This is a genomic window from Streptomyces sp. NPDC007095 (assembly GCF_040634475.1).
GTDB lineage: Bacteria > Actinomycetota > Actinomycetes > Streptomycetales > Streptomycetaceae > Streptomyces.
This window is the reverse complement of record NZ_JBEYFS010000038.1, coordinates 1-57,671: the sequence shown is the minus strand read 5'-3', so window position 1 is coordinate 57,671 and position 57,671 is coordinate 1. Positions and strand designations below refer to the sequence as shown.

Below are 57,671 nucleotides of genomic sequence, written 5' to 3'. Positions count from 1 at the left end.
GGCGCCTCTGAGGCCAACCTGGCCGGGCTCACCGTCAGCGAGTTCCCGATCGCCGCCAAGTCCTCGCGATTCGACCTGACCGTGCTCGCCAGCGAGCACCCCGACGGTTCGCTCAACGGTGAGATCCTCTTTCCGACGGCGCTGTTCGAGGACGACACCGTGGAACGGATCGGGCGGCACTACCTCGCCCTGCTGCGAGCCGTCGCCGAGGCGCCGCAGCTGCCGCTCTCGCGGCTGTGCTTCCTGGAGCAGCCGGAGATCGACTTGCTCACCGAGGCGGGTTCACGACCGCGCGCCGACACCTTCGACCACGATGTGCGGGCCACGGTGCACGAGCTGTTCGAGGCCCAGGCCCTGCGCACCCCCGACGCGACCGCGATCGTGGTCGACAGCGCGAGCGGCGACGGCGCGCCTGCCACCGAGCTCAGCTACGCGCAACTGAATCAGCGGGCCAACCGGATCGCGCATCGGCTGCGGCAGCTCGGTGCCGGTCCGGAGCAGATGATCGGAATCTGCCTGGAACGCGGCGAACACCTGGTCCCCGCGCTGCTGGGCATCCTCAAATCAGGGGCCGGATATCTGCCGCTCGATCCGGCGGCGCCCTCGGATCGCCTGGGATACGTCATCGGCGACGCGCACGCCCCGATCGTGCTCACTCAGGGCGAGCACGCCGAGAAGATCGCCGCCGTGCACACCGGTGCCGTGCTCGACCTCGATTCTGAGGACCTGGCCGGCCTGCCGACCGACGATCCAAAGCCGTTGTCCGGCCCGGACAACCTGATCTACACGATCTACACCTCCGGGTCGACCGGCAAGCCCAAGGGCGTCGTTCTCACGCACGCCAATGTGGTGCGGCTGTTCACCTCCGCCGAGCGTCACTACGGGTTCTCGCCGGAAGACGTCTGGCCGCTGTTCCACTCCTACGCGTTCGACGTCTCGGTGTGGGAGCTGTGGGGCTCGCTGCTGTACGGCGGCAAGCTCGTCGTCGTCCCCGCCTCGGTCACCCGATCGCCGAGCGACTTCCTCGATGTGCTCGTGCGCCACGAGGTCACCTTCCTCAACCAGACGCCGTCGGCGTTCCGCGCCCTGGTCGCCGCAGCCGCCGACGACGATCCGCGGATCGGAAGCCTGGCATTGCGCGCGGTGGTGTTCGCGGGCGAGAAGCTGGAGCTGCCGGAGCTTCGACCGTGGACGGACCGGCTCGGCCTGGACGCGCCGTGCCTGTACAACATGTACGGGATCACCGAGACCACGGTGCACTCCACCTTCCACCGGATCACCGAGCAGGACATGGCGCCGAGCGCCCCCAACGCGATTGGCCGTCCGCTGGACGACCTGCGCATCTATCTGCTGGACAGTGACGGAGGTCTCGCCCCGATCGGCGTGCCGGGGGAGATCCATGTCGGCGGAGCGGGCGTCGCTCGCGGATACGCGGGCCGCCCGGACCTGACCGCGGCGCGCTTCGTGCCCGATCCGTTCGGCAGGCCCGGCGCCCGGCTCTACCGCAGCGGCGACATGGCACGTCGGCGCGCCGACGGTTCGCTGGAGTTCCTCGGCCGCGCCGACCACCAGGTGAAGATCCGCGGATACCGCGTCGAGCTCGGCGAGATCGAGGCGACGGTGGCGTCGGCGCCGGCGGTGCGGGACGCGGTGGTGATCGTGCGTGAGGACATACCCGGCGACAAACGGCTGGTCGCCTATGTCGTGCCGGAGGAGGGCGCGGCCGGTGAGCAAAGCACATGGGCCCAGCGGCTGCGCTCGGTCGCCGAGTCGGCGCTTCCGGCCTACATGGTCCCGTCGGCGTTCGTGACGCTGGCCGCGCTGCCCTTGACGGTCAACGGAAAGCTGGATCGGCGGGCCCTGCCCGCGCCGGACGGCGCCGCGCTCGCCGTCACCGCGCAGTACGTCGCGCCGCGTACCCCGGACGAGCAGCGGGCGGCCGAGATCTGGCGCGAGGTCCTGGGCATCGACCGGGTCGGCGTCGAGGACGGATTCTTCGAACTCGGCGGGGACTCGCTGCTCGCGGTGGCGTTGACCGGAACGATGCGTGCGGCCGGTTTCGACGTGGCGGTCAAGGACGTCTTCGAACAGCGCACCGTGGCGCAGCTCTGTGCGCACCTGGCCGGACGGGAACCCCTGGTCGAGCAGCGGCGGCCGGTCGAGCCGTTCGCGCTGCTCCCGGAGCAGGACCGCGAGCGGCTGCCCGCCGGCATCGTCGACGCCTACCCGATCTCGGGCGTGCAAATGGGCATGGTGGTCGAGATGCTCGCCGACAGCAGTGAGCGCAACTACCACAACGTCACCTCGATGAAGATCGACGACGACGCGGCCTTCGACGCCGACGCCTTCGGCCGGGCCGCCCGGACCGTGGTCGCGCGGCATGAGAATCTGCGGACCTCGTTCGACCTTGACGGCTATTCGCGTCCACTGCAGCTGGTGCACGAGAGCGCTGAGATCAGCGTCGACGTACAAGATCTGCGGGGGCAGGGTGAGCAGGAGCAGCTCGGTGCGATGCGCACGTGGATGGCCCGCGAGCGCGACCGGCCGTTCGATCTGTCCCGGCCGTCCCTGATCCGGCTGGCCGCCCATCTCACCGGCGAGAACACCTGGTGGCTGACGATCACCGAGTGCCACGCCGTGCTGGAGGGGTGGAGCTACCACCAGATGCTGATGGAGATCGTCGATCTGTTCGGGCTGTTCCGCTCCGGTCGAGAGCCGGAACCCGAGCCGGTGGCCGCGGTGCGCTACGCCGACTTCATCGCCGCCGAGCTGGAATCGCTGGCCGGCGACGAAGACGCCGTGTACTGGGCGAAGATCGTCGCCGACCGTCCGGCGTTCCGCCTTCCGCAGGGTTGGGGGGCCGATCCGGCGACGCCGCGCGAGACCTACCGGACCGGTGTGTCCTACCTGGACCTGCTGCCGCAGATCAAGGGATTCGCCGCGCGCGCACGCGTCTCGGTGAAGGCGGTGCTGCACGCCGTCCATCTCAAGGTCATGTCGATGATCACCGCGGAGGAGCGCTTCTTCTCCGGGTTGGTGTGCGACGCGCGGCCCGAGGCGGTCGGCGCCGACCGCGTCTACGGCATGTACCTGAACACCGTGCCGTTCCCGTTCGAAGGCGCCACGGGGACCTGGACCGAGCTGGTGCGGCGGGTGTTCGCCGCGGAGATCGACCTGTGGCCGCACCGCCGTCACCCGATCCCGGCGATTCAGCGGGCCGCGGGTGGCGAGCGGATGATCGACGCCTACTTCAACTTCATCGACTTCCACGTGGTCGACGGCGAACGCGTCGACTATCTCAAGACCATGGACATCAGCCCGAACGAGTTCTCGCTTCGGGTCACCACGCAGGCCAAGCACTTCTCGGTCACCGTCAACACCCACGTCGTCAGCAAGGCCAACGCCGACCGGCTGGCGGCCATGTACCGCGCGGTGCTGGAGACGATGCTCACCGATCCGGACGGCGACGCGTCGGAGGTTCCGCTTGCCGACGAGGATCTGCGGGTGCTCGACGGGCTGGTCGGCGCGCCGCTTCCCGCGCAGCAGCGTCCGCCGGCGCCGGCGGCGTTCCATACGCTGGCCGTGGAGCGTCCCGACGACGTAGCGGTGGTCTGCGACGGCGAGCAGGTCGATTACGGCGAGCTGGACCGTCGCTCCGATCTCGTCGCGGAATTGCTGCGACGGCGGGGTGTCGCCCGCGGAGACGTCGTCGCGGTGTCGATGCGGCGCACCCCGGCGATGATCGCGGCCCTGCTGGGCGTGTGGAAGGCCGGAGCGGCCTATCTGCCGTTGGACGCGGGGCTGCCGGCGGAGCGGGCGCGGTACATGCTCGCCGATTCCGGCGCGCGCATCGTCCTCGACGACGCGGTCTTGGATCTCGCCCAGGACTCGACGGCGCCGGCACCGACGGCACCCACGGCGGTATGGGCGGACGACGATCTGGCCTACGTGATCTACACGTCCGGATCCACCGGCAGGCCCAAGGGCGTGGAGATCGGCCACGGCGCACTGGCCAATCTGCTCGCCTCGATGCGCGACGTCGCGGGCGCCGGCTGCTGGCTGGCCTCGACCGCGCTCTCGTTCGACATCTGCGGACTCGAGCTGTTCGGCCCGCTGACCGCGGGCGGACGGATCGTGCTCGCCGCGGACAGCCAGATGCGCGACGGCGCCGAGCTGGTGCGGCTGGTGGAGGAACACGGCGTCGACCATGTGCAGGCCACCCCGTCCGGCTGGAAGATGCTGCTGGCGGCCGGGTTCGACGGACCCGAGGTGACCGCGCTGTGCGGCGGCGAGGCGCTGCCGCTCGATCTGGCCCGTCGGATCCGCGGCCGGGTCGGCCGCCTGATCAACGTGTACGGACCCACCGAGACCACCATCTGGTCCACCGCGTGGGAGGTGCCGGCCCAGCCGGATCGGGTGGTCGTCGGAGCCCCTGTCGCCGCCACCCGGCTGCGGGTGCTCGACTCGCGCGGAGGCCGGGTTCCGGTCGGCGTCGTCGGCGAGCTCGTCATCGGCGGTGCGGGCGTGGCCCGTGGATACCACGCGTTGCCGCGGCTGACCGCGGCCCGCTTCACCCCGGCGGAGACGGGCGACCGGGAATACCGCACCGGGGATCTGGTCCGGGTGGGCGAGGACGGCGAGATCGAGTTCCTCGGACGCGCCGACGATCAGGTGAAGGTGCGCGGGCACCGCATCGAGCTCGGCGAGATCGAGACGGTGCTGCGCACCGCACCGGGCGTGCGCGACGTCGTCGTCATGGCCCGCGGCGCGGAGGACAAGACGCTGGTCGCCTATGTGATCGGCGCCCTCGACGGCCTGGCCGGGTTTGCCGCCGAAGCCCTGCCCTCCTACATGGTCCCCTCGGTTTACACGGCGTTGGATGCGTTCCCGCTCAATCCGGCGGGCAAGGTCGACCGCCTGGCGCTGCCCGAGCCCGAATACGCGGCGGCTGAGAAGTTCACCGCGCCCAGCGGCGTCGACGAGGAGCGGATCGCGTTGATCTGGCGGCAGGCGCTGGACGTGCCGCGGGTCGGCGCCCTCGACGGGTTCTTCGAACTCGGCGGCGATTCGATCAAGGCGGTGGGTCTGGTCGGTGCGCTCAGGGCGGCCGGCTACGACGCCTCGGCCCGGGACGTGTTCGAGCACTCCACGGTGCGCACGCTTGCCGCGCACTTGAGCGGCCGTCCCGTGCCGCGGGAGTCCGCGGCCCCGGTCGAACCGTTCGCGTTGGCGCCGCGGGGTCTCCTCCTGCCGGACGGCGTCGTGGACGCCTATCCGTTGTCGATGGTGCAACTGGGGATGGTCGCCCAGATGCTCTCCGGCACTGGCAGCAGCCGCTATCACACGGTGACCGCCTTTCCGGTCAACGACGGCGTCCCGTTCGACGAACAAGCGCTGCGGCGGGCGATGGCCGTCGTCGTTGAGCGGCACGAGATCCTGCGGACCTCCATCGAGTTGACCAAATACGGCACGCCGCTGCAATTGGTGCACGCGCATGCCGAGCTGCCGGTCGCGGTCAAGGATCTGCGCGGATACGGCACACACGAGGCGAGCGAGGCGATGCAGAGCTTCGCCGCCGTGGAACGCTCTGCACCGATGACGCTCACCGACGCGCCGTTGATGCGCTTGACGGCGTCCGTCGTCGACCACGGCACCTGGTGGCTTTCGATCGCCTACTGCCACGCGATCCTGGAGGGCTTCAGCCAGCATGCGCTGACGGCCGAGTTGCTGCGCACATACGCGACCCTGCGCGACGGCGGTGAACTCGAGCCGTGGCAGGCTCCGACGGTGCGATTCGCGGACTACATTGCCGCGGAGCTCGCGTCGCTCGACTCGGAGGAGGACCGCGCCTATTGGGCGTCCGTCGTCGCCGGCCGGCGCAATGCCGTTCTGCCCGCGGGGTGGCACGACCCTGACCTGCCGAGGTCGGACTACCGTCGGCGGATTCCCTTCCACGATCTGCGGCCGGGCCTGACCGCCCTGGCCGTCCGCTCCCGTACCTCGCTCAAGAGCGTCCTGCACGCGGCGCATCTGAAGGTGATGAGTTCGCTCCTGGGCGACGAGCCGTTCTTCGACGGGCTGGTGTGCGACGGACGTCCGGAGATGGTCGGCGCGGACCGGGTGTACGGGATGTACCTGAACTCGGTGCCGTTCGCCTTCGACGGGATCGCCGCGGGCAGCACCTGGGTGGACCTGGTCCGGACGGTGTTCGCTCGGGAGGTCGAGCTGTGGCCGCATCGGCGCCATCCGCTGCCGGAGATCGCCCGGAGTTCCGGTGACGGTCAGCTGCTCACCGTGCTCTTCAACTACCTCGACTTCAGCGCGTTCTCCTCCGACCTGATCGACGCCGCGGAGGCGATCGGCGAGGGGGCGACCGAGTTCGACCTCGCGGTCACCACGGGCGGCGGCCATGTCACGTTGGCCACGCACACCGGCGTGTTGTCGCTGCGCAACGCCGACCGCATCGGCCAGATGTACCGCGCCGTGCTGGAGGCCATGGCCGCCGACCCGGACGGGGATGCGTGCGTCGCCTATCTGCCGGACGGCGAACGGGAGCGGGCGACGGCCGTTCGCGGACCCGTCCTCGATCGCGGACCCGGCGTTCTGGAGACCATCGAGCGGCAGGCACGCGCCACCCCCGACGCCGTCGCCGTGATCCATGGCGACGAGCGGATCAGCTTCGCCGAGCTGGACGCCCGCGCGAGCGCACTCGCCGTCCGGCTGCGAGAACTCGGCGTCGCCGCCGAGTCGACGGTCGGAGTGCTACTGGGACGCACTGCCGAGCTGTTGGTCGCGTTCCTGGGCGTTTGGAAGGCGGGCGGCGCCTACGTGCCGATCGATCCGACGCTGCCGCAGGAACGCGTCGACCACATGCTCGGTGACTCCCGGTCCTGCGCGGTGATCACGCTGGACAGGCACCGGGACCTGCTCGGTGGATTCGACGGACCGGTGATCGACGTCGCCGCGGTCGAGCCGGGCACGCCGATCGAGAGCGGCCGCGACCTGGATCCCGACTCGCTCGCGTACGTCATCTACACGTCGGGATCGACCGGCAGGCCGAAGGGTGTGCAGAACACCCATCGGGGCGTGTCCACCTATCTGCGCTGGTCGGTCGAGCAGTACGCCGGCGCTCCCGGTGGCGCCCCGCTGTTGTCCTCGCCGTCGTTCGACATGGTGGTCACCATCCTGTACGCGCCGTTGATGACCGGCGACCCGGTGACGATCTTCGACGAGGAGACCCCGATCGAGGATCTCGGCCTGTTGCTGCTGGAGTCCGGCCCGTTCAGCTTCGTCAAGGTCGCACCGACCCTGCTCGACCTGCTGTCCGGCCAGCTCGGTCCGCGGCAGGCGGCGGAGATCGCCGCCGTCGCGGTCGCCGGCGGCGAGGTCTTCGACACCGGATTGGCGCGGCGCTGGGCACGGCTGGCGAGGGGCGCTCGTGACGGTCGAACGGTGCGGATCGTCAACGAGTACGGTCCCACCGAGATCACCGTCGGCAACAGCGCGCACATCGCCGACGGCACCGAGGGCGGCGACCAACTGCCGATCGGGGTGCCGATCCCGAACACCAGCATGTACGTGCTCGACCGCCACATGGAACCGGTGCCGGTCGGCGTGGTCGGCGAGATCTATGTCGGCGGCGACGGATTGGCCCGCGGATACGGGCAGTTGCCGGGCCGCACCGCGGCGACCTTCGTGCCCGACCCGTACGGCCCGGCCGGATCGCGGCTGTACCGCACCGGAGATCGCGGCCGGATGCGGACGGACGGCGAGTTCGAGTTCGTGGAACGCGCGGATGACCAGGTGAAGGTGCACGGATACCGTGTCGAACTCGGCGAGGTCGAGGCGGCGTTGTCCGGCTGCGCGGGCGTCCGCCGGGCCGTCGTCACCGTGCGCGGCGGCGTCGGTGCCCGGGAGCTGATCGGCTACGCGAGCCCGGAACGCGGAAAGGTGCTTTCTGCCGCCGGCCTGCGTGCCGAACTCGCCGCCCGGCTGCCCGGCTACATGGTGCCGTCCTTCATCGTGCCGGTTGCGAGCATTCCGGTGACCGCCAACGGGAAGGTCGATCGCGCCGCGCTGCCCGAGCCGGCGTCGGTCGATCGCGAGCAGGGTACCGACGCGCCGTCGATGACGGCGCAGCAGGAGGCGATCGCCGCGGTGTGGCGCGAGGTGCTCGGCTTGGAGCACCTGGCGGTCGACGACGCGTTCTTCGACGTCGGTGGCGACTCGATCAAGGCCGTGAGTCTGGTGGGGGCGTTGCGCGCGGGCGGATACGACGTGTCTGTGCGGGACGTGTTCGAACAGCGCACGGTGGCCGGGCTGGCCGAGGCGCTCGCGTCCCGTGAGACCATCGCGGCGCCCGCCGCCCCGAGCGTGGCGCGGTTTGCCCTGGCACCCGGGGGATCGGTCTTCCCGGACGACGTGGTGGACGCCTATCCGATCTCCCAGGTGCAGTTGGGCATGCTCACCGAGATGCTCGCCGCGGATCCTGAGCGTGATCGTCCGTATCACACGGTGACCGCGTTCCCGGTCAGCGACGGCCGTCCGTTCTCCGAGCGGGCGTTGAGGGAGGCCGCGGCGATCGTGACGCAGCGCCACGAGGTGCTGCGGACCTCCTTCGACCTGACCGGTCATCCGATTCCGTTGCAGCTGGTGCACGGCCAGGTCGCCGTCCCGGTGACCGTGCAGGATCTGCGCGGCCGTCCGGCGACGGAGCGGGAGGCGTCGATCCGAGCAGCGGTGGAGCGGGAGACCAGGGCGCTGTTCGATGTGGAGAAGGCGCCGCTGATGCGCATCGGCGCGTATCTCGTCGCGGACGACACCTGGTGGCTGTGCCTGACGCATTGCCATGCCGTACTGGAGGGCTGGAGCCATCACAGCCTGCTCGCCGAGCTGATCGGCGCGTATACGCGGCTTCGCGACGGCGTCGCGCTCGAGCCGCATCGCCCGCAAGCCGTGCGCTACGCCGATTTCATCGCGGCAGAGCACGAGGCGGTTCAAGCCGGCGACGACGTCGAGTTCTGGCGGCGACGCGTGGCCGACGTCGCCAAGTTCACGCTGCCGCAGCACTGGGCGGTGCCGGTGGGCCGGCCGAAGAGGTTCCAGGTCCGCGTTCCGTTCGCCGACCTGGCGTCCGGGCTGCGGTCGGCGGTCTACGCGTCGCAGACCTCGATGAAGGCGGTGCTGCATGCGGCCCACCTCAAGGTCATGAGCATGCTCACCCATGAGCCCCGCTTCCACACCGGCCTCGTCGTCGACGCCCGTCCGGAGGCGTCCGGCGCCGAACGGGTCTACGGGATGTATCTCAACAGCGTTCCCTTCGTGTTCGAGCGCACCGCCGCCACCTGGAGCGAGTTGGCCAGGCAGGTGTACGACCAGGAGACAGAGCTCTGGCCGCACCGGCGGCTGCCGCTGCCCGCCCTGCAGCGCGCGGTCGGGGACAGCGACCTGATCGACGTGCTCTTCAACTACCTGGACTTCCACGAGTTCGAGGCCGAATACGAGACGATCGCCCCCGACGCACAGGCGGCGGTGATCGGTGCCGGCTCCAACGACTCTCCGTTCTCGGTGACCACCGGCGGCGGCTTCATCACCATCTCCACCGACACCCGGGTGCTCTCCCATGAGCACGCCGGGCGGATCGCCCAGCTGTATCGGGCGGTGCTGGTGGCGATCGCCTCGGATCCGGACGGCGACGCGACCGCGACCTTCCTGCCGGACGGGGAGTCGGACCGGCAGCTGCGGGCCTGGAACAGCCACGAGAAGCCGCGTCCGCAGGAATCGGTGCTCGCCACGATCGAGCGCCGAGCGTCGAGTGTCCCGGACGCCTGCGCAGTCGTCGCCGGCGAACACCGGCTCACCTTCGCGGAGCTGGACGCACGGGCGTCGGCGCTGGCGGCCCGGCTGCGCGCCGCGGGTGTCGGCGCCGAGACCACCGTGGGCGTGCTGCTGGATCGGGGCCCCGAGCTGATCGTCGCGTTCCTGGCGGTGTGGAAGGCGCGCGGCGCGTACGTGCCGCTCGATCCGGACCTGCCGGCCGGTCGCATCGGATACATGCTCGCCGATTCCGGTGCGCGGGTCGTACTCACCGAATCCGAGGAGCGGTTCGCGGCGATCCTGCCGGGATACGACGGCACGGTCGTCACCGACTTCAGCGCCGGGGGAACGCCGCCTGAGCGGACGGCCGATCTCGACCCGCAGAGCCTCGCCTATGTGATCTACACCTCCGGATCGACGGGACGGCCGAAGGGCGTGCAGATATCGCACGCCGGTCTCGCCAACTATCTGTGGTGGGCGGTGGAGGGCTACGGCGCCCACGGAAGGGGCGGCGCCCCGCTGTTCTCGTCGATCGCCTTCGACATGGTGGTGCCGAACATCTACGCGCCGCTGATGGCGGGCGAACCGGTGACGTTGCTGCCCCCGCGGTTCGAACTGGACGATCTGGGCCAACTGCTGGCGCGCGGTGCCCCGTACAGCTTCATCAAGCTGACGCCGGGCCATCTGGACCTGCTCACGCACCAGCTCGGCGCCGAGCAGGCCGCGACGCTCGCCGGAATGCTCGCCGTCGGCGCGGACTCCTTCCCCGCCCGGATCGCCGACCGGTGGTTCGAGCTCGTCGGCGTCGGGCCCGGCCCGCGGATGCTCAACGAGTACGGCCCGACCGAGATCTCGGTGGCCAACAGCGTCCATCACCTCGACGGACCGGTCGAGGGCGAGGTCGTCTCGATCGGCTTGCCCGTACCCAACACCACCATGTACGTGCTCGACGGCCGCATGCGGCCACTGCCGGTGGGGTGCGTCGGTGAGATCTATATCGGCGGGGCGGGCTTGGCCCGCGGTTACGCCAACCTCCCGGCACGCACCGCCGCCGCGTTCGTGCCCGACCCGTTCGGACCGGCCGGATCGCGGCTCTACCGCACCGGCGACCTGGCCCGGATCCGCCCGGACGGCAACGTCGAGTTCCTGGGCCGCACCGACCATCAGATCAAACTGCGCGGATACCGCATCGAGCCGGACGAGGTTCAGCAGGTACTTGCCGCGCATCCGGCGGTCAAGGACGTCGTGGTGATCGTTCGCGAGGAGACGCTCGTCGCGTATCACGTGCCGGCGTCCGAACCGGCGGCGACGCACGAGGAACTGGCGGCGCACTGTTCGAAGAAGCTGCCCCCCTACATGGTTCCGGCGGCCTACGTCGCGCTGGACGGTCTGCCGTTGAACGCCAATGGCAAACTCGACCGCGGCGCGCTGCCGGCGCCGGGAGCGAGTGGACCGAACGCCATGCCGGTCGTCCCGCCGCGCACCCCGACCCAACGGGCGCTGGCGGCGTTGTGGAGTGCCGCGCTCGGCGTCGACGAGATCGGCGTCGAGCATGACTTCTTCGCTCTGGGCGGCCATTCGCTGCTCATGCTGCGCATCGTCGCGCAAGCCCGTAAACAGGGAATGGACCTGTCCGTACGGGACTTGGTGCGTGAGCGCACGGTGGAGCGGCTCGCGGCGCATATCGACTCGCAAGCCGCGGCGCACAGCACGGCGTTGGTGTGGCTGGCTGAAACCGGGCCGCGGCGCACCCTGTTCGTTCCGCACACCGAGGGCGGCAGCGCGCACTGGTTCGTGCCGCTGGCGGACCGGCTGGACGGAGTGCGTCCAGTGGCGGCGTTCGAGGTCGTCGAACCAGGTTCGGTCCGGCAGATGGCCGTGCGCTATCTGCCGGAACTGCTCGCCGCGCAACCCGAAGGGCCGCACACCCTGTTGGGCTGGTCCTCCGGCGCGACGATCGCCTGGGAGATGTCCCGGCTGCTGGTCGAACGCGGCTATGGTGCACCGGAACTGATCCTCGTCGACCCGCTGGCCGATCTGGAACCGACGGCGTCCGCGCCGAGGCATGCCGGTGAGATCCTCACCGAACTGCTCGACGCTCGCGGCCTGGACGACGCGGTGCGTGAGCAGGCCGTGTCGGAGCTGCTGGCCAAGATCGGCATTGCCGGCGGGGCCGGCGCGCTCGACGACGTGGCCGGCCATGTCGAGTCGTGGCGGACGCTGACGCGCGCGTGCATCGACTACCGGTACGAAGACACGGTCTCGCCGGTGCGTCTGATCGTCACCGATGCGTGCGCCGAGGGAACGCACTCCGTGTCCCGTGGCCACTCCTACCGGCGTTATCTGAGCCGGTGGGCGCAGCTGTGCGGCGCCGGCCTGCGGGTCGATCGGTTGCCGGGAAGCCATGAGTCGCCGTTCGCGAAGCCCGGCACCAGCCTGCTCGCCGCGTTGGTCAACGAGGTGATGACGGATTGAGTTCGCCCCGGCCGCTGCGCGCCAACCGCGACTTCCTGCTGCTGTGGACCGGCGCGGGCCTGGCCTTCGTCGGATCACGGATCAGCACGGTGGCCTATCCGATGCTCGTCCTGGCCTACACCGGGTCGGCGTCGGACGCCGGGATCGTCGGGTTCTTCGCCAATCTGCCGTACCTGCTGCAGCTGGCCGGCGGGGTGCTCGCCGATCGAGTGGATCGCAGACGACTGATGATCGTCTGCGACTTGGGGCGGATCATCGCCGTCACCACCTTGATCGCTGCCGTGGCGGGCGGGCGGTTCTGGCTGCCCCAGGTGGCCTGCGTCGCCTTCTGCGACAACGGGCTGGCGATCCTGTACCGGATAGCCGAGCGTGCCTCGGTGCGCAATCTGGTACGCGACGACGACCTTCCGGTCGCGCTGTCCCGCAACGAGGCACGGCAGCGCGGCGCCGGGCTGATCGGAGCCCCGATCGGCAGCTTCCTGTTCGCCCTGGCCCGATGGGCGCCGTTCGTCTCCACCTTGGCCAGCTCGTTGGCGTCGCTGGTGTCGCTGATGATGATCCGCACCAAGTTCCAGACGGAGCGGGTGAAAGCGCCCCGTCGCTCGATGGTGGCGGATCTCAGAGCGGGTCTGGCCTGGGCGTGGCATCAGCCGATCGTGCGGGTGATCGCCCTGTTGATCGCCGGAAGCAACATGTTGTTCGCCGCCTTGACACTGTCGCTGCAGTACATCGTCCGCAATGAACACTCCTCGGCGGCGGAGGCAGGTGTCGCGATCGGCGTGATCTTCGGGATCTCGGGCGTCGGCGGACTGCTGGGCGCGCTGAACGCGGCGTGGTGGACGCGGGTCGCGTCGCTGCCCGCGCTCGTCATCGGCTGCAACGCCGTCTGGGCCGTGCTCATGCCGATGGTCGCGGTGGTGCGCTCGCCGGTCGGCCTCGGCGCCCTGTTCGCCGGAATGGGATACGCGGGCGCCCTCTGGAATGTGGCGGCCGCCGCGTATCAGCAGCGAGTGACGCCGGACGAGCTGCAGGGACGACTACTCTCCGTCGCCATATTGGTCGCGTACGGTACTGTTCCCCTGGGATCCATGGCAGGAGGATTCCTTCTGAACTCATGGGGCGCAGTGCATACCGTGCTGGCGTTGGGGGCGTGCATGGCGGGATTGGCTGTGTGGACCGCGCTCAGCCCGGCGATCCGCGAACTCGCGACGGCACCACACGACTTGGCGTCGCAGACCTGAAGATCCACAGAGCGAGAGGTGCACCCCCCCATGTCCCGTAGCCGTCTTGTTTCTTTCGATGCTTCGTCCCCTCGTCTGCTCGCAGCGGCCGCGGTCGTCTCGGCGGCTGTGCTCTTTGCGAGCGGATGCCAGGCCTCGACCCTGGACGAGGGCCCCCTCAAGCAGATGACCGCCGACGCGTCGGTCACCGGCCGCGTCACCTCGATCTCCATCCAGGACGCGCGCCACGGCTCTGTCCGCGTGCACCCCGGCAACGACCACACAGTGGCGATTCACCGGACCGTCCACTACCACGACAGCGCGAAACCGCGCCCGGGCCAGTCGCTGTCCGACGGGTCGCTGACCTTCAGCAAGGGATGCGACGACTGCTACATCGACTACGACCTGACCGTGCCCGCGACAGCGAAGGTCAACGTGAGCAACAGCAGCGGCGCGGTCGACATCACCGGGGTCGCCGCCGTCAAGGTGAGCACCGATTCCGGCGCGGTCACCCTCGATCGCATCGCCGGCGCGGTGGACGTCGACAGCTCGTCCGGGGCGGTGCACGGCGCGGGCCTGGGCGCGGGCGCGGCGACCGCGCACTCCACCTCGGGCCGCATCGATCTCGCGTTCGCACAGCGGCCCAACTCGGTCACCACGCACAGCAGTTCCGGCGCGGTGGAGCTGACCGTTCCCGGCGGACCGTACGCCGTGACGGCACACACGTCATCAGGGAGCCGATCGGTAAGCGTGCCCACGGGATCCGGGCCGGCCATCTCGATCACCACCTCGTCGGGCGACGTGGTCGTGAAGTCGGCCTGAGCCGGACGGCGGGGACGCCGAGGCCTTCCGGTACCCGGCCTCCCCGCCGATAGCTCCGATATAGACGGTCCTGTGACGCTGGGGCGATGATCAGAGAGACTGGCACGGCGCCGACCGCAGACGAGATCCGCCGGTGGCTGACCGAGCGAATCGCCTTCTACATAGACCTCCCGATCGAGCGGATCGATCCGGACCGGAAACTCACCGAGCTCGGGCTCGACTCGATCTACGTGCTGACCATGTGCGGCGATATCGAGGACCGGCTCGGCGTCGTGGTTGACGCGGCCATGATCTGGGACCATCCGACGGTCGGATCTTTGGCCGTGCGGCTGGCCGAGGACGTCGCGGAACAGCGATGACACGGCTGCTTTCGGTCGGGCAGGAAGCGTTGTGGCTGATTCATCGCATGGCGCCGGACAGCCCGGCGTACAACGTGGTGGTGGCCGCGCGTATCGTCGGCGAGCTCGACCCGGACGTGCTGCGGGCCGCGCTTCGGGCCACCGCGCAACGACACGACATGATGCGTTCCGCATTCGTCGAAACCGACGGCGGGGTGCGCCGTGTGGTGCACGACGCCGACTCGGTCTGCCTGGAGGTGCACGAGACGCCGGCGGACATCGGTGAGGAACAACTCCATGAGTTGGTCTACCGAAGTACAGCGAATCCGCTGCGGCTCGCCGAGTCCGCGTACCGGGTGACGTTCTTCCGGCGCACCCCCGTCGATGGTGTGCTGGCCTTGACCGCGCATCACGTCGCCACCGACGCGAGTTCCCAGGGAATCGTCATGCGCGATCTGATCGACGCCTGCGCGCAGGGCGGCGATCCGGCCTGGGAGCCGTTGGCCGCCACCTGGGACGACCATGTCGCCGCGGAACGGGCGCTGTTGCGAGGTCCGGGCTTCGCGGAGCACGAACAGTACTGGCGGGAGATCTGCGCCGGCGCTCCGGCCGTTCTCGAACTGCCCACGGATCGCCCTCGCCCGGCGCGTTCGCGCATGCGGGGTGCCACCGTGGAAGTCAGGCTCGCCGACGAGCTCACCGAACGGCTGCGCGCGAGCGCGTTCGGGCGCGGCTTCACGCCGTTCGTGTTCCTCACCGGGGTGTTCCAAGCGGTTGTGCATCGGCACAGCGGTCAGAACGACTTCCTGACGGGCTGGCCGACCACCACGCGGCTGACGCGCGACATGCGTGAGGTGGCGGGCTCCTTCGCCAACTCCCTGGTGCTGCGGGCGGTTCTCGACCGCGACACGACCTTTGACGATCTGTTCCGTGCGGTGGACACCCAGGTGAAGCAGGGCCTCGCCCATGTCGGCTACCCGTTCGCGCTGCTGCCGAAGGCACTGGGGCTGCCGCACGACCCCTCCCGGCCGCCGCTTACGCAGGTTGCGGTCACCATGGTGACGGCCAATCGGCTCCGCCCCCTCTCCGATGTGCTGGCGGCGGGGGAGCAGGGCGGACGGGAGTACACGGCGGGGCCGCTGCGGGTGCGGGCGTTCGACGTCCCACAGCAGGAGGGCCAGTGCGACGTCATGCTGGAGATCGTGCAGAGCAGCACCTCGATCCGGGCCTTCTTCAAGTACGACGCCGAATTGTTCGACCGCGCGTGGATGGAGCGGTTCGCCGGCCGGTTCATCCGGTTCGTGGAGGCCGCAACCGAGGATCCGGACCAGCAGGTCGGCCGGGTGTCGATTCTCAGCGAGCGGGAACGCCAGGCGCTGCTGGCGATCGGCGTCGGGTGAAGGAGACGATCACATGACGACACCGAGAATCTCCGCCGAACGCCTCCTCGATGACATCGCCGGCTTCGCGAAGTTCGGCGAACGCCCGGACGGGGGCGTCGACCGGATCGCGGGGTCCGCAGCGGACCTGCAAGGGCGGGCCTGGCTCCTTCGGCGCATCCGCGAAGCGGGTCTGACGGGTTCCACGGACGAGATCGGCAATGTCTTCGCCGCCGTGCCCGATGGCGAGGACCGTTATCTGCTGGCCGGATCCCATACCGACACGGTTCCGGGAGGAGGACGACTCGACGGCGCCTATGGCGTGATCGCCGCGCTCGAGACGTTGCGCACGCTGCACGAGAACCACCATCCGGCGGCGCGCAGCCTCCGGGTGGCGGGGTTCTTCGACGAGGAGGGCGCGCGGCCGGACTCACCCGGCGGGCTGATCGGCTCGACGGCGTTCGCCCGATCGGCGGCCATTGCCGATGTCGAGGCGTTCATCGAGCTGCACATCGAGCAGGGGCCGCGGATGGAGGACGCCGAGTTGGATCTGGCGGTGGTCGAGGGCATCGTCGGCATCGACCGCTACGCGGTCACGATGACCGGGTCGGCCAACCACGCGGGCACTACGCCGATGGGGCAGCGGGCCGACGCCGGGATGGCGGCGACCTGCCTCGCGACGCGAGTGCGTCAGATCGCGTCGGCGACCGATCCGGCGATGGTGGTCACCGTCGGATTCATCGAGTTCGTCCCCGGCGCTCCCAACGTCATTCCTGGTGAGGCCAGGCTGGTGGTCGAGTGGCGGTCCGGCTCCGAGCGCGCATTGGGTGAAGTGGCGGTCGCCCTTCGGGCCGCGGCAGACGAGGCGGCCGTGGCGGAGGGGTGCACGTGCGACGTCGTCCGCATTTCGGCGAAGCCGGTGACGATCTTCGACGCGCGGCTGTGCGAGGTTCTCGAGCGAGGCTGCGGCCGTGCGGGCGGGACGAGGTCGCGGCTGTTCAGCTATGCGGGACATGACGCCAGCGTGCTGGCCGGCCGGGTGCCGACGGCGATGATCTTCGTTCCCAGCACTGCGGGGCTGAGCCACAATCCGAAGGAGGACACACCGGAGCCGCAACTGGTACGCGGCGCACAGGCGTTGCTCGAGTCGGTCGTCGCACATGTGCCGGGCACCGGCCAAGGGTTGTGATCGGGGTGAGGAAATGACGCAGAGCGCAGCGCAGCGCCTGCTGAAGAAGTGGTTTCCCTACGGCGACGGCCCGGGTTCGGGACCGCGACTGTACGCCCTGCCGCATGCGGGCGGCGCAGCGTCGGCCTACCGGGAGTGGATCGCCGAGCTGGCTCCCGTGAGCCGCGTGGTCCCCGTGCAACTGCCCGGTCGCGAGGGGCGATACGGCGAACCCATGGCCGACTCGGTGCAGGCGGTCGCGGCCGAGGCGGCAAAGGCGCTGATCGAGCATGCACCGGACGGTCCGTTCGCGGTGTTCGGCCACAGCATGGGTGCCGTGATCGCGTTCGAACTTGCCTGTGCGCTGGCCGAGGAGGGCCGCGCGCCGGCCTCGCTCGTGGTGTCCGGACATCCGGCGCCGCATATCCGCCGGGAGGGTCCCGCGGTGCATCTGATGTCCGACGATCAACTGTGCGACCACCTGGCGTCGCTGGGCGGAACCAGGGCCGAGATCCTGACCGACCCGGCCCTGTTGGAACTGCTGGCCCCGACGATCCGAGCCGATTACCGGCTGTGCGACAGCTACGTCTGCGAGCGGCGCACCCCGCTGGAAATACCGGTGTCCGCCATCGGCGGCCTCGACGACCCGCGCGTCGGCGCCGAGGATCTGCTGGCCTGGGCGCACACGACGGTCGGGCCGTTTCGTGTACGGCGCTTCCCCGGCGCTCATTTCTATCTCAGCGAGCGGCGTGACGAGGTGCTCGGGTTTCTGCTGGATGAAGTCAGGGCGACCCGAAGCGAACCCTGATGCGAGCAGCCGCCGCAACAGTCGAGGTCAGGGGCCGATCGGCATTCCGTAGAACTGCCGGGCAGCGGTCGTTTTCGCCCAGGTGCACAACCGCGTTCACGCGAGGAGACCGAGCGGACCTTGTTCACAGCGGGCTCGGGCCGGCAGTCAAAATGTCGGTCAAACGCTTCAGGGACGTGAATGCACTTCGTACATATGATCCATCGCTTCAAGTAGCATCGCCGAGGAGACAGTGCAGATGTTACGGGGAGGATTCATGGCGGTTTCCGATGAGTTAAAACCCACTCGATCCACTGGACCAGGCGCCTCGGACCCCGCTAGAGGACGATTGTTGGCACGCGCGCGCCGAGTGGAGAAGGATCTGCGCGACCTGCTGGGGGAGTTGGGTGACGCGCTGGGTCGCGGCGGCACACCGTCACTGCCGGAGTACGAACTGACGGCGCAGGCGGAGCGCAGTGCCAGGTCCACGTGTTTGATCTCCGGCATGAAGAAGATCAACGATACCATCCGCTTCACTCTCGAATCCTCGCGCGAGGAGGTGCTGCTCGCCCAGCCCGGCGGCGCCCGATCCAAGTCGACTCTGGCCACGGCGCTTCCCACGCACCTGGACTGCCTCGAGCGCGGCGTGATCACCCGCACCTTGTACCAGCATCCCGCGCGCTACGACCAGCCCACGAAGGACTACGTGCGTGCGACGACCGAGCACGGTGCCCAGGTACGCACCCTCGACGAGTTCTTCGACCGGCTCATCGTCGTCGACCACCATGTGGTGATCGTGCCCACCAACTCCAAGCGCACCGAGGCGGCGATGTTCACCGACCCCGCGGTGGCGCGGTTCGCCGGGGACCTGTTCGAACGCTTCTGGACTCGGGCGATCGTCTTCGAGTCCGCCGCGCTGGCCGAGACGGCGAACTTGGTCGGCACCGAGGTCCAGGAGGCGGTCAAGCGCCTGGTCATCGAGGGCAAGACCGACGAGCAGATCGGTCGGCGCGTCGGACTGAAACCGCGGGCGGTCCAGAACCACTTGCGGCGGATCAAGAACGAACTGGGCGCCAGTTCCCGGTCGGAGCTGTGCTTCCTGCTGGGTCAGCAGAGCGTGCTTGAGGACCTCGCCCTGGAGGAGACGCCGGGCGCGTGAGCTTCGGCGCCTTGTCCACGTAGGAAGTATCGATCAAATATTGCCCGTTCCTCCACGCTGGGCGCCCTGTTCGCGATGGAACGGAGCATCATCATGGGCCGTACAGGGAACGCCGGTGACATCACCCTGGCCACGTCCGAGCGTGCCGCGGTGGCCGCGGTCGGCGCGGATTTGGTCGGAGAGGAACTGCCGAGAATAGACGAGGACGCCTGGGTCGCGCGCGCTCGAGAGCTCTCCGCGCGCCTGCCGGTTCGGCTGCGCGAAGCGGTGCGCCACTACCGGCACGATCCCGGCGTCGACGGTCTGCTGGTCGTCCGCAATCTGCCGGTCGACGAGTCGACTCTGCCGCCCACCCCGATGACGGCAGAGTCGGTGGTGCGGACCCCGACCGCGCCCGCGGCGACCATCGCGCTGCTGGCGTCGTGCCTGGGCGAGCTCGCCGCGTACCGGGCGGAGAAGGGCGGCGCGCTGGTGCAGAACGTCGTGCCGGTGCCCGGCCGGGAGGGCAGTCAGAGCAATGCCGGCTCGGTTTCTCTGGAGATGCACGTGGAGAACGCCTTCCATCCGCATCGTCCCGATTACGTCGGGCTGTTGTGCCTCCGCAACGACCACGACGGCGAAGCCGGCACGCTGGTCTCCTCGATTCGAAGAGCCCTGACCCTCCTTCCCCAGACGGCCCGGCAGGCGCTGCACGGTCCGCGTTTCGTGACGGAGCCGCCGCCGTCGTTCCAGTCCCGCGACGCCGGTGAGGCGCACGCGGTGCTCGCGGGAGCACCGGACGATCCCGATGTGCGAGTGGACTTCAACGCCACCGTCGCCCTGGACGACGAGGCGAAGCGAGCGCTGGAGCTCCTGCGCGATGCCTTCGTAGGCGTTTCCAGGCAGCTGACGCTGGCCGCGGGCGAGCTCGCGTTCGTGGACAACAGGATCTCGATCCACGGTCGTACCGCCTTCACTCCACGCTACGACGGCCGCGATCGCTGGCTGCATCGCACGTTCGTCCATCTCGACGCACGCCGCACCCGGGGACACCGGCCAGGCGGATCAGCGGTGCTGGCATGAGCGGTGCGGCGATGGTAGGCCTCGGGGTGTTCCGTCCGCGGCGCGTGGTCGACAACGACGAGATCTGCCGGGTGCTGGACTCCACCCCGGAATGGATCGTCCGCCGCACCGGAATCAGCACGCGCCGTTTCGCGCAGGCTGACGAGACCCTGGTGGAGATGGCCGCGGCGGCGGGGGAGAAGGCGCTGGCCGACGCCGGCGCGAGTCCCGCGGAGGTGGATCGGGTCTTCATCGCGACCATGTCGCATGTGAGCGAAGATCCAAAGGACCTGCCGTCGGTGGTAGCGGCGCGGATGGGCGTGCGCGCGCCTGGTGTCCAAGTGAGTGCCGCCTGCTCCGGTTTTGTTGTGGCGCTGCGCCTGGCCGCCGACGCGGTCACCACGGGCGGCGCCAGAACCGCCCTGGTGATCGGCGTCGAGCGGATGTCGGACCTGCTCGATACGACCGACCGGAGCACGGCCTTCATTTTCTCCGACGGCGCGGGCGCTGTGCTCGTCGCCGCGAGCGGTCATCCGCAGATCGGTCCCGCGGTGATGGGCGGGCAGCCGAGCCTGGCCGAGGCGATCACCGTCCGCCGCCGCCCCGAGCTGCCGGATCGAGGGCCCGTCATCCGTATGCAGGGTGCGACCGTGTTCCGCTGGGCGATGACCGAACTGCCCGGCGTGGTGGGGCGAATCCTTCAGGGCGCCGACCTGGCGCCGGGCGACGTCGATGTCTTCATTCCGCATCAGGCCAACATCAGGATCATCGACGCCGTGGCACAGCGCGCGGGCTTCGGCGGCGCTGTCGTCGCCCGCGACATCGTCGATCAGGCGAACACTTCGGCGGCGTCGATTCCGCTGGCAATGGAACGGATGCGCTCGTCGGGACAGGTCAAGCGAGGCGACCTCGCACTGTTGCTCGGCTTCGGCGCGGGTCTGAGCTACGCCGGCCTACTCGCCACGCTGCCCTAGGCCCTGTCGTCAAATTCCCGTCTGCCCTGCGACGCCATGCACGCACTCTCACCGCGCCAGGCACAGATCCAAGTACGTCCAGTACGAGGGCCTGTGCCCGGCACGCCGAGAGCACGCACCTGACGCCGCAGGGCCCGCCCTCCGGGCGGACGACGGGAATTTGACGACAGGCCCTAGGACCCACGCCGGGGCGGCAGGTATAGGGGTGCTATAGGGCCGGCGCGAATGATCGAGCTGTGGCAGAACATGGACTCCCCGGCATCCTCTCCACCGTCGGCAGCACCCCACTGATCGAACTGGAGCGGTTACGTCCGGGATTCGACGGGCGGCTCTTCGCCAAGATGGAGCGGTTCAATCCGGGCGGCAGCATCAAGGACCGCCCCGCTGTCAGCATGCTGATGGACGAGATCCGCTCCGGCCGGCTGATGCCGGGGCGTTCGGTCGTCGTCGAATCCAGCTCGGGCAATCTCGCGGTCGGCCTGGCCCAGGTCTGCCGTTACCACGACATCCGCTTCATCTGCGTCGTGGACGCCAAGACCACAGAGCAGAACCTGGCGATCCTGCGGGCCTTGCACGCCGAGGTCGAGGTGGTGACCGAGCCGGACGCCGACGGCGAGTACCTGTCGGTGCGGCTGCGCCGGGTCAAGGAACTGGTGCAGTCGATTCCGCATGCGTACTGGACGAACCAGTACGCCAATGAGATGAACCCGCGGGCCCACATCGGGACGATGCGGGAGATCGTCGAGGCGCTGGACGGTCGCGTGGACTATCTCTTCTCCGCCACCAGCACCACCGGAACCCTGCTGGGCTGCAGCAGGTACGTGCGCGAGCACGGGCTGGACACGAAGGTGATCGCGGTCGACGCCGTGGGCAGCGTGCTGTTCCAGACGGACCCCGAGTCCGGCCCGCCGCCCCGGCGGCTGATCCCGGGCCATGGCGCGTCGGTCCGCTCCGCGTTGTTCGAGCCGGGCGCCGCTGACGAGGTCGTGCATGTCACGGATCTGGACTGCGTGGTCGGCTGTCGCCGGTTGAGCCTGCGCGAGGCGCTCCTCGTCGGCGGCTCGTCCGGGGCGACTGTGGCCGCGTTCGAACGGTTGCGGCCGCGGATCCCGCCGGGATCGGTGTGCGTGCTGATCTTCCCTGACGGAGGCGACCGCTATCTGCACACCGTCTACTCGGACGGTTGGGTGCAGGAGCATTTCGGCGAAGTCTCGCACCTGTGGAAGACCCCTGATTCGGTCGCCGCGATGCAGCGGCAGAAAGGGTAAGAATGCTCATCATTCGACAGCGCGAGGTGCGCGAGATCCTCGACGGTCGCGAGCACGATCTGATCGACCTCGTCGGTGAGGCGTACGCGGCGCATGCACGGGGCGCATCGGTGCTGCCGCATTCGGTCTTTCTGCGGTTCCCCGACGACGCGCGGAAACGCATCATCGGGCTGCCCGGCTATCTGGGCGGCGCGCACGAGAGCGCGGGGGTCAAGTGGATTGCCTCCTTCCCCGGCAACCTCGACGTGGGGTTGGAACGGGCCAGCGCGGTGATGGTGCTCAACTCGCCGCGTACCGGTCGAGCGCAGGCGCTGCTCGAAGCGTCGCTGATCTCGGCCAAGCGCACCGCCGCGAGTGCCGCGCTGGGCGCCGCGATGCTGGTTCCCGCGCCGGAGCGAGTGCGCGGAGTCGGCCTGATCGGAGCCGGCGTGATCAACGCAGAGATTCTCGCCTTCCTCGCCGCCAAGCTGCCCGCCTTGGCCGAGGTGACCGTGTTCGACCAGGACGTCGAGCGGGCGCGGTCGTTCATGGAGAAGGCCGCCAAGCGCCTGCCGGAACTGCGGTACACGATCGCCGCGACGATCCACGAGGCTCTCGGCGCCCACGAACTGGTCTCGTTGGCCACCACGGCGGCTACCCCGCACACCGGACTTGAGGCGTGCCGACCGGGCGCGACGGTGCTGCACATCTCTCTGCGCGACATCCATCCCGACGCGATTCGCGGTGCGCACAACCTCGTCGACGACGCCGACCACGTACTGCGCGAGAGGACCTCGCTGGATCTGGCCCGGCAGGAGGCGGGGAACCAAGACTTCGTCGACGCCCAGATCGGTGACCTGCTGACCGGACGTACGGAGTTGCGGCGTGATCCCGGCCGCGTCGCGGTCTACTCGCCGTTCGGACTCGGGGTGCTCGATCTCGCCGTGGCCCGACTCGTCTTCGAGGGTGCGCGGGAACGCGGATCGGGAGTAGCCGTGACCGACTTCCTCGACGGGACCGACTCGTGAGTGATGCGTCGGTGCAGGCCCCTCGTTTCCGGGGCATCGCCGTCTTCTGCGGCTCCAGAGCGGGGACGAGGCCCCGGTACATGGACGTCGCGGCCGAGTTCGGAGCGGCGCTCGTCGGCCGAGGCGTCGGGCTCGTGTACGGAGCCGGCGGCGTCGGGGTGATGGGCGCACTGGCCAAGGGAGCCGTCGACGCGGGCGCTCGGGTGACCGGAGTGATCCCGCACGAGCTGTTCGAGCGGGAGCATCCCGACCGGGTCGGCGCGGAGCTCTTCGTCGTCCGCTCCATGCACCAGCGCAAGGCCCTGATGTACCGGCTGGCGTCGGCGTTCGCGGTGTTGCCCGGCGGGTTCGGCACCTTGGACGAGCTGATGGAGGTGGCCACCTGGAATCAGCTGAGCCTCCATGAGAAACCCGTGGTGCTGCTCAACATCGACGGCTTTTTCGATCCGCTGATCGCGCTGCTCGACCACCTGCACGCGGAGGGGTTCATCACCGCGTCCGAGCGGGCGCTCGTGCAAGTCGCCCACGACTGCGAGCAGGCCCTCGACCTGCTCGGCCAGGCCCGCAGGGTCCCCGTTGCGACAGGTTTGGAAGGCCATACATGAGACACCTGATATCGCTCGACGATCTCGGAGACGCCGATCTGGAGGCGATCGCTGCCCGCGGCGTCCAGTTCCGCCATGACCCCACCGCGGCGGGCAAACCGCTGGACGGTCAGATCGTCGGCACCTACTTCCGTAAGACGTCGACGCGAACCCGCACCGCCTTCTCGGCGGCGGCGCTGCGGCTGGGCGCCCAGGTGCTCGCCTACGGGCCCGGGGATCTGCAGCTGAACACCGGTGAGACGATCGCCGACACCGGGCGAGTGTTCTCCGGCATGCTCGACCTGCTGGTGGCTCGCACCGCCGGCGACCCGCGGGAGCTGCGCGAGTTCGCGGCGCCCGGGGGCATGTCGGTGGTGAACGCGATGACAGCCGATGAACACCCCACGCAGGCGTTGGCGGATCTGACGACGCTGCTCGACCGGTTCTCGAGCATCGAGGATCTGCGCGTGCTCTACGTCGGCGAGGGCAACAACAGCGCGGTCGCGTTGGCCCTCGCGCTCAGCAGGTTCTCCGGCGTCCGCTTCGAGCTGCGCACGCCGCCCGGATACGGCCTCCCTGAGGGCGTTCTCGCCAGGGCCGAGCGGCAGGCCGAGAAGCGCGGCGCGTCGGTGCTGGAGCGGAGCGAGCCGCCGGCCGCCGGCGCGGCCGGGCAGTTCGACGTGGTGTACACGACGCGCTGGCAGACCACCGGCACATCCAAGCCGGATGCGCGCTGGGGCGAGGTCTTCGCTCCGTTCCAGGTTGACGAGCGACTGTGGGACGGCGGTGCGGAGGCGGTGTTCATGCATGATCTGCCGGCCCATCGCGGCGAGGAAGTCAGCGCGCAAGTGCTCGACGGAGAACGGTCGATCGCCTTCGAGCAGGCCGAGAACAAGATGCACAGCGCGATGGCGGTCCTCGAGTGGGTCCGTTCCGAACGGCCGTGAGATCAGCACGGTCGCGGCGAGGCGGAGGCCGCGGGAACTCCGCACGGTTCAGGACGTGGCCTCGCCGGATCGAGAAGGCCGTGATCAGCGCCTGAAGTCGTGCGGCAGGCGGGCCCATCAGCCGAGGGCCCGTTCGTCTACAAGGAGGAATGAAGCCGTGGAAAACAACACCATGCGCGACCAGCAGGACGTTGCCGAGAGCTACGAGCCGCCGGCGTTGGTGGCCGTCGGGGAGTTCTCCGAGGACACGCTCGGGTTCGGCAGCGACCACACCGACGTGCTGGGTAAGCAGGGCTGGTAAGGCTCGTCGAGGTCCGATGACATGAGCAAGGGGTTTGTCGTCCTTCCGGACGCACCAGGAATCCACATCAGCGACGTCACAGGGCCGTTCGACAATCCGAACGTGATCGAGCATCCCTCGGGGCGGCCGTGGTTGGTGGGGGAATGGGATTCGGACGAGATCCTAGAGGTGACGGCATCCCCCGTGCGCGTGGTGGTGATCGGGTTCTGCCCGGTCACCACCCGTCGTCTCGCCGACCATTGCCGACGGATCCGCACGCTGTCGGAGGCCGACGGCCTGGTCACGGAGCTGCCGGGCAGTTTTCACTTGGTGGCCGCTGCCGGCCGCGCGATACATGCGTACGGCAGTCTGTCCGGCCTCCGGCAGGTCTTTCACGCACGGTTGGGCCACCTGTCGATCGCTTCCGACCGGGCCGACGTGCTCGCATCCATGACCAGAGCCGGCATCGACGAGAAGGTGTTGGCGGCTCGGTCGGTGTGCGGGGGTTTGCTCCCACCGCCACTCTCCGACCAGAGTGTTTGGGCCGGCGTGAGCACGGTGCCGCACGACCACTGTCTTCTGCTGGAGCCCCACGGAGCGCGAGAGGAACGGTGGTGGCACCCGCCAGAGCCTGAAATTCCGCTGATCGAGGGTGCCGCACACGTCAGAGACGCATTGGTGACCACGATGGACGGCCTTCGAGCCAGAAGCGGAACGCTTGGCGCGGACCTCTCGGGTGGCATGGATTCAACGTCTCTGTGTTTCCTTGCGGCACGACACACGCCCGACCTGCTGACCTTCAGATGGGGCGAGGCCGAAGCCGGCAACGACGACGCCTATTTCGCTGGAAAGTCCGCGGATTCGCTTCCTGAGGCCCGCCATGTCGTCGCCGGGCAGCACGAACTGCCGCCGGTCTTCGCACATCCTGATGCAGCAGCAGATGCCGAGCGGCCGTACCTGTTCTCGCGCACCTTGGCACGCGTGCGCTACTCCGCTCGCCTGCTCTCGGAGCACGGCGTCCGCCGGCACGTCGCGGGGCACGGAGGGGACGAGCTGTTTGGCCGGGCCCCCGGCTATCTGTACCAACTGGCCCGCCGTCACCCGACGATCGCACTGCGGCACCTGCGGGGTTACCGCGCCCTGCACCGATGGCCGTTGGACGGAGTCGTCCACCAGTTGAAGCGTCGGGGCGGCGTGAGGGACTGGTGGCTCGGGCAGGCCGAGGAACTGACACTTCCGGCACCGCCGCGCCGCACTCCCTCCCTGGACTGGGGACTCGCAGCGCTGCGTGCTCCGGCATGGGCCACGGACGAGGCGGTCGCTGCCGCGCGAGAAGCTCTCCGGGACACCGCCCAGCACGCTCAACCCTTCGCTCATGACCGCGGACAGCATCAGTTCCTCACCGCACTGCGGACAACCGCGCCGGCCTATCGCCAGGTGGCCCGCCTGTACGAGGAAGCAGGCGTGCGCCTGCACCAGCCGTACCTCGACAACCAGGTCATGGAAGCGGCTTTGGCAGTTCGTCTCCATGAGCGAGTCACGCCTCGGCGTTACAAGCCGCTGTTGGCCACATCCATGCGAGGCCTTGTCCCGGACGTCGTGCTCAACCGCACTACGAAAGGAGAATTCAGTGCCGACCTGCGAGCTGGAAGAAAACGCAACCTCACAGCCATTTTGGAACTGTTCTCCGACTCGATCCTGAGCGACATGGGGCTGATTTCCACCGGAGTATTGCGCAGTCAACTCCTGACTCCACACTCCGGCATCTCCAGTGACATAGCGGTTGAACAGCTGATCGGCCTTGAGGTCTGGGCCCGCGCCGCCAGGCAGCTTCCACTGACCCCTGGGAGGCGATGATGCCCCTGCGTCTGCACCCCGACGTGGTGATGGCCGAGACCGACGACGGCGCCGTCCTTCTCCATCAACGCACCGGCCGCTATTGGCAGCTCAACCGCACCGGTGTGCTCGTACTCAACAGCCTGCTCGACGGCGAGTCGGATGAGCGGGCCGCGGATGCGCTTGTCGAGCAGCACCACATCGTCCTGGCGCACGCCCACCGTGACGTCTCCGCGGTGGTGGCCCAACTGCAAGCGGCTGAACTGCTCTTGGAATTCTCATGAGCGCCCCCTTGGCTCTGCCGGAGCGGAACAGCCTTCCGCCTCATCGCCGCTTGGCACCGTTGCTCGCGGTCGGTGTGGCCCGCGTGCTCGCCTCCCGCAAGCCGGTCCAGTTGCGGTTGGTTCTGGAATTTCTTTGCCGAGGTGCCCCGCCCGCCACGGCGGATCAGGCCCTGGAGGCCCGACAGGCGGTCGTCTCCGTGAGCCTGCGCTGCGCCGGCCAGGCGTGTCTGCAGCGGTCGATAGCGGTGGCCCTCCTGTGCAGGTTCCGCGGGGTGTGGCCGACGTGGTGCACAGGAGTTCGCACCAGTCCTTTCGCGGCCCATGCATGGATCGAGGTCGCCGGCCGGCCCGTCGGTGAGCCGGCCACGGCGGGCCATTACCGCCCCTTACTGGTAGTCCCTCCGGCCACCGAGGCGCGCTAGACGCGGAAATCCTTCCCCCGGCGGGCATGCGATTCAGTCCGTCACCAGGGAGGAACCGATGTCCCTGTCGACGGCCACGTGCCGCAAGTTCGACAGGTCGATGAGCACCGTGCCGTCACGCAGGTGTGAGCCGGACCAGCTGTGGCCACCGGACCGCACCGCGATCTGCAGGCCCTCCTCCCTGGCGAGCCGCACCGCTGCGACGACATCGTCGTCGTCGTTCGCCAGCACGATCACCTCTGGGTAGCGGTCCGGCACCCCCGCGTGCCAGCACGCCTCACGGCGCCGACTCTCGTAACGGTAATCACCTCGCCGCAGCACCCTGCCCTCGATCCGGGTCGACATGCTCTCTCCTTTCAGGAATCTTCGTGCACCGGCGCAACCGTGACGGACCGAATTCAGACGAGAAGAAGAAGCCGACAGTCTGACCCGTCCGGCCGAACACCAACGAGTGGCAGAACAGGCCCTGTCGACCGGCGAGCCTATTCAGATCGTCGGAACTCGTCGAAAATATCTGGGAGAAACGCTGCGAGATGGTTCATCTCCTGCGAGCAATGCACGACCATGGCGCGAGCGTGCCCGTCCCCGAGACGCCGCAGGCCTTCTGCGACTGTTTCGAGTTCGTCGGTCAGGGAGGCTCCTGCGCGGGGGGCGACGTATTTCCCGCCCATCCAAAAGCGCGAACGCATCTCGGCGCCGCCCTTCACTCGGCGTACATAGTGGACCAGGTGGCCCCAATCGAGCGGAACGCGGGACAACCCGACCGTGGCGCAGATCGCGGTGGCTTCGTCCGGATCGACGTTGTCGTCGCTGAATCCCAGCTTGTCGGGATGGACAAAATGGATAGCGAGCTCGCCGAGCGAACTGCCGACGTATTCGTCGACGAACGATGTACCTCCGACATACCTGTCACGGTACGGAGCACTCTGGTCCACCGTGCCTCCAGACCATTCCGCGTACATGTGGGCACGCGGATACCACAGTTTGTACCGCTGGGTCTCCTTGGCCTGCCACCAGAACCACCAGTCCACCATGGCCGGAGACACTCTCGGCATGCGGGTCAGTGCGGCGATGTGCATGGATCCGTCGCTGAAGAGGCTGTATCCGTTCTCGAACTCCTGATAGCCGGTGTCGCTCAGCGTTGCTGCGTCATCCGGGCTCAGACACAAAGGGGGCGGCTGCGGGCCAAGACCGATCGCCTCCTTGATGTGCTCCGGCATTGGTGCCATCACCGGGTTCCAGTACTTGGCGTACCATTTGCCGTCGAGTTCGCCGGGGTGCATTCCCAGGTGGGGCCGGCGGGCGGGGTCTGGGCGCGGTTCTCTCACTTCAGTCACACTGTGACTCCCTCATGGTGCCCCCGCCAACGGTCAGCCGGAGAGTTTCACCACGCGGGAGTCCCCGATGACCCTGCCCTTCGCATCCAGCGCCCTGACCTTGAAGTACGGTCCTGGTTTGGGCGTGGTGACGGCGGTCTCGAATCCGGACCGTGGGGCGTGCCTGACGACGACCGACAGGGAATCGGGGTCGGATCCGGCGAGTACCTGCCATGCTTCGGTCTGCGTCGAGCCGTTCCAGGAGGCGTAGACGACGCTGTGCCCACCGTCGGACCGTGCCGCCGCGCTCGGTGGATAGTAGGGCGTGCCGATCCATTTGTTCCGGAAGGCTCGGTAAGAGATGTCGGAGCCCGGCAGCTTCGCGTCGTAGAGCAGGTTCTGTGAGCCGTTGCCCTCGGTGTTCCCTGCACCCGCGTACTCCGAGTAGTACGGGCTCTGGCCCCACCCGATGAACTCGTTGCCGTTGGAGAGGGCCTGAGTGTTTCCCTGGGTTGGTGACTCCAACGGCGGCCGGTGGTAGTAGGTCTTGACCGTCTTCGCCTTGTGGCTGCGGAAATCAAGGCTGAGGATCAGGCCGTGCGAACGCTGTTCGGGGGCGCCGTCAGGCAGGTCGCAGCAGCCGTCGTCGAACATGCTGATCCGGTTTCCCGGCCGGAATCGGGCATCGTGCTGCCAGTAGAAGTCCGCGTTCGGACCGAAGGTGAAGTCGCTTTTCTTTCCCCCGATCTGATAGCGGACCTTCCCGGATTTCTTGGTGACGTTGTAGATCGCCCACATGTTCCGGGCCGAGATCAACAGCCGGCCGTCAGGTCCCTCGTCGACGGAGTTGATGTGAAAGGCATCCCACACTCCGCCGGACGACGATGCGCTGGAGGCTGCCTCCTCGGAATCGGCGGGGTCGATATGGTCCAGCGCGTTCCATGAGTAGAGGAGTCTCCCCGTAGCGAGGTCGACCTCCTGGATCTCGCTGTTTTCGATGGCTCCGTTCTTCGGACCCCCATAGGGTGTGAGATCCATGGGCACCGGTTTGGAGGCGATGAACAGTGCGGTGCCCCTGCGGGTCAGGGTGAATTCGTGCTCGTCCGGGTAGTAGCCGTGATGCGCGAAGACTGTTTTGAGCAGGCGGTAGTGGGTGTCGTAGATGTAGTAGCACCCGCCCGGTTCCGGCGCACCGGCCGGCAGGTTCGTATACGCCGGGGGAAGGGCGAGAGTCCCCTGCCACCAGGTCAGCACCGGTTGTCCCCGGCCCCCGCGGCCGTCGTGATAGGTCTGGACCTTGAAGTCGGCGTTCTGGAGGTTCGTGGAAGGCAGTGGGCGGAACCAGACCGGATCCCCCGAGTCGTCGTTGACCAGTGCCCCCGTCTGGCCGACCATCTGGTCCGCGCTGAACGGGGCGACAAAGATGTCTCCGCGAGCCGTTCCCGGCTTGTTCGCAGTCACGGTCACCCGCATGGGGTGAAGGCCCGGTTCGGAGACGAAACTCCACACACCGTTGCCCGACAGGATCGGGGGTGGAGTACTTTCCGATGGAGGGAAGGGCTTCGTCGCGCACAGGCGGGACGCGCCCCCTTGGGGATTCGCCGCGGCCGACGGCACGCAGTTCGCGAAGACACACCCCGCAGCGAGCACGCAGGCTCCGACGGCGCGACGGGTCCTTCTCCGTGTCCGGCGGACCCGCGGCTCTCGCGTCACCATTGCCGACCTCCTTGGCACCCGGAACCCTTCTCCGATGGCGGTGCCGCTCGTCCTCGAACGTCTTGTTCGGTTCACCCCTCCGACCCAGAACGATCAAGACCGGGAGCTGCTCCTCTGGTGACGGTATGCAGCAAGAGGGGCCCGCGCCTGCTGAAGGCCACTCAGGTAGGCCGTTCGGCAGGTGCGGCCTCACCCGGACATGCGGCATCTCCATTGCGACGGGGTGATGACGAGGCGGCCTTCCGACGCCCGGTCCGGCGGACGTACTTGGGCAGCAGCCGGGGGCTGAGGGTGCCCAGCCGGCCCCGGGGAACCTGCGCCGGGCACGGTGCCGACGGTAGTCGAAGTCCAGGCCACCGTCGGGGCGCGCGTGAGGATGCCGCCAGGCGGCGACGTGGTGGCCCGACGCGGGCAGGAAGGCGCCGAGTTTCATCATGCGGCGGGACACGCTCACGGTGGGACGGCGACCGCGGAGAGGGAAGGGAGGCCCCGGCGGCCCCACGGCCGCCGGGGCTCACGACGGCACGTCAGCCGAGGACCCGGACCGGGTCGCCGTCGAGGTAGGCCTGGATGTTCTCCACGGCCTGGCCGTAGTAGCGCGCGTAGTTGGCGCGGGACACATAGCCGAGATGCGGGGTGGCGAGCAGCCGCGGTGCGGTGCGCATCGGGTGGTTGCCCGGCAGCGGTTCGACGTCGAAGACGTCGACGCCGGCGCCGGCGATACGGCCCTCGTGCAACGCCGCGAGCAGGGCGTCCTGGTCGACGATCGCGGCCCGCGAGGTGTTGATCAGGTAAGCGGTGGGCTTGATCAGGGCGAGCTCGGCGGCGCCGAGCAGACCCCGGGTGCGGTCGCTCAGCGCGAGGTGGACGGAGATGAAGTCGCTGCTTGCCAACAACTCCTCCTTGGAGGAGGCGAGTTCGACGCCGACCTCGTCCGCGCGTTCCTTGGCGAGGTGCTGGCTCCAGGCGGTGACCTCCATGCCGAAGGCGAGTCCGACCTGGGCCACCCGGCTGCCGATCTTGCCGAGACCGAGCAGGCCGAGCGTGCGGCTGTGCAGGTCGGCGCCGACGGTGGACTGCCAGGGGCCGCCGTCGCGCAGGGCGTCGTTCTCCTGGACGATGCCGCGGGCGAGTCCGAGCAGCAGGGCCCAGGTGAGTTCGACCGGCGGCGTCGAGGAGCTCTGGGTGCCGCACACGGTGACGCCGCCCGCCTTCGCGGCCGCGTAGTCGATCACCGAGTTGCGCATGCCGGAGGCGATCAGCAGCTTCAGGCGGGGCAGCCGGTTCAGCAGCGAGTCCGGGAAAGGCACCCGCTCGCGCAGGGTGACCACGAAGTCGAAGTCGGCGAGGGCGGAGGCGAGTTCATCCTCGGAGGCGAAGTGCTCGGCGAAGGAGATGACCTCGACCCGATCGCTCAGAGTCGACCAGTCGGCACATGTGCTCGCCACGTTCTGGAAGTCGTCGAGTACGGCGCAGCGGAATTGCACGTCATTTCTCCCAGGTGTTCTCGCTGTCGGGGCGCGGGCACGCGCCCAGTCCGGGGTCGCCCGGCAGCACGATCCTGCCCCGGTCGATCACGGCACCGGAGAACGGGAGAGCTGCTGTGACGAGCCGCCGGGCGGCTGCGCCCGAGGGCATTCGACGTTGCGTACGTGCTACGAAGCTGCAGGTCAGCGACCCAGGGCGGCTTCGCCGCCCGCCGTGGGGCAGGTAAATGGGCGCGTCGAACACCCCGTAGCCCTTGATCAACACCGCGTCGCGGGGCGACAACGCAGGAGGCGAGGTCAGCTACCTGCGGTTTTGCCCATACGGGTCGGTATTTACGCGTCAGAAGCCCGTCCTGGGCGATTTCCCCTCGGACTTTTCGGGGACTTTCACGGCTGTCCCAGAGACATTCAGGGGACTTTCCGCCGCATGGACAGGGAGGGCCCCGGCAGCGCTGAAAGACTCGAACACGCAGGTCAGGGCTCGTCCCCTCAACACTCGATGATGTTGACCGCCAGCCCGCCCCGGGCCGTCTCCTTGTACTTGACGCTCATGTCCGCGCCCGTCTCCTTCATGGTCTTGATGACCTTGTCGAGGGAGACCTTGTGGGAGCCGTCGCCGCGCATGGCCATGCGGGCGGCGGTGACCGCCTTGACCGCTGCCATGCCGTTGCGTTCGATGCAGGGAATCTGGACGAGGCCGCCGACCGGGTCGCAGGTGAGGCCGAGGTTGTGTTCCATGCCGATCTCGGCGGCGTTCTCGACCTGTTCGGGGCTGCCGCCGAGGACCTCGGCGAGGGCACCCGCGGCCATCGAGCAGGCCGAGCCGACCTCGCCCTGGCAGCCGACCTCGGCGCCGGAGATGGAGGCGTTCTCCTTGAAGAGCATCCCGATGGCGCCGGCGGCGAGCAGGAAGCGTACGACGCCGTCCTCGTCCGCGCCCGGGATGAAGTTGATGTAGTAGTGGAGGACCGCCGGGATGATGCCCGCGGCGCCGTTGGTGGGGGCCGTGACCACCCGGCCGCCCGCCGCGTTCTCCTCGTTCACCGCCATCGCGTAGAGCGTGATCCACTCCATCGCGTGGGCCAGCGGGTCGCCCTCCGCCCGCAGCTGGCGGGCCGAGACGGCGGCGCGGCGGCGGACCTTGAGGCCGCCCGGCAGGATGCCCTCGCGGGACATGCCCCGGGAGACGCACGCCTGCATCACACGCCATATCGCGAGGAGCCCCTCGCGGATCTCCTCCTCGGTGCGCCAGGCCCGCTCGTTCTCCAGCATCAGGGCGGAGATCGACAGGCCGGTCTCCTTCGTCAGCCGCAGCAGCTCGTCGCCCGTGCGGAACGGGTACTTGAGCACCGTGTCGTCGAGCTTGATGCGGTCCTCGCCCACCGCGTCCTCGTCGACCACGAAGCCGCCGCCGACCGAGTAGTACGTCTTCTCCAGGACGAGTGCGCCGGAGGCGTCGTACGCGAAGATCGTCATGCCGTTCGCGTGGTACGGCAGGGCCTTGCGGCGGTGCAGGACCAGGTCGTCGTCGAAGGAGAAGGCGATCTCGTGCGTGCCGAGCAGGGCGAGACGGCCCGACGACTTGATCTGCTCCACGCGGTCGTCGGCGCCCTCCACATCCACCGTTCGCGGCGACGCGCCCTCCAGGCCCAGCAGCACCGCCTTGGGGGTGCCGTGGCCGTGGCCGGTCGCACCCAGGGAGCCGTACAGCTCCGCCCGGACCGTGGCCACCGAGGCCAGCAGCTCCTCGTTGCGCAGCCGGCGGGCGAACATGCGCGCCGCACGCATCGGGCCCACCGTGTGGGAGCTCGACGGGCCTATGCCGATCGAGAACAGGTCGAAGACCGAGATGGCCACGGGGACTCCTCACAACAGGGGCGGTGCATGGGGGCGGGCGCCGCGCACACCTCCGGTTCCAGTGTGCGCGGCGTCCTGGCGAATCGTACGTTCCATGCGAATTTCTGTACGAAAGTGAACTTTCGCAGGAACTGGTTCGGTACTACTTCAGGCGGTACTACTTCAGGCCGGGGTACAGCGGGTGCTTGTCGGCCAGGGCGGAGACCCGGGACTTGAGGGACTCCGCGTCGTACGAGGGCTTCAGCGCCTCGGCGATGATGTCCGCGACCTCGGTGAAGTCCTCGGCCTGGAAGCCGCGGGTGGCGAGGGCGGGCGTGCCGATGCGCAGGCCCGAGGTCACCATCGGAGGCCGCGGGTCATTGGGGATCGCGTTCCGGTTGACCGTGATGCCGACCTCGTGGAGACGGTCCTCGGCCTGCTGGCCGTCCAGCTCGGAGTTGCGCAGGTCGACCAGGACCAGGTGCACGTCCGTGCCGCCGGACAGGACGTCCACGCCCACGGCCCTGACGTCGTCCTGGACCAGGCGCTCGGCCAGGATCCGCGCGCCGTCCAGCGTGCGCTGCTGGCGCTCCTTGAAGTCGTCGGAGGCGGCGACCTTGAAGGAGACGGCCTTCGCGGCGATCACGTGCTCCAGCGGACCGCCCTGCTGGCCGGGGAAGACCGCGGAGTTGATCTTCTTGGCCAGCTCGGCGGTGGACAGGATCACGCCACCGCGCGGGCCGCCCAGCGTCTTGTGGGTCGTGGTGGTGACCACGTGGGCGTGCGGCACCGGGTTGGGGTGCAGGCCCGCGGCCACGAGGCCCGCGAAGTGCGCCATGTCGACCATCAGGTACGCGCCGACCTCGTCCGCGATCCGGCGGAACGCGGCGAAGTCCAGCTGACGCGGGTACGCCGACCAGCCCGCCACGATCAGCTGCGGCCTGGACTCCTTGGCGAGGCGCTCGACCTCGTCCATGTCGACCTGGCCGGTCTCGTCGTTCACGTGGTACGCGACCACGTTGTACAGCTTGCCGGAGAAGTTGATCTTCATGCCGTGGGTCAGGTGCCCGCCGTGCGCGAGGTTCAGACCCATGATCGTGTCGCCCGGCTTCAGCAGCGCGAACATCGCCGCCGCGTTGGCCTGGGCGCCCGAGTGGGGCTGTACGTTCGCGTGCTCGGCGCCGAAGAGCGCCTTGACGCGGTCGATGGCGATCTGCTCGACCACGTCGACGTGCTCGCAGCCGCCGTAGTAGCGGCGGCCCGGGTAGCCCTCGGCGTACTTGTTGGTCAGGACCGAGCCCTGGGCCTCCATGACCGCTACCGGAGCGAAGTTCTCCGAGGCGATCATCTCCAGGGTGGACTGCTGGCGGTGCAGCTCGGCGTCGACGGCGGCGGCGACGTCCGGGTCCAGCTCGTGCAGGGGCGTGTTCAGAAGCGACATCAGTCAGAAGTCCTTAAGAGCCGGAGAACTCGGTGTACTCGTCCGCGGAGAGCAGGTCGGCCGGCTCCTCCGCGATGCGTACCTTGAACAGCCAGCCACCCTCGAAGGGGGCGGAGTTCACCAGCGACGGGTCGTCCACCACGTCCTGGTTGGCCTCCACGACCTCGCCGGTGACCGGCGCGTACAGGTCGCTGACGGACTTGGTCGACTCCAGTTCGCCGCAGGTCTCGCCCGCGGTCACCGTGTCACCGACCTCCGGAAGCTGGGCGTAGACGACATCGCCGAGCGCGTTGGCCGCGAACTCGGTGATGCCGACCGTCGAGACGCCGTCCTCGGCGACCGACAGCCACTCGTGCTCCTTGCTGTAGCGCAGCTGCTGGGGGTTGCTCATGGCCTGAATTCTCCTGTACGCGGGGGAGTGCGGATGAACGGGATGACCGAGTGGTCCTGGGATACGAGACGTGACACAGCGGCGTGCGTCACGTGGGCGCGCTGGACGGGGCCCTTTCGGCCCCGAAGCTACTTCTGGCGCTTGTAGAACGGCAGCGCCACGACCTCGTACGGCTCATGGCTGCCCCGGATGTCCACGCCGACCCCGGCCGTGCCCGGCGCGGCGTGTGCGGCGTCGACGTACGCCATCGCGATCGGCTTGCCCAGTGTCGGGGAGGGCGCGCCGGAGGTGACCTCGCCGATCACCTTGCCGTCGGCGACGACCGAGAACCCGGCGCGCGGTACGCGACGGCCCTCGGCGACAAGCCCGACGAGTACCCGCGGGGGGTTCTCCGCGGCGCGGGAGGCGGCCTCCTGGAGCGCGGCACGCCCCACGAAGTCCCCCTCCTTCTCGAACTTCACGACCCGCCCGAGCCCTGCGTCGAAGGGGGTGAGCGAGGTGGTCAGCTCATGCCCGTACAGCGGCATGCCCGCCTCCAGGCGCAGCGTGTCGCGGCAGGACAGGCCGCAGGGGACGAGCCCGACGGGCGCGCCCGCGTCCGTCAGCGCCTGCCACAGCTTCTCGGCGTCGGACGGGGCCACGAACAGCTCGAAGCCGTCCTCGCCCGTGTAGCCCGTGCGGGCGATCAGAGCCGGGACGCCCGCGACGGTGCCCGGCAGGCCCGCGTAGTACTTCAGCCCGTCCAGGTCGGCGTCGGTCAGCGACTTGAGGATGCCGGGCGACTCGGGGCCCTGCACGGCGATCAGCGCGTACGCGTCCCGGTCGTCGCGCACGAGGGCGTCGAAGCCGGCGGCACGCTCGGTCAGCGCGTCCAGCACCACCTGGGCGTTGGAGGCGTTCGCGACGACCATGTACTCGTTCTCGGCCAGCCGGTAGACGATCAGGTCGTCCAGGATGCCGCCGTCCTCCCGGCAGATCATCGTGTAGCGGGCGCGGCCGACGCCGACGGAGGCGATGTTGCCGACCAGCGCGTGGTTCAGCAGGGCGGCGGCCCCCGGCCCGGTGACCGTGATCTCGCCCATGTGCGACAGGTCGAAGAGGCCGGCCCGGGTGCGCACGGCGAGGTGCTCGTCGCGCTCGGAGCCGTAGCGCAGGGGCATGTCCCAGCCCGCGAAGTCGGTCATCGTCGCGCCGAGCGAGCGATGCAGGGCATCGAGCGCGGTGAGACGGGGTGCGTTACTGCTCATCGGTGGGGCTCCCAAGGCATGACGGCGAGGTCGTTCCTCCCCATCTGTCATCGGAACCTGAGAGGTTCATCACGACCCCGCGAACGGAGGTCCTGACTTGCACCTTGGGTGGAGCCACTGGAGAGCGGCCCGCTTTTCAGATGTGCCTCGCCCGCGCGGTAACGGGGCCTGAGAGATTCAAGGGAGGGACTTGCTCCTTCGGCGCCCGGGTACCCGAAGGTTCCCGGAACTCTCCCGCGCGGATTCAAGCGGCCGGTATGCAGTTGGCGGGCACATCATCGCACGCGCCGTCCGATCACGGCAGCCCGCATCTGTAACCGGCCTGTGGCAGTCCGCGTACGGAAACGAGAGACACCGCGCATTACCTTCTCTTTACACTCGACGGGGATGGGACTCCACACCCAAGGGGAGGACGATCACGGTGAACAGGACCACGGCGTACGCCACGACCTCGGGCCTCGCGCTGCCCGAGCAGCCCGGCGCCCCGGCCGGGACCCGGGAGGCGTGCGGAGCGCTGCCGTCGGCCGTCGTCCGCGACCTCAGAGCGCGCGCGGGACACTCTCCGCACGGTCTGCACTTCGGAGTGGCCGACGTCGTCGTGGTCACCGGGTTGCCGGGCAGCGGCAAGTCGACCCTGATGCGCCGCGCCGTCGATGGCCCGCGCATCGACTCCCAGGACACCAGGGACCGCTGGGACGAGCGGGCGGCCGGCCGGCTGCCGTACGCCGTCTACCGGCCCCTCGTCCGCCTCGCGCACTACGCGGGCCTGCACCGCGCCCTGCGCTCCGGCGCCGGGGTCGTCGTGCACGACTGCGGTACGCAGGCCTGGGTGCGCCGCTGGCTCGCCCGCGAGGCCCGGCGCCGCGGCGGCACCCTCCACCTGCTGCTGCTCGACGTCACGCCCGGCACGGCGCTGGAGGGCCAGCGCGAGCGCGGCCGGGGCGTCTCGCGGTACGCGTTCGCCCGTCACCGGGGCGCGGTCGCCCGGCTGCTGCGCTCCGTCGAGCGGGGCGACCTGCCGGAGGGCTGCGGCTCGGCGGTGCTCCTCGACCGGGACGCGGCGGACGTACTGCGGAGGATCGGTTTCGGCGACTGAGAAGCGGCCGCGAGTGGCCGAGGCATCAGCGAGTGGCCGAGAGCGGTGGGGAAGTCGTACAGGCCCACTAATCTTTCCAGCCAGAACACCAGAACAGTGGTTCACCGCAGGCGGTAGACAGGTAGACAGATGGACATCCCCGACTTCCCGGACTTTTCGGCACCGGCGTACCCGCAACCCGGCTCACACCCCCACTCGCACGGCGGCTGGCCGGGCAACGAACTGGAGGAGGTGCTCTCCGCGTCCCTCGGAGTGCCCTCGGCTGGCGGCCGCATCGTCGAGGTCCTCGGCCGCAGTTTCGTCTGGGTGCCGCTGCCCAACGGCGGCGGACCGCACGCGGGATCCCTCGACCTGCCCACCCTGGAGATCGACGGCCAGGCGTACGTGCCGGTCTTCAGCTCGGAGGAGCAGTTCCGCCAGGTCACCGGCGGCCATCTGTCGTACACGATCGCGCCCGCGGTCGAGTTCGCCCGCGGGCTGCCTCCGCAGGTCGGCATCGCGATCAACCCGGACGGGGTGGTCGGTGTGCCGCTGCCGCCCCTCGCGGTCGCCGAGCTGTGCCGGGCCGGGCGCACCCCGCTGGACGGGCCCACGAGCGGTGGCCGGGTGAAACTCTACGAGCCCGACTGGCAGGACGATCCGGTGGACTTCTTCGCCGCCGCCTCGGCCGAGTTCGCGGCGACGGGAGTCGTACGGACCGCCCGCCGCTGTCTGGCCAGCATCGAGGGCGACGACCCGGTCATGTTCGTCGGAGTCGAACTCTCCGTGTGGGAGGGAGACCTCCGCGCCCTCCCCATGGACGCCCTCTCCCGCGCCCTCTCCCGCGTCGCGGTCAAGTGGCCGGTGAACCTGGTCCTCCTGGACGTCGCCCAGGACCCGGTGGGCGACTGGATGCGAGCCCAAGTACGGCCCTTCTACCAGCAGACCCGGTAGAAGCGCCCCGCAAGGGGCGCGAGGAACTGCGCGAGCAACCACAGTGGACCTGCTGCGGCCCGAACACGGCAAGCCCCGAGCTTCCAACGGCTCCCCAGCGGAGTGCATTCGCCGCTTAAGCTGGTTTCATGGCTCGGCCGGGGTTCGGCCGAGGTGTTGGTCGACGTCATGATTTCTTCGCGAAGGGGCGGTTGAAGGTGAGCGCGTCGGGCACGGCCGCGGCCGGTCAGGTCGAGCACATGCTGCGCCAGGTGACGCCCGGGCGTTACGACGCCTACGAGGCGCTCCTTCGCGCGCTCGCGACCCCGTCGTCCGGCCAGGTGTGGATGCTGCTCTGGCACGGCCAGGGCGGCTCCCCGGACGCCCAGTACGGGAACATGGAGGTGGACGGCTTCGGCTACGCGCCGTGCGTCACCTCCGCCCAGGAACTCTCGGCCAGCGGCTGGAACCGGTCGTACGAGGTCGTCGACGGCCTCGACGTGGCCCGCACCCTCTACCCCGACCACTTCGGGCTCTGGCTCAATCCGCACGCCCCGGGCGGCGGGGTCGGCATCCCGTGGCTGGATCTGCGCAGAATCGCGGCGGGTCTGGAGCGCCAGCCCGCCGGTCCGCTGCGAATGTCCGAACCCGGCATCGAGATCCCGCAGTTCTACGCCCTGCTCACCCAGAACGCACATCGCACCACCGCCGTGCGCTCGCTGCGCCGCGCCTGGGTGCAGCCGGCGCTCGGGGCGGCGTATCTGGCCATCGGGCTCGATGTCTACGACACCTCGCCGCCCGCCGTCGACTCGGTGCGGGCGATGATGCAGCAGACCATCGGCGCGGTTCCGGACGGGCTGCCCGTGTCGACCGTCGCGATGTCGGACGAGTACGACCCGGTGGCGATGTGGCTGCGCGCCAACGCGCGGCCGTTCTACGACCGCGAGGCCCACGCGGCCCCCGCGCAGGCTCCGGCGGCGGGTGGGTACGGCTATCCACCGGCACCCGGCGGATACTGATCCGCTGCCCGGCGAACCGTGAAGGATCGGCACGGGTCCTTCACCGCGGCTCTGCATTTCTTCGCGCGTAGATGACAAGGGATCGTCCGGTTAATGCCCGTATTCGCCCCCGGCGTCCCAACTGCCCCGTGTCCGACCCCCGTTACCCGCCGTCCGGATAACGGAACCCCCCTGACAGCATCACGTTTACGCATCCATTCACCGTCAAGTCTGGCTACAGATCGCCGAGGCGTTGAAGACTCCCGCTCCAGGGGGTTTAGCCCCTGTGTACGACGGACTGATCACGCCGCTACAAGCGGCACGTGTGGGCCGGCTACCGCCGGTTGAGAGGGGTCCCTGCCAGATGACGGCACCATTGCACGAGCCGACCGCGGAAGCGGCCCCGAGTGCGGCCGAAGAAGCGGCGGCTGCCGCCGCCGGCGAGAAGGTCGTGCAGGGACGTTCCCTGGGCCGGATCGCCTGGGAGCGCCTGAAGAGGGACAAGCTCGCCCTGACCGGCGGCATCGTCGTGCTCGTCCTCATCGTGATCGCCTTGCTGGCGCCAGTGATCACCCACCTGCTCGGTCAGGACCCGGACACCTTCAACGAGAAGCTGATCGACCCTCTGTTCGGCACCCCCACGGGGTCATTGGGCGGCATCAGCGGTGACCACCTGCTGGGCGTCGAGCCCGTCAACGGCCGCGACATCCTCGCCCGCATCCTCTACGGTGCCCGCGTCTCGCTCCTGGTGGGCTTCCTCTCCGCCGTCGTCGCGGTCGTCCTCGGCACCATCCTCGGCATCCTGGCGGGCTTCTTCGGCGGCTGGGTGGACTCGCTCATCAGCCGCGTGATGGACGGCCTGCTGGCCTTCCCGCAGCTCCTGTTCACGATCGCCCTGGTCTCGGTCATGCCGAACAACATGCTGGGCCTGTCCGGCTCCAACGTGCGCGTGTTCGTGATGATCCTGGTCATCGGGTTCTTCGGCTGGCCCTACATCGGACGCGTGGTGCGCGGCCAGACGCTCTCGATGCGTGAGCGCGAGTACGTCGAGGCCGCGCGATCGCTGGGCGCCGGGCGCTTCTACATCCTGTTCAAGGAACTGCTGCCCAACCTGGTCGCACCGATCATCGTCTACACGACGATGATGATCCCCACGAACATCCTCACCGAGGCGGCACTCAGCTTCCTGGGTGTGGGCGTCAAGCCGCCCACCTCGTCCTGGGGACAGATGCTGTCGAGCGCGATCGACTACTACGAGTCCGACCCCATGTACATGGTGGTCCCTGGTGTGGCGATCTTCATCACCGTCCTTGCCTTCAACCTTTTCGGCGACGGCGTGCGGGACGCGCTGGACCCGAAGGCCTCCCGCTGAACTGCCACACCCCAAGCGTCCCGTGGCACCAACACGGGGTCTCTCATCAAATCCGGAGGATCCGAGATCGTGACTACCCAACGCACCTCAGGGCGGCGTAAGCAGGCGCTTGCCGCCGCTGCTGCGGTCGCCGCACTGCTGACCACGGCGGCGTGCGGCGGCGGAGGCAGCGACGACAACAACGGTTCGAAGACCGGCGCCGCCGGCTTCGACGCCGCCAACAACAAGGTCGCCCAGGCCTCCCTGGTCAAGAAGGGCGGCACGCTGCGGTTCGGCGGTGCCCAGGACGCCGACTCGTGGGACACCACGCGTGGCTACTACGGCTTCATGTGGGACTTCGCGCGCTACTACAGCCGCCAGCTGGTCACGGGCAAGACGGAGCCGGGCAAGGCAGGCGCCGAGCTCACCCCGGACCTCGCCACGGGTCTTGCGAAGGTCACGGACGACGGCAAGACCTACACGTACACCCTGCGTGACGGCGTCACGTGGGAGGACGGCAAGGCGATCACGTCCAAGGACGTGAAGTACGGCATCGAGCGCGTGTGGGCGCAGGACGTGCTGTCCGGCGGTCCGACGTACCTCAAGGACTTCCTTGACCCCAAGGGCGAGTACAAGGGTCCCTACAAGGACACGTCCAAGGACAAGCTGGGCCTGAAGGCCATCACCACGCCGGACGACAAGACGATCGTCTTCCACCTCCCCAAGGCCAACTCGGACTTCCAGGAGGTGCTGGGTCTGGTCTCGGCCTCCCCGGTCCGCCAGGACATGGACACCAAGTCCAAGTACGGCCTGAAGCCGTTCTCCTCCGGCCCGTACAAGTTCGACTCGTACAGCCCCGGCAAGAGCCTGACGCTGGTGCGCAACACGAACTGGAAGCAGTCCTCGGACCCGATCCGCAAGGCGTACCCGGACAAGATCACCGTCCAGTTCTACTCGGACGCCAACCAGCTGGACCAGCGCCTGCTCAACGGTGACCTGGACCTGGACATCAACCAGACCGGCATGTCCCCGCAGGGCCGCACCACCGCCCTGAAGGAGCACAAGGCCAACCTGGACAACCCGATCTCGGGTTACATCCGTTACGCGGCATTTCCGCAGAGCGTGAAGCCGTTCGACAACGTCGAGTGCCGTAAGGCGGTCATCCTCGGCGCCGACCACGTCTCCCTGCAGACCGCTCGCGGTGGCCCGATCGCCGGTGGTGACATCGGCACCAACATGCTCCCGCCGTCCGTCCCGGGCGCCGAGGGCCAGAAGTACGACCCGTACGGCATCTCCGGTGCCGACAAGAACGGCAACGTCGAGAAGGCCAAGGCGGCGCTGAAGGCGTGCGGCAAGCCGAACGGCTTCTCCACCACCATCGCGGTGCGCAACAACAAGCCGGTCGAGGTGGCCACGGCCCAGTCGCTGCAGGCGTCGCTGAAGAAGATCGGCATCAACGCGCAGATCGACCAGTTCGACGGTTCGCAGACCACCGGCATCATCGGCAGCCCTTCGAACGTGAAGAAGAAGGGCTACGGCATCATCATCATGGGCTGGGGTCCGGACTTCCCGACCGTCCAGGGCTTCGGTCTGCCGCTGTGGGACAGCAAGTACATCGCGCCGAGCGGTAACAACAACTTCTCCCTGATCAACGACAAGACCATCGACGGTCTGTTCGACCAGTACGTCACCACGCTGGACGAGGCGGGCAAGACCAAGATCTCGACCGATATCAACCACAAGGTCATGGAGGGCGCGTACTACCTGCCCTTCACCTTCGAGAAGTTCATCAACTGGCGCAGCGACAACCTCGCGAACGTCTACACGACGGACAACTACAGCGGTACGTACGACTTCGTCAACCTCGGCCTGAAGAACCCGAAGAAGTAAACCGGCACACCCGCCGTACAGGCACGAAAGGCAGGTGAAGGCCGGCGCGGCGTGGTCGCGGGCCGTCGGATGACCTCCGGTGGCCCGCGGCCCCGCGGCGGGCCGTAAGCTGTGCTCGCTTACCTCATCAGGCGGCTGTTCGCCGCCGCAGTGATGCTCGTGGTCATCGTCATGGTGGTCTTCGGCATCTTCTTCCTCGTCCCCAAGTGGGCGGGCGTGGACATCGCCTCGAGCTTCGTGGGCAAGCAGGCCGACCCGGCCGCTGTCGAGGCCGTACGGCAGAAGCTGGGCCTGAGCGACCCGATCTACTCCCAGGTCTGGGAGTTCTTCAAGGGCATCTTCGCCGGCCGCACCTACTCGGGCGGTGGCGACGTCACGCACTGCGCCGCGCCCTGCTTCGGCTATTCCTTCCGCAGCGAGCAGGCCGTCTGGCCGGTGCTCACCGACCGCTTCCCGGTGACCCTGGGGCTCGCGCTCGGTGCCGCCGTGCTGTGGCTGGTCTTCGGTGTCGCGGCCGGTGTGCTCTCCGCGCTCAAGCGGGGCAGCATCTGGGACCGTGGCGCGATGGTCGTCGCCCTCTCCGGTGTCTCCCTCCCCATCTACTTCACCGGCATGCTCAGCCTGGCGATCTTCACCTTCGGACTGCATTGGATCAACGCGCAGTACGTGCCGCTCGACCAGAGCGTCAGCGGCTGGTTCGGCGGCATGATCATGCCCTGGATCACCCTCGCCTTCCTGTACGCGGCGATGTACGCCCGGATCACCCGCGCCACCATGCTGGAGATCCTCGGCGAGGACTACATCCGCACGGCACGTGCCAAGGGCCTCAAGGAGCAGGTCGTCATCGGCAAGCACGCCATGCGCTCCACGATGACCCCCATCCTCACCATGCTGGGCATGGACCTCGGCGCCCTCATCGGCGGCGCCATCCTGACGGAGTCGACGTTCAACCTGCCCGGCCTCGGCCGCGCGGTGCTCGACGCCATCAAGAACCAGGACCTGCCCATCATCCTGGGCGTCACTCTGATCACTTCTCTCGCGGTGCTTCTCGCCAACCTCGTGGTGGACGTCCTGTACGCCGTGATCGACCCCCGAGTGAGGCTCTCATGACCGAACTCAGCAAGAGCGGAGCGGTGGCCGAGCCCGTCAAGGACTCGCCCGCACCCTCCGCCTTCCTCGAAGTACGCGACCTCAAGGTGCACTTCCCGACCGACGACGGTCTGGTCAAGTCCGTCGACGGGCTCAGCTTCCAGCTGGAGAAGGGCAAGACCCTCGGGATCGTGGGCGAGTCCGGCTCCGGCAAGTCGGTGACCTCGCTCGGCATCATGGGCCTGCACACGGCCGGCCAGTACGGCAAGCGCAAGGCGCAGATCTCCGGCGAGATCTGGCTGAACGGCACCGAACTGCTGTCCGCCGACCCGGACTACGTACGCAAGCTGCGTGGCCGCGAGATGGCGATGATCTTCCAGGATCCGCTGTCCGCGCTGCACCCGTACTACACGATCGGTCAGCAGATCGTGGAGGCGTACCGCATCCACCACAACGTGGACAAGAAGACGGCGAAGCGCCGCGCGGTCGAGATGCTCGACCGGGTGGGCATCCCGCAGCCGGACAAGCGCGTCGACAGCTACCCGCACGAGTTCTCCGGCGGTATGCGTCAGCGCGCGATGATCGCGATGTCGCTGGTCAACAACCCCGAGCTGCTCATCGCGGACGAACCGACGACCGCCCTGGACGTGACCGTCCAGGCGCAGATCCTCGACCTGATGCGGGACCTGCAGAAGGAGTTCGGCTCCGCGGTCATCATCATCACCCACGACCTGGGCGTCGTCGCGGAGCTCGCCGACGACATCCTGGTGATGTACGGCGGCCGTTGCATCGAGCGCGGTCCGGCCGAGAAGGTGTTCTACGAGCCCCGGCACCCCTACACCTGGGGGCTGCTCGGCTCGATGCCGCGCCTGGACCGTGAGCAGACCGAACGCCTCATCCCCGTCAAGGGCTCCCCGCCCTCGCTGATCAACCTCCCGTCCGGCTGCGCCTTCAACCCGCGCTGCCCGTACGCGGACGTTCCCAAGGACAACGTGACCCGCACGGTCCGCCCCGAGCTGACCGAGGTCGGCGGACGGCACTGGGCCGCCTGCCACATGACCCAGGAGCAGCGGGAACGCATCTGGATCGAAGAGATTGCGCCGAAGCTGTGAGCGAGAAAGCCAAGGACGCGGAAGTGACCATTCCCGCACAGGCACAGGACGAAGGCGGCGCCACCCTCACCAAGGACGCCGCTCCCGGTGACGTCCTGCTGAAGGTGACCGGACTGCAGAAGCACTTCCCCATCCGGAAGGGCCTGCTGCAGCGTCAGGTCGGTGCCGTGCGCGCCGTCGACGGCCTCGACTTCGAGGTGCGCTCCGGGGAGACCCTGGGCGTCGTGGGCGAGTCCGGCTGCGGCAAGTCCACGATGGGCCGGCTCATCACGCGGCTGCTCGAACCGACCGCGGGCACGGTCGAGTTCCAGGGCAAGGACATCACGCACCTCGGTGTGAGCGGTATGCGTCCGATGCGCCGTGACGTCCAGATGATCTTCCAGGACCCGTACTCGTCACTCAACCCCCGCCACACGGTCGGCACGATCATCAGTGCCCCGTTCAAGCTGCAGGGCGTGACCCCCGAGGGCGGTGTCAAGAAGGAGGTCCAGCGACTGCTGTCGGTCGTCGGCCTCAACCCCGAGCACTACAACCGCTATCCGCACGAGTTCTCCGGCGGTCAGCGCCAGCGCATCGGCATCGCCCGCGCGCTCGCGCTCAACCCGAAGCTGGTCGTGGCGGACGAGCCGGTCTCGGCGCTCGACGTGTCGATCCAGGCGCAGGTCGTCAACCTCCTCGACGACCTGCAGCAGGAGCTGGGCCTGACGTACGTGATCATCGCGCACGACCTGTCGGTGGTCCGGCATGTCTCGGACCGGATCGCGGTGATGTACCTCGGCAAGATCGTGGAGCTCGCCGACCGCGACTCGCTCTACAAGGCGCCGATGCACCCGTACACCAAGGCGCTGATGTCCGCGGTGCCGATCCCGGACCCCAAGCGCCGGAACGTGAAGAGCGAGCGCATCCTGCTCAAGGGCGACGTGCCCTCGCCGATCGCGCCGCCGAGCGGCTGCCGCTTCCACACGCGGTGCTGGAAGGCCACGGAGATCTGCAAGACGACCGAGCCGCCGCTTCTGGAGCTGAAGCCCGGCCAGCAGGTCGCCTGCCACCACCCGGAGAACTTCGAGGACCAGGCGCCGCAGGACACGGTGCTGCTGTCCGTGGCGAAGGAGGCCGCGGCGCTCGTGGCCGACGAGGTGCTGGCGGAGTCGGCGGAGACGTCGGCGGCGGTGGCCGCGGAACTGGAAACCACGGAGGAGACTCCGGAGCCCGCCGCGGAGACGACCACCGAGCCTGCCGCGGAGGCCGCCACGGAGGAGGCCGCCACGGAGGAGGCCACCGCGGAGGAGGCCACCACGGAGGAGACCGCCGCGGAGACGACCACCGAGCCTGCCGAGGAGGCCGCCACGGAGGAGGCCACCGCGGAGGAGACCGCCGCGGAGACGACCACCGAGTCTGCCGAGGAGGCCGCCGCGGAGGAGGCCACCGCGGAGGAGACCGCCGCGGAGGAGGCCACCGCGGAGGAGACCGCCACGGAGGAGACCGCCACCGAGGAGGCCGCCACCGAGGAGGTCTCCGAAACGGTCGCCGTCGACGAGTCGGACTCGTCGGAGGAGTCGGGAACCGACAGCCAGAAGTGATCGGGTAAAAGTAAATGCCCCGGTAACCAGAGAAATGGTTACCGGGGCATTTGTTTTGAAGAATTATCAGGAACTGGTTTCCCAGTAGTGCCAGCCGACCGAAGTCGCCGGAAGCTTGGCCGTGCCCCTCGCGAGCGTCGTCACCGAACAGTTCGGATTCGTGCGGTTCGACTCCCATCCGACCTTGAAGCCGTTGGAACCGTACTGCAGGTTTCCGTATTTGTTGGAGTGGATGTTGTGCGAGTACGTGTGGCCGGTCGTGACCGCCACGGACTTGGTGATGCTGCCGCTCACCGAGGCCTTCGCCGAGGCGAACAGGTAGCTCGCGCTCACCTCCAGGGAGGTGGAGAGGCTGTACGTGATGGTGGACGCCCTGGTGACGGAGGCGGTGATGGTACCGCCCGGACCGTCCTTGAAGTAGGCCCCCGAGGCGGGAATCCGATAGGACGAGTGCGAGGTGATCAGGACCCCGTAATCGACCGGGCACGACCTTTTCGGAGTGACGACCGCCGAGGCCGGCGCCGCACCCGCGACGAGCGGCATTACTCCGGCGACGACAAGTGTGGCCAGCTTGGTTCTCTTACGCATGAATTTCCCCCATGCAAGTGGTCCGGCCTCCGTTTCGGCGGAGCCCGTCAAGCTGGAATGAGCCTATGAAGTTGACCGAGACCGGTCAATCACATTCTGTGGAGTTGAGCAACAATTGAGCCTGCCGCTCCGGGCGGTAAAGACTCGGGAATGCCGGGGTCTTCGTGCGGTCAAACGGCGGACTGTTTCCGCCCGTTCGGGAGGAGCGGAAGTCGATCGTCAGGAGTCAACTGGCGGGTAGGCCATGACGATTGGGCAAAGTCATGAACATGCCCGAATGGAAGAGTGCAGAGTCTCGCGTGTCCAACTGATCGGGAACGATCGGAACACGTACGAAAGGGACGCTCATGGCACTCTCCCGTTCGGCACGTTTAGGGGCCCTCGCGACCGCGGCGGCCTCCTTCCTCGTCATCGCCGCCTCCTCCGCCCCGACCCCGGGCGCCGACGGCATCGGCGACTCCTACTTCCCCCAGCTCGGCAACGGCGGCTTCGACGCCCGCCACTACGACCTGAACGTGGCGTACAACCCGGACACCGACCGCCTGGACGGCCGTACGACGCTCACGGCCCGCGCCACCCAGTCCCTCTCCTCCTTCGACCTCGACCTCCAGAGACTGGAGGTCACGCGCGTCGAAGTGAACGGCAGACGCGCCGACTTCACCCGCGACGGCGACGAGATCCACATCACCCCGCACGGGGCGATCCGCAAGGGCGGTACCTTCACCGTCACCGTCGCCTACGGCGGCGTTCCCGAAGCCCTCAACGGTCCCATCGTCTTCGGCTCCGACTACGGGTGGATGAAGACCGCCGACGGAGTCTTCGTCGCCTGTGAGCCCAACGCCGCCTCCACCTGGTTCCCCTCCAGCGACCACCCCTCCGACAAGGCCACCTACGACATCCGGATCAAGGCACCCAAGGGCCTGACGGGCGTCTCCAACGGGCGGCTGATATCGACGTACGACAAGGGCGACAGCACGGTCGCGCACTGGCGCGAGAGCAGGCCGATGGCGACCTACCTCGCGACCGCGACCATCGGGAAGTTCGACGTGAAGACGGGGACGACCCCGGCCGGGACGCCGATCTACGTGGCCATCGACCCGGTGCTCGCGGGCAGCAACAGCGTCGACGTGTACGCCGTGACGGCCGAGGCCACCGACTACTGGTCGCAGGTCTTCGGGCCCTATCCCTTCGAGGAGACCGGCGCGATCGTCGACGACATGCCGGAGGCGGGGTTCTCGCTGGAGGTGCAGTCGAAGCCCGCGTACTCCGCCGTGCGCTCGGAGTCGACCATCGTGCACGAGCTGGCCCACCAGTGGTTCGGCGACTCCGTGTCGGTGGAGCGCTGGAAGGACATCTGGCTGAACGAGGGCTTCGCGACCTACGCCCAGTGGCTGTGGTCCGAGCACAAGGGGATCCGCTCGGCGCACGACTCCTTCCTCGCCGGGTACAACGCGCGGCCCGCGGACTCCGCCTTCTGGGGGACCGTCGTCGCCGACCCGCAGCGCGACACCATGTTCGCCTCGGCGGTCTACCAGCGTGGCGCGATGACCCTCCAGATGCTGCGCGAGCGCATCGGCGACACCGCGTTCTTCAAACTGCTGCCCGCCTGGACGAAGCTCCACAAGTACGGCAACGCGAACACCGCCGACTTCATCCACCTCGCGGAGAGGATCTCGGGACGACAGCTCGACGACCTTTTCCAGACCTGGCTGTTCACCACAGGGAAACCAGCCCTGTAACCCTTTCTTTGTAAGGCGCAAGCCCCGCGACAGGTGAGAATGTCCGGGTGCTTCAGGAACTGTTCACCCCCTCCGTCCAGCATGTGCTCGACCTCGTGGGGATCTTCGTCTTCGCGATCTCCGGCGCCCTGCTGGCCGTCCGCAAGAACTTCGACGTCTTCGGCATCGCCGTCCTCGCCGAGGTCACCGCACTGGGCGGAGGGCTGTTCCGCGACATGGTCATCGGGGCCGTACCCCCGGCCGCGTTCACCGACCTCGGCTACTTCAGCACCCCGCTGCTCGCCGCCCTGCTGGTGTTCTTCCTCCACCCCGAGGTGGAGCGCATCCAGGTCGCGGTGAACGTCTTCGACGCGGCCGGACTCGGCCTGTTCTGCGTCGCGGGCACCACGAAGGCGTACGAGTACGGCCTCGGCCTGACCCCGTCCGCGGCCCTGGGCCTGGCCACCGCGGTCGGCGGCGGTGTGCTGCGCGACGTCCTCGCCAACGAGGTGCCCTCACTGCTGCGCTGGGACCGCGATCTGTACGCGGTCCCGGCGATCGTCGGCGCCACGATGGTGGTCCTGTGCATCCGCTACGACGCGCTGTCCCCGTTCACCAGCGGGCTCGCCGCTGTCACCGCTTTCGTCCTGCGGTTGCTCGCGATGCGGTACCACTGGCGAGCGCCGCGTGCTTGGCACCGCCGGTCGACGGCGACGGAGTCGCAGACTCCTTAGCGTGGGCCCCCGGCCCGATCTGCAGGGTCAGCCAACGGAAGGTCTCCGGGATCTGCGGCCGCCACAGGGCCATGTTGTGGCCGCCCGCACTGCGCGGCAGCAGCACCACCTGCACGCTCGTCGGCGCCTTCGCGATCGACTGGAGCGCCGCGCCGGCCTCGTAGCCGTCATGCGCCTCGCCGGAGATGTAGAGGGAGATGTGGGGCGGCGTGCGGTAGGACTTGAGCAGCAGGTAGGGATTGTTCTCCCGGCGCAGCGTCAGGGTCCGCGCCGCGAGCGAGTTGCGTTCGCCGATCGGGTCGTTGTACCCGGACATGCTCACCGCGGCCCGGTAGCGGTCGGGGTGAGCGACCGCGAGCTTGGCCGCGCAGTGCGCCCCCGCGGAGTAGCCGGCCACGCCCCAGCCGTCCGGCGCGGACTTCGCCCGGAAGTTGTCCACCACCATCTTCGGCACGTCGATGCTGAGCCAGGTGTCGGCGTTCACCTTGCCGGGCACGTTCGCGCAGCCGGTGTCGGTCTTGGCCAGCAGATTCGTGCGCGGCGCCACCAGGATGAACGGCGCGACCTGCCCGTCGCGCATCAGCGGCAGCAACTGCTCATGCACCTTCAGCGAACCGAACCACGCCTTCGCCGAGCCCGGATAGCCGGGCAGCAGCTCCACGACGGGGAACTTCCGGTTGCGGTAGGCCGGCTCGTTGTACTGCGGCGGCAGCCAGACGTAGACCTCCGCGTCCACACCCGACACCTGGCCGTGCAGCTGCGTGACCTTCACCCCGCCCGCCTTGGACATACCGGGGCCGTCGGCCTGCGAGAACGTCTGGCGGACCTTGGGGAGCTGGCGCAGCGAGATACCGCCGGTGCCGTCCCGGCCGAGGTTGGCGGCCGCCCGCACGTGGTTGCCCGTGCCGAGCAGGTCGGACCAGTTGTCGTACAGGCTGTTGGCGTTGTTCACGAGCACGAAGACGAGAGTGATCGCGGTGCCCTGGGCGAACAGCAGCATCACCATCCGGGCCACGCTGCGCACCACCGTGGGGCCCGGAACGCGCGACCACAGCACGAGGGGGAGGATCAGGGCGACCGCGACCAGGATGATGGCGGTGAGGAGGAACGGCGTTCCGGTGAGGCTCACGGTGTGTGCGGCTCTTCCTGTGACGGGCTGGATCAACGGTCTGCAGCTGCATCGGGTTCTATGTCCTTGGAGAGGGGGATCCGATGCCGTTGGTTCACGGAAGAGTTCGGACACTTACCAAGAAATTGCCGAAACCTCACTCCCGGGTGACGGGGTTCACATGCCCGAAACAGAAAAAGCTACCGCTTAGTAATTACCTGTTGTACCGTTCAGGCATGTCAGAAGCAGCTACCGCACAGGCCGCGCGCGCCGCGATCGGTGACAGCGAGTTCGACCGCGACACCGCGGTCACCCTGCGCGAACCCGGCGTCTACGACATCGACCTGTCCGCCGGATGGACCATCATCAGCGCCGTCAACGGCGGCTATCTGCTCGCCGTCCTGGGCCGCGCCCTCGCCGACGCCCTGCCGCACAGCGACCCGTTCACCGTCTCCGCCCACTATCTGACCGCGTCGCAACCCGGCCCGGCAGTGGTCCGAACGGACGTCGTCCGGACAGGGCGGACCCTGTCGACCGGGCAGGCCTCGCTCTTCCAGTTCGACGACGAGGGCCGCGAGGTCGAACGGATCCGCGTGCTCGCCTCGTACGGCGATCTCGACGCCCTGCCCGACGACGTCCGCACCACGGCGACACCGCCCGCGATCCCGCCCATGGAGCACTGCTTCGGGCCGGAGGACGGACCGGCGCCCGTCGACGGCAGCTCCGCCATCACCGAGCGGCTGATGCTCAAGCTCGACCCCGCGACCCTCGGCTGGGCCCTGGGGGCGCCGTCCGGGAAGGGCGAGATGCGCTCCTGGTTCGGGCTCGCCGACGGCCGTGACCCCGACCCCCTCTCGCTGCTCCTCGCGGTGGACGCGCTGCCGCCCACCGCCTTCGAGCTCGGCATCTCCGGCTGGGTGCCGACGGTCGAACTGACGGTCCATGTGCGCTGCCGTCCGGCGCCGGGCCCGCTGCGGGTGTCGATCACCACCCGTAACCTCGCCGGCGGCTTCCTGGAGGAGGACGCCGAGGTGTGGGACAGCGCGGACCGGCTGGTCGCGCAGTCCCGGCAGCTCGCCCGGGTCCGGCTCAGCTGAGCGGTCGCCGGCCCAGGTAGGCAGCGAGCAGTCCGTAGGCGTCGGCCCCTTCGGGGGCCGGCACCGCCGAGTCGAACGGCAGCTCCTCGTCGTCGTCGCGCCGCTCGTCCGGCAGCACACGCCGGGCGATCCCGAGCGCGAACTCGGCCAGCTCCGGATCCAGTGCGAGCGGCCGTCCGAGGGACTCGGAGAGGTCCCACGTGTGGGTGACGGCCTCCATCACATAGCCCGACAGGGCGATACGTCCGGGGGCCTCGCCCCACGGCACGGTGACGAGGGCGTCCAGGCGCGCGTCGTCCGACCAGGACTTCTGGACCTCCGTCCTGACCTCGTCGTACGCCGCGCTCCAGCGATCGTCCTCGACGCCGTCGAGGAACGGTCGTACGGCCATTCCGTCGCCGCCCGCGCCGACCACCGCGATCCGGCGGGTACCGCCCGCGATGTGCGACAGCAGGGTCCGCACGTCGAACTCGGCGCACGGGGTGGGACCGGCGAGCTGCTCCGGGCGAACCGTCTTGACCAGGGCGGCGATCTGCTCGGTGGCGCGGGCGTGGAGAGGGCGGGGGTCGATGTTCATGGCGGACCTCTATCGGCGTAGGTGTGTCGGTGTCGGTGTCTGGTGTCGGCGTTGCGCTGCCTTGCCGTTGCGCCTCAGGTTCGCTGGATAACCTGACAGTTTCCGTCAGCATTTACGCCGGGCTTCGGACGAGCTTCGACGGGCATCGGCGGCCGTGATCCGCGGTGCGCGATCCTGGTGCGCGTGAAGTCCGACCGCCTGCTCTCGATCCTTCTGCTGCTGCAGACCCGCGGCCGCGTCCCCGCACACGAACTCGCCGACCGGCTCGAGGTGTCGGTGCGCACCATCTACCGCGACATCGAGGCCCTTTCGGCCTCCGGCGTCCCGGTGTACGCCGAGCGCGGGCGGCACGGCGGCATCGAACTGCTCGCCGGATTCCGTACGGACGTCACGGGACTGACCGCCGACGAGTCCCGCGCGCTGTTCATCCTGGCCGCGCAGGGCGCGCACGCCGCGCTCGGCCTGGACGCGGCGCTCGGGTCCGCGCTGCGCAAGGTGATGGCCGCGCTGCCGGCGCCGCACCGCCCGGCCGCCGAGGTGACCAGCCGCCGGATCCTCGTCGACGCGACGCGCTGGAAGGGCGGCCCCCGGCGGGCCGTGGACCTGGAGGTGCTCCAGGACGCGGTCTTCACCGACCGCAGGCTGCGGCTCAGCTACCGGCACGGCGGGCACACCGAGCCCAGCACCTACACCGTCGACCCGTACGGGCTCGTGTCCAAGGCGGGCGTCTGGTACCTCGTGGCCGACCGGCACGGGCAGCCGCGGCTCTTCCGGGCCGACCGGGTGCGCTCGGCGACGCTGCTGGGCGATCCCGTGAAGCGGCGCCCGGGCGTCGAACTGGGTGACGTCTGGGAGGTGTTGCGGCGCCAGGTCGAGGAGCGGCCGGGCGGTCTCGATGTCACAGTTCGGGTACGGCGTGCCCGTCTCGACATGTTCATCAGGCTCAACGCGGCCTCCCTCACGGCGCTTCCGGAGGACGACGGCGAGAGCGAGTGGGTCCTCGCGCACCTGGCGTACGGCGTCGTCCGCGAGGCCCGCACGCTGCTGGCCTTCGTGGACGCGGTGGAGGTGCTCTCGCCGCCGGAGGCGCGGGCGGAACTGGCCGCGGCGGCGGCCGCGATCGGTGCGGTGTACGGCGGGGATCGGGCCCCGCACGAGGGAAGTTGACCCACAGGTAACCACAGGTTCGGCACAGCGTGGCCCTACGTGGATCTGGTCCTCTGTCCACCGCTCATCCCGCACTCATCCGGCCTTCATAAACCGGTCCACGTGACTTGACTGGGAGTTACCTCATGAACCGTCGTGCCCGACTCGTCCCCGCCGTCGCCCTGCTGGCGCTCTCGCCGTTGCTGGCGGCCTGCGGCTCGGGCGACTCGTCGTCCTCGAACAGCGGCAACTCGAGCCAGAACTGTCAGCGGCCCTCCGGCATGCCGAGCGGAGGCCCGTCGGGCATGCCGAGCGGCGGGCGCTCCGGGATGCCCACGGGCTCGCCCTCCGGGACGCCGTCGAACATGCCCACCGGCAAGATGCCCTCCGGCGGTCCCTCGGGCATGCCGTCCGGCGGTCCGGGCGGTGGCCAGGGCGGCGGTCAGGGCGGCTGCGGCGGCGGTCCGGGCGGTGGCGGGCAGCCGAGCGGGCGGCCCAGCGGGCAGGCGGCACAGGGCTGAGCCGGTCCCGGTTCTCTCAGGGGTGACGTACTCGACGCTCGGGTGCGTCACCTCGCCCTTCGGTGAACGGGTATGTCACGCCACCCTTCGGCGAACGGGTATGTCACGCCACCCTTTGGTGAACGGGCGCGTCACGCCACCCTTTGGTGAACGGGTATGTCACGCCACCCTTTGGTGAACGGGCGCGTCACGCCGCCCGTTGGTGAACGGGTGTGTCACCCCAGCCAGTTGCGGCGGCCGATGGCGATCAGCCGCATCTGGCGGGTCGCGACACGGGCCACCCGCTCCCGCTCCTCCTCGGACGCCTCCAGCGCCTCCAGATAGAGCGAGGCCGTCATCAGCATCTGGTCGACGTACAGTCCCGCGAGCATCAGCAGATCGTCGTCGCTCCACCCCTCCGACTCGGGGTGCTTGGCCAGCTCGGCCTTCACCTCCTCGGCGAACCGCTCCAGTTGCTCCCTGATCGCCTGCCGCACCCGCTGGACGCCGCCGTGCCGCTCGCGCGCGATGAAACGGACGTGTGCGGGATGGGATTCGACATGGTGGGCGATCAGGTCGACCGCGCGCTCGATGCGTCCGGCGCTGTCGCCGGCCGCGGAGACCGTGTCCCCGATCATCGGGTGCAGACTGCCGAGCGCCTCCTCGACCAGCGCCACGCCGAGGTCCTCCGTCGAGCGGAAGTGCCGGTAGAAGGCGGTCGGCGCGACTCCGACGGCGCGCGTGACCTCGCGCAGACCCAGGCTGCTCAGGCTCTGCTCCTCCAGCAGTTCCAACGCGGCGTCCAGGAGCGCCTGACGGGTCTTCTGCTTCTGGGCCTGCCGGATGCCGAGAGTGTGACTCATACCATGCAGTTAACAACTGTTCTCTGTAATTGAAAAGCCGGTCGACGCGCTAGACTCTGGAGTCAGTGAACAAGTGTTACTACAACCGTTCACTGAGTCGTCAAGTCCCCGAAACAATCGGGGTTCACTGTCGAGAGGCACCTCATGCTGTTCCTCGTCGCCGTCCTGCTGCTGCTGGGTGTCGTGATGGGCTCCGTAGCCCACGCCCCGCTGCCCGTCACCCTCGTCGCCGCGGCCGTCATCGGCGTCTGGCTGGCCGTCTTCGCGGTCCGCGAGCGCAACGCCCGTCGGCGCCACACCTCCACCAACTGATTGTCGGGAGCTGACTCACGTCATGGAACTCACCGAGCGAACCGACCTCACCACCGCGCCCGCGTCCACCGGGCCCGCGTCCACCGGGCCCGCGTCCACCGCCCCCACCCGCGGGACCGGCACCAAGGACGCCGACGGCATGGCCGTAGCCTCCTTCATCCTCGGCCTCCTCGGCCTGCTGGTCCTGAACGTCTTCCTGGGCCCGATCGCCATCGCTCTGGCCTCCGTCGCCCTCTGGCGCGGCACCGCGCGCCGCGGCCGGGCTTTCCTCGGTCTGGGCCTCGGCATCGCCGATCTGCTGGTGCTGGTGGCGTTCATGCAGTTCGACAGCACGGTGTCCTGGAACTTCTGAGCCGCCGCCGAACGAGGCGCTCGATCCAGCGCGGAACGAGGGGCGGACGGGCGGCTACCCCGACGGGGGCCGAGGCCGTGGACGGACGGCCCGTAGAATCGGGCCCATCATGGCTTACCTCGACCACGCCGCGACCACACCGATGCTCCCCGAGGCGGTAGAGGCGCTGACCGCCCAGCTGAGCGTCACGGGCAACGCCTCCTCCCTGCACGCCGCCGGCCGCCGCGCCCGGCGGACGGTCGAGGAAGCCCGGGAAACCCTGGCGGAGGCCCTCGGCGCCCGCCCCAGCGAGGTCGTCTTCACCTCCGGCGGCACCGAGGCCGACAACCTCGCCGTGAAGGGCCTGTACTGGGCCCGCCGCGACGCCGACCCGGCCCGCACCCGGGTCCTCGCGAGCCCGGTCGAACACCACGCCGTCCTCGACGCCGTCCACTGGCTCGGCGAACACGAGGGCGCCACGGTCGAGTACCTGCCCGTCGACTCCTACGGCCGCGTCCACCCGGACGCCCTGCGCGAGGCCATCGTCCGAAACCCCGACGACGTCGCCCTCGTCACCGTCATGTGGGCCAACAACGAAATCGGCACGGTGATGGCGGTCCGCGAACTGACCGACGTCACGGCCGAGTTCGGGATCCCGCTGCACGCCGACGCGGTCCAGGCCTTCGGTCAGGTGCCCGTCGACTTCACCGCGTCCGGTCTCGCCGCGATGACCGTCTCCGGCCACAAGATCGGCGGCCCGTACGGCATCGGCGCCCTGCTGCTGGGCCGCGAGTACACGCCCGTACCCGTGCTGCACGGCGGTGGCCAGGAGCGGCATGTGCGCTCCGGCACCCTCGACGTACCCGCCATCGCCTCGTTCGCGGTCGCCGGGCGGCTCGCCGCCGAGCAGCGCGAGTGGTTCGCCCGCGAGATCGGCGCCCTGCGCGACGACCTGGTCGACGTGGTACGCGCTGCCGTGCCCGACGCGATCCTCGGCGGCGACCCCGCGGCCGGGGGCCGGCTGCCCGCCAACGCGCACTTCACGTTCCCGGGCTGCGAGGGCGACTCCCTGCTGCTTCTGCTGGACGCCCAGGGCATCGAGTGCTCCACGGGCTCCGCGTGCACGGCGGGGGTCGCCCAGCCCAGCCATGTCCTGCTGGCCACCGGCACCGACCCCGACCTGGCCCGCGGCACCCTGCGCTTCTCCCTCGGCCACACCTCCACGGAGGCGGACGTCGAGGCGGTGGCCAAGGCGATCGGCCCGGCGGTGGAGCGGGCACGGACGGCAGGTCTGACCTGACACGCCGGCGCCCGCCCGCAGGGCCGGACAGGCGCTAGTGCCGCAACAGGCAACGTTCGCCCCGTCGCGACGCCCGGCACGCACTCTCGCCGCACCGGCCGAAAGCCCAAGTACGTCCAGTACGAGGA

47 protein-coding genes and 1 riboswitch (1 of these 48 running past the window's edge) are annotated in these 57,671 nt (G+C 68.9%); of the genes, 34 read left to right on the top strand and 13 right to left on the bottom strand.

The annotated features are described in order from the left end of the window. From ABZ656_RS15680 to ABZ656_RS15595, 18 genes are all read left to right on the top strand, one after another. On the top strand, nucleotides 1–12,291 hold the 3' portion of the coding sequence (locus ABZ656_RS15680; protein ID WP_360268304.1) for an amino acid adenylation domain-containing protein. The gene continues 1,191 nt to the left of window position 1, outside the view; only the last 12,291 of its 13,482 coding nucleotides appear in the window; its start codon lies beyond the left edge, outside the window; the stop codon is at nucleotides 12,289–12,291. Beyond that, nucleotides 12,288–13,532, top strand: coding sequence for an MFS transporter (locus ABZ656_RS15675; protein ID WP_360268301.1), 1,245 nt, complete (start codon nucleotides 12,288–12,290; stop codon nucleotides 13,530–13,532). Before ABZ656_RS15680 ends, ABZ656_RS15675 begins: the two co-directional genes overlap by 4 nt. Before the next feature lie 30 nt (nucleotides 13,533–13,562). Beyond that, complete coding sequence (locus ABZ656_RS15670) at nucleotides 13,563–14,333, top strand: DUF4097 family beta strand repeat-containing protein (protein ID WP_360268298.1); 771 nt, start codon at nucleotides 13,563–13,565, stop codon at nucleotides 14,331–14,333. Between the two features lie 86 nt (nucleotides 14,334–14,419). Beyond that, nucleotides 14,420–14,692 (top strand): acyl carrier protein, encoded by a 273-nt coding sequence (locus ABZ656_RS15665; RefSeq protein WP_360268295.1) that lies wholly within the window; start codon nucleotides 14,420–14,422, stop codon nucleotides 14,690–14,692. Beyond that, nucleotides 14,689–16,071 carry a condensation domain-containing protein gene (locus tag ABZ656_RS15660; RefSeq protein WP_101400777.1) on the top strand — a complete coding sequence of 461 codons (1,383 nt, stop codon included), beginning with the start codon at nucleotides 14,689–14,691 and terminating at the stop codon, nucleotides 16,069–16,071. Before ABZ656_RS15665 ends, ABZ656_RS15660 begins: the two co-directional genes overlap by 4 nt. 13 nt (nucleotides 16,072–16,084) lie before the next feature. Further along, nucleotides 16,085–17,239 (top strand): M20/M25/M40 family metallo-hydrolase, encoded by a 1,155-nt coding sequence (locus tag ABZ656_RS15655; RefSeq protein WP_101400778.1) that lies wholly within the window; start codon nucleotides 16,085–16,087, stop codon nucleotides 17,237–17,239. A gap of 13 nt (nucleotides 17,240–17,252) precedes the next feature. Beyond that, on the top strand, nucleotides 17,253–18,026 hold the full coding sequence (locus ABZ656_RS15650) for an alpha/beta fold hydrolase (RefSeq protein ID WP_360268290.1): 774 nt from the start codon (nucleotides 17,253–17,255) through the stop codon (nucleotides 18,024–18,026). Between the two features lie 331 nt (nucleotides 18,027–18,357). Next, nucleotides 18,358–19,164 (top strand): helix-turn-helix transcriptional regulator, encoded by an 807-nt coding sequence (locus ABZ656_RS15645; RefSeq protein ID WP_180362073.1) that lies wholly within the window; start codon nucleotides 18,358–18,360, stop codon nucleotides 19,162–19,164. Nucleotides 19,165–19,314: 150 nt separating this feature from the next. Further along, entirely contained in the window at nucleotides 19,315–20,226 is a 912-nt protein-coding gene (locus ABZ656_RS15640) for a TauD/TfdA family dioxygenase (RefSeq protein WP_360268287.1), read from the top strand. Beyond that, nucleotides 20,223–21,179, top strand: a complete 957-nt coding sequence (locus ABZ656_RS15635; protein WP_360268284.1) for a beta-ketoacyl-ACP synthase 3 — start codon at nucleotides 20,223–20,225, stop codon at nucleotides 21,177–21,179. The genes ABZ656_RS15640 and ABZ656_RS15635 overlap by 4 nt, the downstream gene beginning before the upstream one ends. A 236-nt stretch (nucleotides 21,180–21,415) precedes the next feature. After that, nucleotides 21,416–22,447: a 2,3-diaminopropionate biosynthesis protein SbnA gene (gene sbnA, locus ABZ656_RS15630; protein ID WP_101400782.1), complete on the top strand. Its 1,032-nt coding sequence runs from the start codon at nucleotides 21,416–21,418 to the stop codon at nucleotides 22,445–22,447. A 2-nt stretch (nucleotides 22,448–22,449) separates the two neighbouring features. Beyond that, entirely contained in the window at nucleotides 22,450–23,454 is a 1,005-nt protein-coding gene (sbnB, locus tag ABZ656_RS15625) for a 2,3-diaminopropionate biosynthesis protein SbnB (protein WP_360268281.1), read from the top strand. Next, nucleotides 23,451–24,059: a TIGR00730 family Rossman fold protein gene (locus tag ABZ656_RS15620; RefSeq protein WP_360268278.1), complete on the top strand. Its 609-nt coding sequence runs from the start codon at nucleotides 23,451–23,453 to the stop codon at nucleotides 24,057–24,059. The genes sbnB and ABZ656_RS15620 overlap by 4 nt, the downstream gene beginning before the upstream one ends. Beyond that, nucleotides 24,056–24,985, top strand: coding sequence for an ornithine carbamoyltransferase (locus ABZ656_RS15615; RefSeq protein WP_180362074.1), 930 nt, complete (start codon nucleotides 24,056–24,058; stop codon nucleotides 24,983–24,985). Before ABZ656_RS15620 ends, ABZ656_RS15615 begins: the two co-directional genes overlap by 4 nt. Before the next feature lie 172 nt (nucleotides 24,986–25,157). After that, nucleotides 25,158–25,286, top strand: coding sequence for a lasso RiPP family leader peptide-containing protein (locus ABZ656_RS15610; RefSeq protein WP_129592249.1), 129 nt, complete (start codon nucleotides 25,158–25,160; stop codon nucleotides 25,284–25,286). Between the two features lie 21 nt (nucleotides 25,287–25,307). Continuing rightward, a complete protein-coding gene (locus ABZ656_RS15605) occupies nucleotides 25,308–27,122 on the top strand; it encodes an asparagine synthase-related protein (protein WP_360268275.1) in 1,815 nt (604 codons plus the stop codon). Beyond that, nucleotides 27,119–27,385: a lasso peptide biosynthesis PqqD family chaperone gene (locus ABZ656_RS15600; RefSeq protein WP_360268272.1), complete on the top strand. Its 267-nt coding sequence runs from the start codon at nucleotides 27,119–27,121 to the stop codon at nucleotides 27,383–27,385. Before ABZ656_RS15605 ends, ABZ656_RS15600 begins: the two co-directional genes overlap by 4 nt. Next, nucleotides 27,382–27,807, top strand: coding sequence for a lasso peptide biosynthesis B2 protein (locus ABZ656_RS15595; protein WP_101400786.1), 426 nt, complete (start codon nucleotides 27,382–27,384; stop codon nucleotides 27,805–27,807). Before ABZ656_RS15600 ends, ABZ656_RS15595 begins: the two co-directional genes overlap by 4 nt. A 33-nt stretch (nucleotides 27,808–27,840) precedes the next feature. Here the strand turns inward: ABZ656_RS15595 and ABZ656_RS15590 are convergent, their stop codons facing one another. The 9 genes from ABZ656_RS15590 to gcvT all read right to left on the bottom strand — a co-directional run bounded on the left by ABZ656_RS15590 (nucleotide 27,841) and on the right by gcvT (nucleotide 37,241). Beyond that, nucleotides 27,841–28,152: an FAD-binding protein gene (locus ABZ656_RS15590; RefSeq protein WP_360268269.1), complete on the bottom strand. Its 312-nt coding sequence runs from the start codon at nucleotides 28,150–28,152 to the stop codon at nucleotides 27,841–27,843. A gap of 137 nt (nucleotides 28,153–28,289) precedes the next feature. Continuing rightward, on the bottom strand, nucleotides 28,290–29,144 hold the full coding sequence (locus ABZ656_RS15585) for a hypothetical protein (RefSeq protein WP_360268266.1): 855 nt from the start codon (nucleotides 29,142–29,144) through the stop codon (nucleotides 28,290–28,292). A gap of 33 nt (nucleotides 29,145–29,177) precedes the next feature. Continuing rightward, on the bottom strand, nucleotides 29,178–30,584 hold the full coding sequence (locus ABZ656_RS15580; RefSeq protein ID WP_360268263.1) for an arylsulfotransferase family protein: 1,407 nt from the start codon (nucleotides 30,582–30,584) through the stop codon (nucleotides 29,178–29,180). Between the two features lie 782 nt (nucleotides 30,585–31,366). Next, nucleotides 31,367–32,326: a D-2-hydroxyacid dehydrogenase family protein gene (locus tag ABZ656_RS15575; protein ID WP_101400790.1), complete on the bottom strand. Its 960-nt coding sequence runs from the start codon at nucleotides 32,324–32,326 to the stop codon at nucleotides 31,367–31,369. Between the two features lies 1 nt (nucleotide 32,327). Continuing rightward, complete coding sequence (locus ABZ656_RS15570) at nucleotides 32,328–32,477, bottom strand: hypothetical protein (RefSeq protein WP_360268260.1); 150 nt, start codon at nucleotides 32,475–32,477, stop codon at nucleotides 32,328–32,330. 338 nt (nucleotides 32,478–32,815) lie between these two features. After that, complete coding sequence (locus ABZ656_RS15565) at nucleotides 32,816–34,183, bottom strand: L-serine ammonia-lyase (RefSeq protein ID WP_101400791.1); 1,368 nt, start codon at nucleotides 34,181–34,183, stop codon at nucleotides 32,816–32,818. Nucleotides 34,184–34,340: 157 nt separating this feature from the next. After that, the gene (gene glyA, locus ABZ656_RS15560; protein ID WP_101400792.1) at nucleotides 34,341–35,603 is read right to left on the bottom strand and encodes a serine hydroxymethyltransferase; all 1,263 of its coding nucleotides are present in this window, start codon (nucleotides 35,601–35,603) and stop codon (nucleotides 34,341–34,343) included. 13 nt (nucleotides 35,604–35,616) lie between these two features. Further along, nucleotides 35,617–35,994 (bottom strand): glycine cleavage system protein GcvH, encoded by a 378-nt coding sequence (gene gcvH, locus ABZ656_RS15555; protein ID WP_101400793.1) that lies wholly within the window; start codon nucleotides 35,992–35,994, stop codon nucleotides 35,617–35,619. A 128-nt stretch (nucleotides 35,995–36,122) separates the two neighbouring features. Beyond that, on the bottom strand, nucleotides 36,123–37,241 hold the full coding sequence (gcvT, locus tag ABZ656_RS15550; RefSeq protein ID WP_360268255.1) for a glycine cleavage system aminomethyltransferase GcvT: 1,119 nt from the start codon (nucleotides 37,239–37,241) through the stop codon (nucleotides 36,123–36,125). Between the two features lie 146 nt (nucleotides 37,242–37,387). Beyond that, a riboswitch (glycine riboswitch) is annotated at nucleotides 37,388–37,488 on the bottom strand. A gap of 168 nt (nucleotides 37,489–37,656) precedes the next feature. Between gcvT and ABZ656_RS15545 the strand changes: the two genes are divergently transcribed. The 8 genes from ABZ656_RS15545 (at nucleotide 37,657) to ABZ656_RS15510 (ending at nucleotide 47,269) form a co-directional block, all read left to right on the top strand. After that, on the top strand, nucleotides 37,657–38,337 hold the full coding sequence (locus tag ABZ656_RS15545; RefSeq protein ID WP_360268307.1) for an AAA family ATPase: 681 nt from the start codon (nucleotides 37,657–37,659) through the stop codon (nucleotides 38,335–38,337). 129 nt (nucleotides 38,338–38,466) lie between these two features. Continuing rightward, on the top strand, nucleotides 38,467–39,270 hold the full coding sequence (locus tag ABZ656_RS15540; protein ID WP_101400795.1) for an enhanced serine sensitivity protein SseB: 804 nt from the start codon (nucleotides 38,467–38,469) through the stop codon (nucleotides 39,268–39,270). A gap of 197 nt (nucleotides 39,271–39,467) precedes the next feature. Further along, nucleotides 39,468–40,268, top strand: coding sequence for an enhanced serine sensitivity protein SseB C-terminal domain-containing protein (locus tag ABZ656_RS15535; protein WP_101403771.1), 801 nt, complete (start codon nucleotides 39,468–39,470; stop codon nucleotides 40,266–40,268). A gap of 343 nt (nucleotides 40,269–40,611) precedes the next feature. Further along, nucleotides 40,612–41,619, top strand: coding sequence for an ABC transporter permease (locus tag ABZ656_RS15530; RefSeq protein ID WP_101400796.1), 1,008 nt, complete (start codon nucleotides 40,612–40,614; stop codon nucleotides 41,617–41,619). A gap of 69 nt (nucleotides 41,620–41,688) precedes the next feature. Continuing rightward, nucleotides 41,689–43,488 (top strand): ABC transporter substrate-binding protein, encoded by a 1,800-nt coding sequence (locus ABZ656_RS15525; RefSeq protein ID WP_101400797.1) that lies wholly within the window; start codon nucleotides 41,689–41,691, stop codon nucleotides 43,486–43,488. 111 nt (nucleotides 43,489–43,599) lie between these two features. Continuing rightward, nucleotides 43,600–44,598 (top strand): ABC transporter permease, encoded by a 999-nt coding sequence (locus tag ABZ656_RS15520; RefSeq protein WP_101400798.1) that lies wholly within the window; start codon nucleotides 43,600–43,602, stop codon nucleotides 44,596–44,598. Continuing rightward, complete coding sequence (locus ABZ656_RS15515) at nucleotides 44,595–45,689, top strand: ABC transporter ATP-binding protein (protein ID WP_067370852.1); 1,095 nt, start codon at nucleotides 44,595–44,597, stop codon at nucleotides 45,687–45,689. The genes ABZ656_RS15520 and ABZ656_RS15515 overlap by 4 nt, the downstream gene beginning before the upstream one ends. A gap of 23 nt (nucleotides 45,690–45,712) precedes the next feature. Then, nucleotides 45,713–47,269, top strand: a complete 1,557-nt coding sequence (locus ABZ656_RS15510) for a dipeptide ABC transporter ATP-binding protein (RefSeq protein ID WP_360268249.1) — start codon at nucleotides 45,713–45,715, stop codon at nucleotides 47,267–47,269. Nucleotides 47,270–47,335: 66 nt separating this feature from the next. Here ABZ656_RS15510 and ABZ656_RS15505 read toward each other — a convergent pair whose 3' ends face one another. Next, on the bottom strand, nucleotides 47,336–47,857 hold the full coding sequence (locus ABZ656_RS15505; RefSeq protein WP_129592101.1) for a hypothetical protein: 522 nt from the start codon (nucleotides 47,855–47,857) through the stop codon (nucleotides 47,336–47,338). Nucleotides 47,858–48,204: 347 nt separating this feature from the next. Between ABZ656_RS15505 and ABZ656_RS15500 the strand changes: the two genes are divergently transcribed. Both ABZ656_RS15500 and ABZ656_RS15495 read left to right on the top strand, forming a co-directional pair. Continuing rightward, nucleotides 48,205–49,596 (top strand): M1 family metallopeptidase, encoded by a 1,392-nt coding sequence (locus ABZ656_RS15500; protein ID WP_360268245.1) that lies wholly within the window; start codon nucleotides 48,205–48,207, stop codon nucleotides 49,594–49,596. Between the two features lie 47 nt (nucleotides 49,597–49,643). Beyond that, nucleotides 49,644–50,309: a trimeric intracellular cation channel family protein gene (locus ABZ656_RS15495; RefSeq protein ID WP_101400802.1), complete on the top strand. Its 666-nt coding sequence runs from the start codon at nucleotides 49,644–49,646 to the stop codon at nucleotides 50,307–50,309. Here ABZ656_RS15495 and ABZ656_RS15490 read toward each other — a convergent pair. Beyond that, nucleotides 50,209–51,438, bottom strand: coding sequence for an alpha/beta hydrolase-fold protein (locus tag ABZ656_RS15490; RefSeq protein WP_360268241.1), 1,230 nt, complete (start codon nucleotides 51,436–51,438; stop codon nucleotides 50,209–50,211). The two genes, ABZ656_RS15495 and ABZ656_RS15490, sit on opposite strands and share 101 nt — an antisense overlap. A 215-nt stretch (nucleotides 51,439–51,653) precedes the next feature. Here ABZ656_RS15490 and ABZ656_RS15485 point away from each other — a divergent pair, with 215 nt between their 5' ends. Next, the gene (locus ABZ656_RS15485) at nucleotides 51,654–52,514 is read left to right on the top strand and encodes a thioesterase family protein (RefSeq protein WP_168511396.1); all 861 of its coding nucleotides are present in this window, start codon (nucleotides 51,654–51,656) and stop codon (nucleotides 52,512–52,514) included. Here ABZ656_RS15485 and ABZ656_RS15480 read toward each other — a convergent pair. Beyond that, complete coding sequence (locus ABZ656_RS15480; RefSeq protein ID WP_101400805.1) at nucleotides 52,507–53,091, bottom strand: TIGR03086 family metal-binding protein; 585 nt, start codon at nucleotides 53,089–53,091, stop codon at nucleotides 52,507–52,509. The two genes, ABZ656_RS15485 and ABZ656_RS15480, sit on opposite strands and share 8 nt — an antisense overlap. 183 nt (nucleotides 53,092–53,274) lie before the next feature. On the opposite strand from ABZ656_RS15480, the gene ABZ656_RS15475 reads away from it, so the two are divergent. Then, nucleotides 53,275–54,258, top strand: a complete 984-nt coding sequence (locus ABZ656_RS15475; protein WP_360268237.1) for a YafY family protein — start codon at nucleotides 53,275–53,277, stop codon at nucleotides 54,256–54,258. A gap of 125 nt (nucleotides 54,259–54,383) precedes the next feature. Beyond that, complete coding sequence (locus ABZ656_RS15470; RefSeq protein ID WP_360268234.1) at nucleotides 54,384–54,758, top strand: hypothetical protein; 375 nt, start codon at nucleotides 54,384–54,386, stop codon at nucleotides 54,756–54,758. A 215-nt stretch (nucleotides 54,759–54,973) separates the two neighbouring features. On the opposite strand, the gene ABZ656_RS15465 is transcribed toward ABZ656_RS15470, so the two are convergent. Next, nucleotides 54,974–55,600: a TetR family transcriptional regulator gene (locus ABZ656_RS15465; RefSeq protein ID WP_101400807.1), complete on the bottom strand. Its 627-nt coding sequence runs from the start codon at nucleotides 55,598–55,600 to the stop codon at nucleotides 54,974–54,976. Between the two features lie 144 nt (nucleotides 55,601–55,744). On the opposite strand from ABZ656_RS15465, the gene ABZ656_RS15460 reads away from it, so the two are divergent. The 3 genes from ABZ656_RS15460 to ABZ656_RS15450 all read left to right on the top strand — a co-directional run bounded on the left by ABZ656_RS15460 (nucleotide 55,745) and on the right by ABZ656_RS15450 (nucleotide 57,543). Further along, nucleotides 55,745–55,912 carry a hypothetical protein gene (locus tag ABZ656_RS15460; RefSeq protein ID WP_168495772.1) on the top strand — a complete coding sequence of 56 codons (168 nt, stop codon included), beginning with the start codon at nucleotides 55,745–55,747 and terminating at the stop codon, nucleotides 55,910–55,912. A gap of 22 nt (nucleotides 55,913–55,934) precedes the next feature. After that, nucleotides 55,935–56,264 (top strand): DUF4190 domain-containing protein, encoded by a 330-nt coding sequence (locus ABZ656_RS15455; protein WP_360268230.1) that lies wholly within the window; start codon nucleotides 55,935–55,937, stop codon nucleotides 56,262–56,264. Nucleotides 56,265–56,373: 109 nt separating this feature from the next. Next, on the top strand, nucleotides 56,374–57,543 hold the full coding sequence (locus tag ABZ656_RS15450; protein WP_101400808.1) for a cysteine desulfurase family protein: 1,170 nt from the start codon (nucleotides 56,374–56,376) through the stop codon (nucleotides 57,541–57,543). The last annotated feature ends 128 nt before the right edge of the window (nucleotides 57,544–57,671 follow it).

Excerpts from the sequence above, each read along its gene's own strand:
- ABZ656_RS15670 (WP_360268298.1), top strand. The coding sequence starts at position 13,563 with ATGTCCCGTAGCCGTCTTGTTTCTTTCGATGCTTCGTCCCCTCGTCTG.
- ABZ656_RS15665 (WP_360268295.1), top strand. The coding sequence starts at position 14,420 with ATGATCAGAGAGACTGGCACGGCGCCGACCGCAGACGAGATCCGCCGG.
- ABZ656_RS15660 (WP_101400777.1), top strand. The coding sequence starts at position 14,689 with ATGACACGGCTGCTTTCGGTCGGGCAGGAAGCGTTGTGGCTGATTCAT.
- ABZ656_RS15655 (WP_101400778.1), top strand. The coding sequence starts at position 16,085 with ATGACGACACCGAGAATCTCCGCCGAACGCCTCCTCGATGACATCGCC.
- ABZ656_RS15650 (WP_360268290.1), top strand. The coding sequence starts at position 17,253 with ATGACGCAGAGCGCAGCGCAGCGCCTGCTGAAGAAGTGGTTTCCCTAC.
- ABZ656_RS15635 (WP_360268284.1), top strand. The coding sequence starts at position 20,223 with ATGAGCGGTGCGGCGATGGTAGGCCTCGGGGTGTTCCGTCCGCGGCGC.
- sbnB (WP_360268281.1), top strand. The coding sequence starts at position 22,450 with ATGCTCATCATTCGACAGCGCGAGGTGCGCGAGATCCTCGACGGTCGC.
- ABZ656_RS15615 (WP_180362074.1), top strand. The coding sequence starts at position 24,056 with ATGAGACACCTGATATCGCTCGACGATCTCGGAGACGCCGATCTGGAG.
- ABZ656_RS15610 (WP_129592249.1), top strand. The coding sequence starts at position 25,158 with ATGCGCGACCAGCAGGACGTTGCCGAGAGCTACGAGCCGCCGGCGTTG.
- ABZ656_RS15605 (WP_360268275.1), top strand. The coding sequence starts at position 25,308 with ATGAGCAAGGGGTTTGTCGTCCTTCCGGACGCACCAGGAATCCACATC.
- ABZ656_RS15600 (WP_360268272.1), top strand. The coding sequence starts at position 27,119 with ATGATGCCCCTGCGTCTGCACCCCGACGTGGTGATGGCCGAGACCGAC.
- ABZ656_RS15595 (WP_101400786.1), top strand. The coding sequence starts at position 27,382 with ATGAGCGCCCCCTTGGCTCTGCCGGAGCGGAACAGCCTTCCGCCTCAT.
- ABZ656_RS15590 (WP_360268269.1), bottom strand. The coding sequence starts at position 28,152 with ATGTCGACCCGGATCGAGGGCAGGGTGCTGCGGCGAGGTGATTACCGT.
- ABZ656_RS15570 (WP_360268260.1), bottom strand. The coding sequence starts at position 32,477 with ATGCCCTCGGGCGCAGCCGCCCGGCGGCTCGTCACAGCAGCTCTCCCG.
- glyA (WP_101400792.1), bottom strand. The coding sequence starts at position 35,603 with ATGTCGCTTCTGAACACGCCCCTGCACGAGCTGGACCCGGACGTCGCC.
- gcvH (WP_101400793.1), bottom strand. The coding sequence starts at position 35,994 with ATGAGCAACCCCCAGCAGCTGCGCTACAGCAAGGAGCACGAGTGGCTG.
- gcvT (WP_360268255.1), bottom strand. The coding sequence starts at position 37,241 with ATGAGCAGTAACGCACCCCGTCTCACCGCGCTCGATGCCCTGCATCGC.
- ABZ656_RS15540 (WP_101400795.1), top strand. The coding sequence starts at position 38,467 with ATGGACATCCCCGACTTCCCGGACTTTTCGGCACCGGCGTACCCGCAA.
- ABZ656_RS15530 (WP_101400796.1), top strand. The coding sequence starts at position 40,612 with ATGACGGCACCATTGCACGAGCCGACCGCGGAAGCGGCCCCGAGTGCG.
- ABZ656_RS15515 (WP_067370852.1), top strand. The coding sequence starts at position 44,595 with ATGACCGAACTCAGCAAGAGCGGAGCGGTGGCCGAGCCCGTCAAGGAC.
- ABZ656_RS15505 (WP_129592101.1), bottom strand. The coding sequence starts at position 47,857 with ATGCGTAAGAGAACCAAGCTGGCCACACTTGTCGTCGCCGGAGTAATG.
- ABZ656_RS15500 (WP_360268245.1), top strand. The coding sequence starts at position 48,205 with ATGGCACTCTCCCGTTCGGCACGTTTAGGGGCCCTCGCGACCGCGGCG.
- ABZ656_RS15485 (WP_168511396.1), top strand. The coding sequence starts at position 51,654 with ATGTCAGAAGCAGCTACCGCACAGGCCGCGCGCGCCGCGATCGGTGAC.
- ABZ656_RS15480 (WP_101400805.1), bottom strand. The coding sequence starts at position 53,091 with ATGAACATCGACCCCCGCCCTCTCCACGCCCGCGCCACCGAGCAGATC.
- ABZ656_RS15470 (WP_360268234.1), top strand. The coding sequence starts at position 54,384 with ATGAACCGTCGTGCCCGACTCGTCCCCGCCGTCGCCCTGCTGGCGCTC.
- ABZ656_RS15465 (WP_101400807.1), bottom strand. The coding sequence starts at position 55,600 with ATGAGTCACACTCTCGGCATCCGGCAGGCCCAGAAGCAGAAGACCCGT.
- ABZ656_RS15460 (WP_168495772.1), top strand. The coding sequence starts at position 55,745 with ATGCTGTTCCTCGTCGCCGTCCTGCTGCTGCTGGGTGTCGTGATGGGC.
- ABZ656_RS15455 (WP_360268230.1), top strand. The coding sequence starts at position 55,935 with ATGGAACTCACCGAGCGAACCGACCTCACCACCGCGCCCGCGTCCACC.
- ABZ656_RS15450 (WP_101400808.1), top strand. The coding sequence starts at position 56,374 with ATGGCTTACCTCGACCACGCCGCGACCACACCGATGCTCCCCGAGGCG.